The 57,671-nt window shown below is 38.8% G+C and carries 58 protein-coding genes (1 of these 58 running past the window's edge); 20 read left to right on the forward strand and 38 right to left on the reverse strand.

Going from position 1 to position 57,671, the window contains the following annotated elements; all coding sequences use genetic code 11:
* The first annotated feature begins 602 nt into the window (after positions 1 to 602).
* The gene (locus EHQ16_RS07935) at positions 603 to 1,631 is read left to right on the forward strand and encodes an LA_0442/LA_0875 N-terminal domain-containing protein (RefSeq protein ID WP_135631335.1); all 1,029 of its coding nucleotides are present in this window, start codon (positions 603 to 605) and stop codon (positions 1,629 to 1,631) included.
* Between the two features lie 12 nt (positions 1,632 to 1,643).
* The gene (locus EHQ16_RS07940; RefSeq protein ID WP_135631337.1) at positions 1,644 to 3,341 is read left to right on the forward strand and encodes a hypothetical protein; all 1,698 of its coding nucleotides are present in this window, start codon (positions 1,644 to 1,646) and stop codon (positions 3,339 to 3,341) included.
* A 63-nt stretch (positions 3,342 to 3,404) separates the two neighbouring features.
* Here the strand turns inward: EHQ16_RS07940 and EHQ16_RS07945 are convergent, their stop codons facing one another.
* Positions 3,405 to 4,319, reverse strand: coding sequence for an alpha/beta hydrolase (locus EHQ16_RS07945; RefSeq protein WP_135631339.1), 915 nt, complete (start codon positions 4,317 to 4,319; stop codon positions 3,405 to 3,407).
* 129 nt (positions 4,320 to 4,448) lie between these two features.
* On the opposite strand from EHQ16_RS07945, the gene EHQ16_RS07950 reads away from it, so the two are divergent.
* From EHQ16_RS07950 to EHQ16_RS07960, 3 genes are all read left to right on the forward strand, one after another.
* Positions 4,449 to 5,066, forward strand: coding sequence for a CsgG/HfaB family protein (locus EHQ16_RS07950; protein WP_244241993.1), 618 nt, complete (start codon positions 4,449 to 4,451; stop codon positions 5,064 to 5,066).
* A gap of 21 nt (positions 5,067 to 5,087) precedes the next feature.
* Complete coding sequence (locus EHQ16_RS07955) at positions 5,088 to 5,561, forward strand: Dps family protein (protein WP_279632388.1); 474 nt, start codon at positions 5,088 to 5,090, stop codon at positions 5,559 to 5,561.
* Positions 5,562 to 5,708: 147 nt separating this feature from the next.
* On the forward strand, positions 5,709 to 6,788 hold the full coding sequence (locus tag EHQ16_RS07960) for a hypothetical protein (RefSeq protein ID WP_135631341.1): 1,080 nt from the start codon (positions 5,709 to 5,711) through the stop codon (positions 6,786 to 6,788).
* Between the two features lie 25 nt (positions 6,789 to 6,813).
* On the opposite strand, the gene EHQ16_RS07965 is transcribed toward EHQ16_RS07960, so the two are convergent.
* The 15 genes from EHQ16_RS07965 to asd all read right to left on the reverse strand — a co-directional run bounded on the left by EHQ16_RS07965 (position 6,814) and on the right by asd (position 23,692).
* Complete coding sequence (locus EHQ16_RS07965; protein WP_135631343.1) at positions 6,814 to 7,803, reverse strand: S1C family serine protease; 990 nt, start codon at positions 7,801 to 7,803, stop codon at positions 6,814 to 6,816.
* Between the two features lie 32 nt (positions 7,804 to 7,835).
* The gene (locus EHQ16_RS07970) at positions 7,836 to 8,630 is read right to left on the reverse strand and encodes an alpha/beta fold hydrolase (protein WP_135631345.1); all 795 of its coding nucleotides are present in this window, start codon (positions 8,628 to 8,630) and stop codon (positions 7,836 to 7,838) included.
* Positions 8,631 to 8,660: 30 nt separating this feature from the next.
* Complete coding sequence (locus tag EHQ16_RS07975) at positions 8,661 to 9,641, reverse strand: SH3 domain-containing protein (protein WP_244241994.1); 981 nt, start codon at positions 9,639 to 9,641, stop codon at positions 8,661 to 8,663.
* Between the two features lie 55 nt (positions 9,642 to 9,696).
* Entirely contained in the window at positions 9,697 to 10,914 is a 1,218-nt protein-coding gene (locus EHQ16_RS07980; protein WP_135631349.1) for a pyridoxal phosphate-dependent aminotransferase, read from the reverse strand.
* Positions 10,915 to 10,922: 8 nt separating this feature from the next.
* On the reverse strand, positions 10,923 to 12,620 hold the full coding sequence (locus tag EHQ16_RS07985; protein WP_135631351.1) for a DNA repair helicase XPB: 1,698 nt from the start codon (positions 12,618 to 12,620) through the stop codon (positions 10,923 to 10,925).
* Positions 12,621 to 12,954: 334 nt separating this feature from the next.
* The gene (gene dusA, locus EHQ16_RS07990) at positions 12,955 to 13,926 is read right to left on the reverse strand and encodes a tRNA dihydrouridine(20/20a) synthase DusA (protein WP_135631353.1); all 972 of its coding nucleotides are present in this window, start codon (positions 13,924 to 13,926) and stop codon (positions 12,955 to 12,957) included.
* Between the two features lie 9 nt (positions 13,927 to 13,935).
* Positions 13,936 to 16,050 carry a flagellar biosynthesis protein FlhA gene (locus EHQ16_RS07995; RefSeq protein ID WP_135631355.1) on the reverse strand — a complete coding sequence of 705 codons (2,115 nt, stop codon included), beginning with the start codon at positions 16,048 to 16,050 and terminating at the stop codon, positions 13,936 to 13,938.
* A gap of 4 nt (positions 16,051 to 16,054) precedes the next feature.
* Positions 16,055 to 17,323 (reverse strand): EscU/YscU/HrcU family type III secretion system export apparatus switch protein, encoded by a 1,269-nt coding sequence (locus EHQ16_RS08000; RefSeq protein WP_167482647.1) that lies wholly within the window; start codon positions 17,321 to 17,323, stop codon positions 16,055 to 16,057.
* Positions 17,320 to 18,102 carry a flagellar biosynthetic protein FliR gene (gene fliR, locus EHQ16_RS08005; RefSeq protein WP_135631357.1) on the reverse strand — a complete coding sequence of 261 codons (783 nt, stop codon included), beginning with the start codon at positions 18,100 to 18,102 and terminating at the stop codon, positions 17,320 to 17,322. The genes EHQ16_RS08000 and fliR overlap by 4 nt, the downstream gene beginning before the upstream one ends.
* Position 18,103: 1 nt before the next feature.
* Positions 18,104 to 18,367: a flagellar biosynthesis protein FliQ gene (fliQ, locus tag EHQ16_RS08010; protein WP_004786411.1), complete on the reverse strand. Its 264-nt coding sequence runs from the start codon at positions 18,365 to 18,367 to the stop codon at positions 18,104 to 18,106.
* On the reverse strand, positions 18,364 to 19,173 hold the full coding sequence (gene fliP / locus EHQ16_RS08015) for a flagellar type III secretion system pore protein FliP (protein ID WP_135631359.1): 810 nt from the start codon (positions 19,171 to 19,173) through the stop codon (positions 18,364 to 18,366). The genes fliQ and fliP overlap by 4 nt, the downstream gene beginning before the upstream one ends.
* Complete coding sequence (locus EHQ16_RS08020) at positions 19,170 to 19,913, reverse strand: FliO/MopB family protein (protein WP_135631361.1); 744 nt, start codon at positions 19,911 to 19,913, stop codon at positions 19,170 to 19,172. The genes fliP and EHQ16_RS08020 overlap by 4 nt, the downstream gene beginning before the upstream one ends.
* A 41-nt stretch (positions 19,914 to 19,954) precedes the next feature.
* Positions 19,955 to 21,025 (reverse strand): flagellar motor switch protein FliN, encoded by a 1,071-nt coding sequence (gene fliN / locus EHQ16_RS08025; RefSeq protein WP_135631363.1) that lies wholly within the window; start codon positions 21,023 to 21,025, stop codon positions 19,955 to 19,957.
* A 95-nt stretch (positions 21,026 to 21,120) separates the two neighbouring features.
* Positions 21,121 to 21,444, reverse strand: coding sequence for a DUF971 domain-containing protein (locus EHQ16_RS08030; RefSeq protein ID WP_135631365.1), 324 nt, complete (start codon positions 21,442 to 21,444; stop codon positions 21,121 to 21,123).
* A 1-nt stretch (position 21,445) separates the two neighbouring features.
* On the reverse strand, positions 21,446 to 23,692 hold the full coding sequence (asd, locus tag EHQ16_RS08035) for an archaetidylserine decarboxylase (RefSeq protein WP_135631367.1): 2,247 nt from the start codon (positions 23,690 to 23,692) through the stop codon (positions 21,446 to 21,448).
* 35 nt (positions 23,693 to 23,727) lie between these two features.
* Here asd and EHQ16_RS08040 point away from each other — a divergent pair, with 35 nt between their 5' ends.
* Genes EHQ16_RS08040 through EHQ16_RS08055 form a run of 4 tightly spaced genes read left to right on the forward strand, consistent with a single transcriptional unit; the run spans position 23,728 to position 25,595 of the window.
* Positions 23,728 to 24,552 (forward strand): LIC_11366 family protein, encoded by an 825-nt coding sequence (locus EHQ16_RS08040; RefSeq protein WP_135631369.1) that lies wholly within the window; start codon positions 23,728 to 23,730, stop codon positions 24,550 to 24,552.
* Between the two features lie 39 nt (positions 24,553 to 24,591).
* On the forward strand, positions 24,592 to 24,831 hold the full coding sequence (locus EHQ16_RS08045; protein WP_100791794.1) for a hypothetical protein: 240 nt from the start codon (positions 24,592 to 24,594) through the stop codon (positions 24,829 to 24,831).
* Positions 24,828 to 25,175, forward strand: a complete 348-nt coding sequence (locus tag EHQ16_RS08050; RefSeq protein WP_135631371.1) for an arsenate reductase family protein — start codon at positions 24,828 to 24,830, stop codon at positions 25,173 to 25,175. The genes EHQ16_RS08045 and EHQ16_RS08050 overlap by 4 nt, the downstream gene beginning before the upstream one ends.
* Positions 25,176 to 25,595, forward strand: coding sequence for an SRPBCC family protein (locus EHQ16_RS08055; protein ID WP_135631373.1), 420 nt, complete (start codon positions 25,176 to 25,178; stop codon positions 25,593 to 25,595). It begins immediately after the preceding gene.
* A gap of 3 nt (positions 25,596 to 25,598) precedes the next feature.
* On the opposite strand, the gene lpxD is transcribed toward EHQ16_RS08055, so the two are convergent.
* A complete protein-coding gene (gene lpxD / locus EHQ16_RS08060) occupies positions 25,599 to 26,618 on the reverse strand; it encodes a UDP-3-O-(3-hydroxymyristoyl)glucosamine N-acyltransferase (protein WP_135631375.1) in 1,020 nt (339 codons plus the stop codon).
* A 15-nt stretch (positions 26,619 to 26,633) separates the two neighbouring features.
* Here lpxD and EHQ16_RS08065 point away from each other — a divergent pair, with 15 nt between their 5' ends.
* On the forward strand, positions 26,634 to 27,197 hold the full coding sequence (locus tag EHQ16_RS08065; RefSeq protein ID WP_244241996.1) for an OmpA family protein: 564 nt from the start codon (positions 26,634 to 26,636) through the stop codon (positions 27,195 to 27,197).
* On the opposite strand, the gene EHQ16_RS08070 is transcribed toward EHQ16_RS08065, so the two are convergent.
* From EHQ16_RS08070 to EHQ16_RS08090, 5 genes are read right to left on the reverse strand one after another with little or no spacing between them, the layout of a single operon-like run.
* Positions 27,191 to 27,739 carry a TIGR04282 family arsenosugar biosynthesis glycosyltransferase gene (locus EHQ16_RS08070; protein WP_341867428.1) on the reverse strand — a complete coding sequence of 183 codons (549 nt, stop codon included), beginning with the start codon at positions 27,737 to 27,739 and terminating at the stop codon, positions 27,191 to 27,193. The two genes, EHQ16_RS08065 and EHQ16_RS08070, sit on opposite strands and share 7 nt — an antisense overlap.
* A 10-nt stretch (positions 27,740 to 27,749) precedes the next feature.
* Positions 27,750 to 28,997, reverse strand: a complete 1,248-nt coding sequence (locus EHQ16_RS08075; RefSeq protein ID WP_244241997.1) for an MptA/MptB family glycosyltransferase — start codon at positions 28,995 to 28,997, stop codon at positions 27,750 to 27,752.
* Between the two features lie 19 nt (positions 28,998 to 29,016).
* Complete coding sequence (locus tag EHQ16_RS08080) at positions 29,017 to 29,751, reverse strand: glycosyltransferase family 2 protein (protein ID WP_244241998.1); 735 nt, start codon at positions 29,749 to 29,751, stop codon at positions 29,017 to 29,019.
* The gene (locus tag EHQ16_RS08085) at positions 29,729 to 31,045 is read right to left on the reverse strand and encodes a multiheme c-type cytochrome (RefSeq protein ID WP_135631382.1); all 1,317 of its coding nucleotides are present in this window, start codon (positions 31,043 to 31,045) and stop codon (positions 29,729 to 29,731) included. Before EHQ16_RS08085 ends, EHQ16_RS08080 begins: the two co-directional genes overlap by 23 nt.
* A gap of 3 nt (positions 31,046 to 31,048) precedes the next feature.
* Positions 31,049 to 31,969 carry a sulfurtransferase gene (locus EHQ16_RS08090; RefSeq protein WP_135631384.1) on the reverse strand — a complete coding sequence of 307 codons (921 nt, stop codon included), beginning with the start codon at positions 31,967 to 31,969 and terminating at the stop codon, positions 31,049 to 31,051.
* A gap of 138 nt (positions 31,970 to 32,107) precedes the next feature.
* Between EHQ16_RS08090 and EHQ16_RS08095 the strand changes: the two genes are divergently transcribed.
* The 8 genes from EHQ16_RS08095 (at position 32,108) to EHQ16_RS08130 (ending at position 40,185) form a co-directional block, all read left to right on the forward strand.
* Positions 32,108 to 32,584, forward strand: a complete 477-nt coding sequence (locus tag EHQ16_RS08095; protein ID WP_135631386.1) for a DUF4395 domain-containing protein — start codon at positions 32,108 to 32,110, stop codon at positions 32,582 to 32,584.
* 47 nt (positions 32,585 to 32,631) lie between these two features.
* Positions 32,632 to 33,915 carry a hypothetical protein gene (locus EHQ16_RS08100; protein ID WP_244241999.1) on the forward strand — a complete coding sequence of 428 codons (1,284 nt, stop codon included), beginning with the start codon at positions 32,632 to 32,634 and terminating at the stop codon, positions 33,913 to 33,915.
* Positions 33,899 to 34,510 (forward strand): helix-turn-helix domain-containing protein, encoded by a 612-nt coding sequence (locus EHQ16_RS08105; RefSeq protein ID WP_135631390.1) that lies wholly within the window; start codon positions 33,899 to 33,901, stop codon positions 34,508 to 34,510. Before EHQ16_RS08100 ends, EHQ16_RS08105 begins: the two co-directional genes overlap by 17 nt.
* A gap of 225 nt (positions 34,511 to 34,735) precedes the next feature.
* Entirely contained in the window at positions 34,736 to 36,088 is a 1,353-nt protein-coding gene (locus EHQ16_RS08110) for a rhodanese (RefSeq protein WP_135631392.1), read from the forward strand.
* 78 nt (positions 36,089 to 36,166) lie between these two features.
* Entirely contained in the window at positions 36,167 to 36,526 is a 360-nt protein-coding gene (locus tag EHQ16_RS08115; RefSeq protein WP_135631394.1) for a hypothetical protein, read from the forward strand.
* 3 nt (positions 36,527 to 36,529) lie between these two features.
* Entirely contained in the window at positions 36,530 to 37,486 is a 957-nt protein-coding gene (locus EHQ16_RS08120) for a hypothetical protein (RefSeq protein ID WP_135631396.1), read from the forward strand.
* A 10-nt stretch (positions 37,487 to 37,496) separates the two neighbouring features.
* On the forward strand, positions 37,497 to 38,945 hold the full coding sequence (locus EHQ16_RS08125) for a rhodanese-like domain-containing protein (protein ID WP_135631398.1): 1,449 nt from the start codon (positions 37,497 to 37,499) through the stop codon (positions 38,943 to 38,945).
* A 25-nt stretch (positions 38,946 to 38,970) separates the two neighbouring features.
* On the forward strand, positions 38,971 to 40,185 hold the full coding sequence (locus tag EHQ16_RS08130) for an ammonia-forming cytochrome c nitrite reductase subunit c552 (protein ID WP_244242000.1): 1,215 nt from the start codon (positions 38,971 to 38,973) through the stop codon (positions 40,183 to 40,185).
* On the opposite strand, the gene EHQ16_RS08135 is transcribed toward EHQ16_RS08130, so the two are convergent.
* The 11 genes from EHQ16_RS08135 to EHQ16_RS08185 all read right to left on the reverse strand — a co-directional run bounded on the left by EHQ16_RS08135 (position 40,145) and on the right by EHQ16_RS08185 (position 52,152).
* Entirely contained in the window at positions 40,145 to 41,317 is a 1,173-nt protein-coding gene (locus EHQ16_RS08135; RefSeq protein WP_135631400.1) for a trans-sulfuration enzyme family protein, read from the reverse strand. The two genes, EHQ16_RS08130 and EHQ16_RS08135, sit on opposite strands and share 41 nt — an antisense overlap.
* A 96-nt stretch (positions 41,318 to 41,413) precedes the next feature.
* Positions 41,414 to 42,082 (reverse strand): ABC transporter ATP-binding protein, encoded by a 669-nt coding sequence (locus EHQ16_RS08140; RefSeq protein WP_135631402.1) that lies wholly within the window; start codon positions 42,080 to 42,082, stop codon positions 41,414 to 41,416.
* Entirely contained in the window at positions 42,083 to 43,336 is a 1,254-nt protein-coding gene (locus EHQ16_RS08145; protein WP_135631404.1) for an ABC transporter permease, read from the reverse strand.
* Between the two features lies 1 nt (position 43,337).
* Entirely contained in the window at positions 43,338 to 44,108 is a 771-nt protein-coding gene (locus tag EHQ16_RS08150; protein ID WP_135631406.1) for an efflux RND transporter periplasmic adaptor subunit, read from the reverse strand.
* Between the two features lie 85 nt (positions 44,109 to 44,193).
* The gene (gene mtaB / locus EHQ16_RS08155; RefSeq protein WP_135631408.1) at positions 44,194 to 45,483 is read right to left on the reverse strand and encodes a tRNA (N(6)-L-threonylcarbamoyladenosine(37)-C(2))-methylthiotransferase MtaB; all 1,290 of its coding nucleotides are present in this window, start codon (positions 45,481 to 45,483) and stop codon (positions 44,194 to 44,196) included.
* Positions 45,480 to 46,259, reverse strand: coding sequence for a tetratricopeptide repeat protein (locus EHQ16_RS08160; protein WP_135631410.1), 780 nt, complete (start codon positions 46,257 to 46,259; stop codon positions 45,480 to 45,482). Before EHQ16_RS08160 ends, mtaB begins: the two co-directional genes overlap by 4 nt.
* The gene (locus EHQ16_RS08165; RefSeq protein ID WP_135631413.1) at positions 46,256 to 46,690 is read right to left on the reverse strand and encodes a hypothetical protein; all 435 of its coding nucleotides are present in this window, start codon (positions 46,688 to 46,690) and stop codon (positions 46,256 to 46,258) included. Before EHQ16_RS08165 ends, EHQ16_RS08160 begins: the two co-directional genes overlap by 4 nt.
* 26 nt (positions 46,691 to 46,716) lie before the next feature.
* A complete protein-coding gene (locus EHQ16_RS08170) occupies positions 46,717 to 49,269 on the reverse strand; it encodes an ATP-dependent Clp protease ATP-binding subunit (protein ID WP_135631414.1) in 2,553 nt (850 codons plus the stop codon).
* A gap of 61 nt (positions 49,270 to 49,330) precedes the next feature.
* Positions 49,331 to 50,110, reverse strand: a complete 780-nt coding sequence (locus tag EHQ16_RS08175) for an ATP--guanido phosphotransferase (RefSeq protein WP_135631416.1) — start codon at positions 50,108 to 50,110, stop codon at positions 49,331 to 49,333.
* Between the two features lies 1 nt (position 50,111).
* Positions 50,112 to 50,807, reverse strand: coding sequence for an ABC transporter ATP-binding protein (locus EHQ16_RS08180; RefSeq protein ID WP_135631418.1), 696 nt, complete (start codon positions 50,805 to 50,807; stop codon positions 50,112 to 50,114).
* Positions 50,800 to 52,152 (reverse strand): ABC transporter permease, encoded by a 1,353-nt coding sequence (locus EHQ16_RS08185; protein ID WP_208742267.1) that lies wholly within the window; start codon positions 52,150 to 52,152, stop codon positions 50,800 to 50,802. Before EHQ16_RS08185 ends, EHQ16_RS08180 begins: the two co-directional genes overlap by 8 nt.
* Before the next feature lie 60 nt (positions 52,153 to 52,212).
* Here EHQ16_RS08185 and EHQ16_RS08190 point away from each other — a divergent pair, with 60 nt between their 5' ends.
* Positions 52,213 to 53,199 carry a hypothetical protein gene (locus tag EHQ16_RS08190; protein WP_135631420.1) on the forward strand — a complete coding sequence of 329 codons (987 nt, stop codon included), beginning with the start codon at positions 52,213 to 52,215 and terminating at the stop codon, positions 53,197 to 53,199.
* Between the two features lie 12 nt (positions 53,200 to 53,211).
* Positions 53,212 to 54,231, forward strand: coding sequence for an LIC_10230 family protein (locus EHQ16_RS08195; RefSeq protein WP_135631422.1), 1,020 nt, complete (start codon positions 53,212 to 53,214; stop codon positions 54,229 to 54,231).
* A gap of 40 nt (positions 54,232 to 54,271) precedes the next feature.
* Here EHQ16_RS08195 and EHQ16_RS08200 read toward each other — a convergent pair whose 3' ends face one another.
* The 5 genes in view from EHQ16_RS08200 to rnc are tightly spaced (at most 1 nt apart) and all read right to left on the reverse strand, a layout consistent with a single transcriptional unit that may run on beyond the window.
* A complete protein-coding gene (locus EHQ16_RS08200; protein ID WP_208742268.1) occupies positions 54,272 to 55,012 on the reverse strand; it encodes a toxin-antitoxin system YwqK family antitoxin in 741 nt (246 codons plus the stop codon).
* Entirely contained in the window at positions 54,987 to 55,883 is an 897-nt protein-coding gene (locus EHQ16_RS08205) for a mechanosensitive ion channel family protein (protein WP_135631425.1), read from the reverse strand. The genes EHQ16_RS08200 and EHQ16_RS08205 overlap by 26 nt, the downstream gene beginning before the upstream one ends.
* Position 55,884: 1 nt before the next feature.
* Positions 55,885 to 56,976: a 3-dehydroquinate synthase gene (gene aroB, locus EHQ16_RS08210; RefSeq protein ID WP_135631427.1), complete on the reverse strand. Its 1,092-nt coding sequence runs from the start codon at positions 56,974 to 56,976 to the stop codon at positions 55,885 to 55,887.
* Complete coding sequence (locus EHQ16_RS08215) at positions 56,973 to 57,437, reverse strand: NUDIX domain-containing protein (RefSeq protein ID WP_135631429.1); 465 nt, start codon at positions 57,435 to 57,437, stop codon at positions 56,973 to 56,975. Before EHQ16_RS08215 ends, aroB begins: the two co-directional genes overlap by 4 nt.
* Positions 57,434 to 57,671, reverse strand: the 3' portion of a protein-coding gene (rnc, locus tag EHQ16_RS08220) for a ribonuclease III (protein ID WP_135631431.1). 491 nt of this gene lie beyond the right edge of the window; 238 of the gene's 729 nt are visible here — the last part of the coding sequence; its start codon lies off the right edge, out of view — the gene reads right to left on this strand; it ends in the stop codon at positions 57,434 to 57,436. Before rnc ends, EHQ16_RS08215 begins: the two co-directional genes overlap by 4 nt.

The raw sequence follows: 57,671 nt of genomic DNA on the forward strand, positions 1-57,671 counted from the left end.
AGATAAGATTTTTTTATATGATTTGTGGTTCGTTAGCAGCGGTAATGAGACATAATACGGGTCAAGGCAGAGAAAAAAGAATGTGGCGGTTAGCGAATGTTTGGCGGCGAAAACGAAGAAGTTAACGGATGATTGTTGGTGGAGTTTAAGGAATGAACTATTCGGCTATTGATTGTTAGATTGCATGGCGGTATGCTTGAGTTGGATTTTGATGTTCCTGTGATAGAAATAAATAACCTCTTCTTTTCTATCTTAAAGTTTGTTTGATGTAAGAAGCAGGATGGGGGTTGTTTGGTGGTTAAATGAGTTATTCTTCTGCTGTATAGGTTTATGTGTAGAAGAAACATGAACTTATGGGAAAAATATTTCGAGGGATTGCAGTTCTGTTTGATGGAATGAGGGTTCTGTGATAGAAAGAAGTCATTGGGTGGCGGGTCTAGTTCCCCACCCTACAATCAGGGCGGGGTGATCATATTCCCTAATACCTAACGTTAAACTGCATGTATCCATACCCTTCACCTCCACCCTAAACCACCCAAAATTCTCTTGCAATTTCTTGATCAAATGTAAAAATCTTAGAGACCTGGAATGGATTTCTATCTATGAAAAAAACACTCACTATATCTTTCCTCATCTTATTCACTTTTCCACTTTTTGCGGTCAATACCGTCATTCTTAAAAATGGAAAGACCCTAAAGGGTAAAGTTACGGATCAAAATGAACGCGGACTCACAGTTCAAACTCCAGAAGGGTCACAAACCCTATCTAAATCTCAAATCCTAAAAGTAGTTTATAAAGACTTAAATGAACAAGAAGCAGAAAAAATTCGAATCGCAGAAGAAAAGAAACTAAAGGATAAAGAAGAGAAAGAAAAAGCAAAATTAGAAAAGGAACGTTTGATCGCTGAAGCAAAAGAACAAAAGAAATTAGAAGAAGAAGCCAAACTTGCAGAGCAAACCAAACTTGCCGAAGAAAAAGATAAAGAAACCGAGGCCGAAAAAGAAGCCAAGGCAGAAGCAGAATGGTTAGCCACAAGAAAACTTGGCCCCTCACCGGCAGCATCTGAGTGCGGTGGTCGACTAGCTTTAATTTGGCGATCAGCACTCATTCCAGGCTGGGGGCAACTATGCGGTGGTTATTATACATCGGCAGGAACATTTAGTACAATGTTTTTTGGAACTTTATTTTATACCCTTGGTCCGCTTCGCACCGAAGAAAAGAATGCCCAATCACATTACGATACAATGATCCTTCTCAATCAAATTGTTGGGCCTGGAACAAGATTCAATGCTCAAAATATCAGCCTTCCCTCCGAATTATTTGCAGGAATCATTGAAACTTCTATTTCCGATGATTTCATTGCCAAAAGCAAAGATAGTGCCAAAACAGCCAATACCAAATACCTTGCAGGGCTTGGAACGGCAGGGATTATCTATATCACAAACTTAATCCACGCGTTTATGATTGGAACAGATCGTTATCCGGAACGTCCCAGTGTCACCACTGGAGGAAAACAAATCCGCGAGGGATTGGACTTCGATACAGGTTGGGACAAACCTTATACTATAACAGGAATTCGACCACAAACCAATTCAGTCTATGCGGAAGTCCGATATTCCATTCTGTTTTAAGGAGAGCTACCAATGAAAAAAATATTCCTCACCATCATACTTTTAATTTTCACCTTTCATTGTAAAATTTTTAAACCTTCTGACCTAGACCCTTCACAAGATTTAGGATCTTTACAAACATTACTTCGGTATCTCGCTTTGGCTGATGCATTCAATACCTATAGCCAAACTGTCGCCTTTATGAAGTTTACCGATTCCAATGGAACACCATATAGTACGGGAACTGTCGAATATTCAGTTTTTAATGAAGCAGATGAAAATGGAATTCCGACGTCTTTTTACGGCGAAAATATACAACCGTTAACAGTGACATTAGATACGGCAGGCAGAGGATTTTTGTTTTTTAGCGAACGAGGAATTGCGACCCTGACAGTTAAAAATTCCGGAAATGTAGTAGGAACAGCGAGATTTCGAATTTATAATGGGATCACCAAACAATCATTTTCGATCTTAAGCCAAACGGGAGCCACCCAATTTGTTCTAGAGGATTTAGCCAACTACCGCAATCGGATGGCATCATACGGTTCCCTTGTTCCTCTCGGTTCTGCAAACGGCCGACAATTTCTTTACATACAAACACAAACATCATATATTTCAGCTTCAGATAATGAAAATAGAGGTTATATAATTTCCAGCACTGATGGCGAAAATTATGACCAAGTCATTGCTATCGATGGCGTATCTATTAATACAAAAGGCACAACGCAAAAAAGATTAAAAATATCGCAGCCTTCATTTGATGGAAGTCAGTATGTTTTCTTCCTTTCTGAACAAACAGATCTATCTGGTGCTTATGTATCCAATAGAAATTTAGTACTCCGAATACCTGCATTTTCAACTCCATCTTCAGTGGCAGTTGAACCGTTAGGACTTCCAACTAACTATAACTTGTTCACCCAAGATGACAATTCCTGGTTATACCCAGCCTTATATGTTGGAAACGGAAGATTTCTGGTTACGCCCTATTTTACTTCTCAGTATCGCCCTACATTAATCAGTTTTGATTCTACGACAACAAACGATTTAAATACTGGCTTTAGCTGTTCTGTTACTAATCCAGAACTGCACATGCCTGGTTATCAAGTTTTCAATGCTAACGGAATTTCATATCTACAATGCCCAACGACTACAAGTTTAATCGTTAACCCATTGCCAATAAGAACAATACGTATACCTGACTTGACCTCAAATACAATCAACTTTGATGCTGGGGTTCTATTCGAATCAAATTTATTTTCATACAAAGGCCTGTTAATTGCATTAGCAAATGGAACTCAACCATATAATGGCTATACCTTCCCAACGAGTTCATACTCGTCCTCTAATCCAACAATTACTCGAAACACTCCCATTATCTCGGGAATCTCCGTTTCCATGGCAACTTCATCCACTCGATTAAGATCAATCAAAGGATCTGTAAACACGGATTTTATGATTATCTCTGACAATGGATTATTTTCAGCGCCGACTTTAGTAATTTATAAAACAACGGACTCTTTTGCTAGCGTCACAACTGTTAGTTCACTTCCAACGTATTTTAGCGCTCCCGTTTATAGCCAGGAACAATTTCAATCTGCCAACGGTAAATTAAATTTAACCTGGAATATTTCAGCAGGCACAGGTATTGACTCAAGACCTGTTTACCTCACTCATTTCACTAACGATGCGGGTTCTTGGGAAAACCTACCGAGGTTAATTAAAATCCGCTAACACTATCCACCTATCCATCTACAGGTGGACGAGTTTAAAACAAAGAACATCCTTTCTAAATATTTACTTAGGAAAGGATGTTTTCTCTTTCAGAAAAGTATTCACTACCGATTCGTATTCGTCAAACCGAAGGTCAATCGACTTACAATGTTTAGCGCCCCAATCCGTAACTAGTAATTGTTTTCGATTGGATTTTAAATTTTGATAAATTTCTTCCGAATGGGAAACCGGTGTGAACTCATCTGTTCTAGAATGGATGATTAAAACTGGTATAGTTATGTATTTTGCTGCCTTCTTAGGGGATACTTCATCCACAAGAAAGTCCGCCCGTAATTCTGCAATCGATAGGGCAATCGGAGATAAAAATAGAACCAGGGGCGAATATAAATCAACAGCTCTTTTTTCGATAATAGAACGCATATCCATATATGGTGAGTCGGCAATCACAAAGGCAAAGTCATTTCGTCCTTCTGCATATTGTAATGCGGTGGCAGCACCAAAAGAGGCTCCAAAAATTCCAATTTGTTCTTCGGGAACAGTGCTAATCTCTGAAAAAAATTCAATTGCACGCTCTAGATCTTGTTTCTCATAAAAACCGTACGTTCCGTATTCTCCTGCACTTTCACCGTGATGCCTTGCATCATAAACAAACAAACTACAACCTCTTTTCCAAAATAAAGGAGCATACTTGAGAACACCATAACGGGTTCGCGTATGACCATGCAGCAAAACAACCCCACATTTTTTCTTTTTTGGATTTTTGAAATACCAACCTCGAAGTCGTAAACTTCCGTTTTGGAACCGAATGGATTCCGGTTCTGGGAGTCCAAAATCGGCAACGGACTCAATTTTTAATTTTGTTTTGTCTTCTTCTAAACTTGTTACAGGGAAAGAAACGATGGAAGTTGAAAAATAATAACCTGCACCTAGCAAAAAAAAGGTGAGAAAAATAATAAATGTACTGAGAATCTTTTTCATTAAAGGAAGCCTAGTTGGAAAAATCTAGGAGAGACCACAATCAGAAAAGCGAATTTTCCAAAATGTCCGGTTTTAGTGCGAAAAAGAATTGCCTGCTTATGATCCTTCCCCCATTTCTAAAGGAAATCTATGAAACCATATTTAGCGTGCCTATCCCTCCTCCTTAGTCTTTTCTTTGCAAACTGTCGCACGATGGATGCGGCTGTCCAATACCCTGATTCGGGAAAAACAGATCTGGGAATTACGAAAGTAGCTGTTTTACTTTTTGATATTGAAGAAGCAAAATGGGGGGATGAATTCACCGACGCCGTGTCCTTACAAATTGCAAAACGCCTCCCGATCAAAGTCATCGAAAGGGAACAACTTTCCAAGGTAGTAAACGAACAAAGTTTTTCTAAAACCGGAATTATTGATACACAAACAGCTGTTCGCCTAGGAAAAGTTTTAGGTGTTGATGCTCTCATTTTTGGAAGAGGATCCTCACTCAAAAAATACGATGAAAAAGGAAAACTCATTCCCAACTTAGTAGATACTGTTTCCTTAAAAATAGTTCATATTGAATCCGGGCATGTGATCGTAAACGCACGTAAAAAGCCAGGTGCAGACTGGACAATCGGTCGACTTTTGCAGTATAGTTTGGGACTAGGTCTCATTTGGAGCCGTGAAGACATTCTCCTAACTACAAGTGAGTACGATTTTGTAGCGGAAAGTTTGGTGGAACGAATTGTATCTGAACTAAAGAAATAATCTATATAAAATAAAGGACAAGTGATGAAAATTAACATTGGAATCCCAGAAGAAGAAAGAAGTGCTATCTCAGAGTCTTTAAAAAAACTCTTAGCGGATACGTACACTTTGTACCAGAAAACACATAGTTACCATTGGAATGTTACAGGGCCTATGTTCCAAACTCTACATATTTTGTTTATGACTCAATACACAGAACTTTGGAATGCCATCGACCCGATTGCCGAAAGAATTCGATCTTTGGGTTATTATGCTCCTATGGGCGGGTGGGAATTCGCTAAATATTCCAGTATTTCGGAAGACAAAGAAGTTCCAAAAGCTACGGATATGATTAGAAGACTCGTGGAAGGCAATGAAGCAGTGATCCGCACAGCACGTGCCGCTTACGAACCTGCCGAAAAAGGAAATGACCAAGCCACCTTGGATCTACTCACACAAAGACTTGACATTCACGAAAAAACTGCCTGGATGTTACGTTCGTTACTCGAAGATTAAAAGTTTGAACAGTAGTCAAATATAGACTACTGTCCGTTACTCTCTTAAAATTGTTCTAACACCGATTTTAAAATACCCACTAACACCCAATTTTTCCTTGCGTACTTTTCCTAGATTGCTTTAACTATGCGTTAAACGAGGGAAAAATTGAAAAACTCAATCTTAAAATCAACCATCTACATTCTTATTTTTCTTAGTGTTTTCCTAATAGGATGCCACGAAAAAAAAGACAACACCACAAACAATCTACTCGCTCTCTACCTGTTATCTGGTGACCCAACAGATACTATGAATCTAAATACTCCCCTGGGTCGTGCTAGTGCTACAGCCAATGCGATTTCTTCCATTTCGGCAAATTCCACGACCGTTTCTAATTCGGGCAGTTTCACTATGAAAAACCCTAATATGAAACTCCCTTTAGACCAACAGCTGCTAGCGGCCATTCATAAAATCTATCAATATGGAAAAGATCCCGTTGTCGCGAAACAAGTAATGTCAGAATTGATTACAAAAAATTTCCCGCAAAAAAATGGCAAAATCGAAAAGGTGTTAACTGCTTGGTCTGGTGCTACTGTAGTCAATGGCCGTAATGAGTATACATATTCAGGCACTCTAAAAGGACGAGTCTTCGAGAAACGAACAACGAATATGACTGTGAATGGTGCTGCCTGCCCCGTCACTGCTTATTTTGTTGCACTATTACAACAAAATCAATTAGCAGAAAAAGGAACTGCTGTTTTTTCCAATGGAAAACTTTCTGTCAGTCAAACCAACACGCTTGGAGATTCCATCAACAAAGCGGACGTAGTTTTTAATGATTTTGGATCGATTTACACTGATAGTTTTGCGTATTACAAAGAATTGAAAAAATTCAATACTTTGCCAAGTGCTGGAACCTGTGAAGGACTTCAAACATCTTATGCGACGCAAGATAACTTTACAAAACCAGTAACCATGAATGGACCACTCAGTTTTGAATCTACATATCTAGTATCTGCGAGTTTTCCAAACATTCGATTTAGAGCTAAATCGTTTAGCAGTTCTAATGGACTTATCATCTCTCAAGGGAATATCACAACACCTTCATTAATAATCGAAAGTTTGTCCTATGACACTGAAGTCGACGTAGTTTCTTCCAACAATCGTTTGTCAGGAACCATCAAGGTAACAATCACTGGAAAAATCAACGGAGAATCATTAACTGAAAATCTAAGTGTAGTTTTTTAATTTAACCCAAAAAAATTATTATACTTTAAGGGTTAATATATAAAACTTTTTCAGAACGATTTCGAATCACTTTGATTTGTAATCGTTCTGAATGGGCTACTTCCTTAAAAAAAGAGTTCAACTCTTCATTACTTCTGATTTTCTTTCCATTGATTTCGACAATCAAATCATAGCGTTTTAAACCAGAAACTTCCGCTGGACTTTTTTCCACTAAGTAACTGATGAGAACACCTTCCCTAGTTGGTAAATTTAAGTTTTGAACCAAAAAATCTGTGATGGTGGGAACTTCGACAATTCCTCTTTGTATTTCTTCTTTAGAAAATTTGGTTAACGAAACAGAACTTAGAAATTCAGACAAGTATTTTGGTAAAATGGCAAACCCAACTCCTTGTTGGTTGTATTCTGAATTTTTTAATTGGAATTGAGCCATTCCAATTAAATTCCCACGAACATCAAATAGGGCAGCACCAGAACTTCCTGGTAATATCGATTGGTTGACCTGTAAAAAAGATATCTCAGACACGATAGAATCAACACCCACTCTTACGGGATCGGACACGATACCAGATGTAAAACTTTCTTCTAACCCCAATGGTGAAGATATCGAATAATAAGTTTGCCCTCTTTCAGCCTTTCCTTTTTCGTTCAAATCGAAAAAATTAAATGTATCATCCGTTTCTAAAGCTACAAGACTGATGTCTTTTTTGAAATCAGAGGATATCACTTTACCCAGATATCTTTTTCCATTCCCACCGAGCCTGACCACTAACTTTTTTTGATAATTCCCAATGACATGGGCACAAGTAAGAACAAATCCATCTTTAGAGATCAAAAATCCAGATCCACTCCAACGTTTTTTTCCGAGTAAATCTTCGTTTTCGATAGAGATGGAAACTGTCCGAGATACATAATCCGTAAAAATTCTTTGATTGGGATTTTGAGATTCGGTTTTACAAGAAAAAAAAAGGGATGTGAAAAATGAAAAATAAAAACAAAGGTGAAAGATGGATTTCATAACGACAAATATCCGTTATGTGAATTTTAGTATCAAGAAATTAAAGAAAACTCCTCCCCTAAAATTTGTAAATATTCCTTTTGGTGTGTGAAATGGATATAATGCCCACCGTCAGGAATGATTTTCACCAAAAGATTGGGAAATTTTTTTTCGATCAAAACTAAATCATCCTTAGTGATGTATTCAGATTTCCCTCCAATTAAAAAAAGAGTTTTTGTATCCGATGAAACTGATTCAGAAAAAATACTTTCAAAAACTCGCCTTGCACGATTTAAACCAGCCACGTTCAATTTCCATCTATATTCTCCAGAATCCATTCTTTCCAAACTCATCAGTAAAAATTGCCGGATAAAAGTATCGGGTAAATATTTTGTCATCTCCGCATCAATGTCAGTTCGAGAACTAAATCCTTGCAAAGGAAAAGACATAGATTGAATTTCATTTTCATAAGCAAACGGATAGGATCTCGGGGCGATGTCTTGGATGATGAGTTCTTTCAGAAAACTAGGGTGGGTAAAATCAAAATACATCGCAACCAGTCCACCCATTGAATGACCCAGTAAAATTGGATTTTGAATTTTATGATCGGTTAAAAATTCTTCTAAATCCTCTGACATCAGTTTTATGGAATGTTCATCGGAATGAGGAGAGTCTCCATGATTTCTTTGGTCGAGTGTATATACAGATCCAAAAGCAGAAAGAGTTTTTGCCACAGTCACCCAATTTTTAGAAGATCCAAATAATCCATGTAAGATGATGATATCTCCTACGGATTTTTTGCCTTCTGTCGCTTGTTGGAATGGATAAAGTTTATAACTTAGTTTCAAAAAAACCTTTCCTTGAATCTCAGAATATTGCTAACGAAAACATTCTTTCTTTAGGATTTGTAAGTGAGGTAAAATTTGTTTTTTTTCTCTGGGCCCAATCTCGGATGCATATCGAATCATTTGGCTGATCTCAGATTTGATACCTTCCCCAACTGGCGTAAAACAAGGAATGGAATCGGGATCCTTAGTCATAGAATGTAAACTGGTTACCAAATCCTTGGTATATAAATTCACATAATTCCCAGTAGGAAATAAATAGAGATAACGAAGTTTCCCTTTTCGCATTTCTTCCAACCGGCATTTTAGGTCTACCCCACAATCGGCCATAGGCATACTTTCCGTTGCCAAGTAACCCGCGTAATCCGAATGTTTGGTTTTTGGATAGGATTCTAAAAGTTTCCAAAAATAATTAGAATCAACATAGTATTTTCCGGAATTATAGTCGTACAATAACTTTGTTTGGTGGTGTTTTAAAAACTCTAAAGTAGATGGATCGTTATCCGGTTTGATTCCCTTCTCATTCATAAGATCCACTGTTTTCTTTAAAAAATATCCAGCTTTGGCCCGAATAAAAATGTATTCATCACCTGTAAATTTTCCGTTTAAGGAAATTGTAAAAATTGTATCTGTAATTTCTTGTTTTGCTGTAAAATCAATATTTTTGGAATGGATCATACGTTCCGCTTCAAATAACAAAGTAGACAAATACTGTTTGGGCGGAACCGAACGGACAACAGAACGTTTGATAAATCCAGAAAGTCCATCTTCTAATTTTACAGGGATCCAATCTTCCTTAGGGCTCTCAAGTGAATCCTTATCAAAATGAACAGGTTCGCCAAACTTAAGTTTACGCAAAACATCACTTTTCTGGTCAGCAAATAGATGTAAGTTGAGTCCAATGACTGGAATGACAATCTGAGAATTTGAGTCTCGTTTGAATAGTTCGGAAGGTTTTGTTTGTTTTGACTTTTCTTGTACGATCGGAGCGGAAATTAGCAATCCACTCGACATGAGCACGAAAACCATCCCTCTACGAAAGCATTTCAGTAAAGGGATGAACTTCATTTTACTTTTGTAAATCCTCAACCATTTGTTTGATACGAGCCACACCTTTTTCAATGTCTTTGTCACCTAAGGCATAAGACAAACGAATGGCTTTATCATCCCCAAAGGCAATGCCCGGCACTGCGGCCACATTGTATTTATCAAGGAGGACATCACAAAAAAGTTTGGAGTAAGAACTTTCTTTTTTTTCTGCGAGAAGTCGTTTGAACCCAGGAGTTGCGTAAACACCAGTGATATAAGGGAATGCATAAAAAGCACCTTCTGGCATCCGGCATTCCACACCTGGAATCTCACGTAATAGTCCCACGATGAGTTTACGACGTTTGTCAAAGGCCTTAAGCATTTCTGCCACAGGTGTTTGGTCACCAGTAAGAGCTGCCTCTGCTGCCGCTTGGGAAATGGAAGAGGCATTGCTTGTGGATTGGCCTTGCATGGTGTCCATGTTTTTCACAATCTCTGCGTTTCCTGCCCCGTATCCAATCCTCCAACCGGTCATGGAATACGCTTTGGACACTCCATTGATGACAAAGGTTTTTTCCTTCATCTTCTCGGAGATCATTGCAGGATTTACAAATTCCAATCCATCATAGATGATTTTTTCATAAATATCATCCGAAACTGTAATGATATCTTTTGGTTCCAAAACTTTTACCAGTGCTTCTACATCTGAACGAGTGTATGCAGCTCCCGTAGGATTGGATGGAGAATTAAAAATAAAAACTTTTGTTTTGGAAGTGATGGCTTTTTCTAATTGTTCCGCCGTAATTTTGAATCCACTGGAAATGTCTGTTGAAACAATCACCGGTGTCCCTTCCGCCAAACGAACAATGTCCGCATAACTCACCCAATACGGTGCAGGGATGATTACCTCGTCACCAGGATTGAGAGTCGCCATAAAAAAATTGTAGAGAACCTGTTTCCCACCTGTTCCCACAATGATTTGGTTCTTTTCGTATTTGAGTCCGTTTTCGGTTTCAAATTTACGAATGATGGCCTCTTTCAAAGAAACAGTTCCACTCACAGGAGTGTATTTGGTTTTCCCTTGGTCCATTGCCTTTTTGGCAGCTTCTTTGATATGTGTTGGTGTATCAAAGTCAGGTTCCCCTGCTCCAAATCCAACAACATCAAGTCCACTCGCTTTCAACTGATTGGCTTTGGCAGTGATCGCGAGAGTGGGAGAAGGTTCTACGACATCCAGTCGTTTTGCTACAAGTTTCATTTTTTCCTCTATTTAGTGAGTGATTCTTCCGGAACTGTTTCTTTAAACTGATCCAAAGTATAAATTTCGTATTCATACCCTTGTTCGGTGAGGAAGAGCTGTCTGTTTTGACCAAACCTTTCTTCGTTCGTATCACGCGAAATCAGCGAGTAAAAAATGGCCGTGTTGTCTTGGGCTTTCGGACGAAGGATACGCCCTAGACGCTGCGCCTCTTCTTGTCTGGATCCAAAGGTTCCCGATACCTGGATGGCAATATTCGCATCTGGTAAGTCGATGGAGAAGTTTGCCACCTTAGAAACCACAAGTTGTTTGATTTGACCAGAACGGAACGCTTGGTAGAGTTCTTGTCTTTCAGGCAGCGGAGTTTTTCCCGTAATCAAAGGAATTTTGAAAGTATTCGAAATTTCTTCTAACTGATTGATGTACTGCCCAATCACCAAAATGTTGTTAGTGGAGTGTTTTTTTAGAATGTAACTGATCGCACGAAGTTTTTCTGGATTTTCCGATGCCAAACGAAACTTCTCACGGTCATCAGCCACAGAGTATTTCATACGAAGGTCATCTTCCATGGGAACACGAATTTCCACACAATTGGCTTCTGCAATCCAAGACTTGGCTTCGAGTTCTTTCCAAGGCACATCATACTTTTTAGGGCCAATGAGAGAGAACACATCTTCTTCCAGTCCATCTTCCCGCACAAGTGTCGCAGTCAAACCTAACCTACGTTTGGCTTGAAGTTCTGAAGTCATACGAAATACAGGAGCTGGTAATAAGTGAACCTCATCATACACAATCAGTCCCCAGTTGTTGGCACTGAAGATATGAAAGTGTGTGAAGTCCCCACCTTTTTTCTTTCTATGAGTTAAGATATTGTAAGTTGCAATGGTAATGGGTTTAATTTCTTTGAGTTCACCGGAATACTCACCAATGTCCGATTCAGGGATATCGGTTTTGTCTAAAATTTCATTTCTCCATTGGCGAATGGACAAAGTGTTCGTTACAAGAATGAGAGTTTCTGCTCCCACAATTTGCATAACACCCATCCCCACGATGGTTTTCCCCGCACCGCAAGGAAGAACCACAACTCCGGATCCCCCTTCGTTACGTCCACCAGCATGGAAGGCCTCAACTGAAGCTCTTTGGTAGTCGCGCATTCCAAACTTGATACCACCAACGGTGATAGGACGTAAATTAAACGGATATTTATTTCCTTCGTCGTAACCCGCAAGGTCTTCCACAGGGAAACCAATTTTGATTAACGCTTGTTTGATGTGACCACGGTATTCTTTTTTGATACGAATTTTATCACCTTCCATTCCATCCACAAAAGGTTGAACGGCGCGGTTGTTTGCAATCTCTGTAATGAATCCTTTTTCATTGGAAATGATATACAATTCCCCAGATTCTTCTTTTACTAGTTTTACTTTTCCGTAACGAGAGATTTGTTCTCTCACTTCATTCATTACGTTTTTAGGAACTGAATAACGAGCAAATTTAGTTAAACCTTCAATGATCTCATCCGCAGTCATTTTGATGGATGCTGCATTCCACAAAGAGAGTGGAGAGATGCGGTAAGTATGCATATATTCCGGGCTTTTTTCGAGCTCCGCAAACTTGGAAATGAGATCCCGACAGGCTTCAAATTCTGGGTTATCCACCTCTAGAAGCATTGTTTTGTCACTTTGTACGGTGAGTGGCTTGGTCATGGTATTCCCTCTCAATTTAACCAGGCTGGGAAGAGAAAGCGCCCTGTCAACTCATTTGATTTTAATAGATTTTCGATGAGTTTTCGCACCCTTTTTCAGGCAAATCCAGAATTTTTTGAACAAACTCCAGACAAGAACCGTCTAATGTAAGTTAATCTATATCTTCTTAATTTTAATAATTAGATTGACGTCTCCTCTTTTTTTTGGGCGTTCCCCAATTGGACTTTAGTTTCCCACTCTCATTTTCCAAGGGTCAGGCTCCTCCGGGGTGCGCTTACGCTCCCGTCAGCTTCTCGTCGTTAGACGATTCGCTGACCTAACGCCCTACGGATCCTTAACGTTTTAAATAATCCTCTAAAATAGATTCGTTTGCTCCTGTTGTATGCATTCTGTCTGTGAGAAATTTCCGATATTCGCGAGCTCCCTTTTCGCCAAAATAGAGACCCAAAATATGTCGTAAAATATGATGCACTTTCCCCTCTTTCTCTAGGGTTAAACGAATATAGGAGATCAATTCTTTCAGAACTTCTTCTCTCAAAGGAAGATTTTCTTTAGATCCATAATACAATTGGTCCACTTCATGAAATAAAAACGGATTGTCGTAGGCCGCCCGCCCAAGCATCACTCCATCTACTTTTGTTAGATGTTCTTTAATCTCAGCATGGGTTTTGATTCCCCCATTGATAGTAATGGGTAAATCGGGGAATTCATCTTTTAATCGATAAACATCTTCATAACGGAGAGGTGGAACCGTTCGATTTTCTTTGGGAGAAAGTCCCTCCAAAATGGCGATCCTTGCATGTACGATGCTATGATCCGCACCAGCTTCCTTAATTTTGGAAACAAAATTGTGTAAATCCTCGTAAGTTTCTTTTCCATTCACACCAATCCGATGTTTGACGGTGACAGGAATTTTGACCTTTGCCTTACAAGCAGAAACCATCTCAGCCACAAGGTCAGGTTCTTTCATAAGACAAGCACCAAAACTTCCGCTTTGCACCCGATCCGAGGGACAACCTACGTTCAGATTGATTTCATCATACCCGTAGTCTTCTCCAATTTTGGCACATTCGGCAAGTGCCACAGGCGAATCACCACCTAACTGAAGAGCAATGGGATTTTCTTCTTTAGAAAAATCTAAGTATCTATGGTTGTCTTTGCCACGGAGGATAGCACCTGTAGTCACCATCTCTGTATAGAGTAATGTATGTTTAGAGATTAGCCTTATAAAAAAGCGGAAATGCCTATCCGTCCAGTCCATCATCGGGGCAACAGAAATGCGATACGATGGGACTGAACTTGTCAAAAAAATCTCCTATGCTTCTTGTGGGTGTTCCTCTCTGGATGGAAGGCTTAAAACCGAAGCGATTTCTGTGGGAACCCCTCTGTGGATTTCTTCAGAAGCAATTACTGCAAAGTTCCTGGGGGGTAGTTCCTTTGTCAAAAAGAATGCAAAGGCTTGTCTCAAGTACCTAGAAACCACAAAGATCAGGAACCGATTTTCATCCAAAGCCTTTTGTAATTCATTATATACCGATTCCAAAATTCTCACACGGATGTCATGAGGAAGGATGATGAGTTTGCTACCATCGGTTTCGTCCAACGTGATACTTTTGTTCATACGATCAATGATCCTTGGATCAATGGTCACCACATGTAACTTTCCATCCGGAGAAAGGAAATCATTGATGATTTGGCGTGACAAAGCTTGCCTTACATGTTCTGCCAAATCAAATGGATTGTTTGTCCTGGGAAGGTGGTTCGCAATGGCATCCATAATTTTCGGAAGGTTTTTAATGGATAATCCTTCTGCCAAAAGATTTTGTAAAGTTTGTTGGATGATCCCAAGACGACCTTGTTTGTCGTAATCCAATTCTCCTACAAGAGTCGGATGGGTTTGTCGTAAGTGTTCTAGAAGTGCTTTCACTTCCTCTCTACCTAGAAGTTGTGATGCATAGTTAGAGATTAACTCTTTCAAATGAGTGATGATGACAGTAGACGGATCCACCACCGAATAACCTTTGTTCTCCACTTCAATTTTATCATTGGGATCAATCCAAGTGGCTTTGAGTCCAAATGCTGGTTCCGTAAATGGTTCTCCAATGATGGCTTCCAAATTCCTGGAAGTATTATTCATTGCCATCAAACGGTCGGCCTTCACAGCAGATTGTCCAACCACAACTCCGTTGATACGAATGCTATAATTGTCATGCGGGATTTCTAAATTGTCAATGATCCGAATAGCAGGAATCACAAGACCAAAATCAATGGCAAATTTTTTACGAGTGTTTGCAATTTGTTCCAGTAAATGCCCACCGGAAGAAGCGTCCACTAACGGAAGTAAATCGCGACCAAGTTCCACCTGAATGGCTTCGACAGAAATTTCTTTGATATAATTTTCTGGTTTTTTCTCTTGGACTTTTTCCTGGGCAACGTTTTCAATTTTTTTGATTTCTTCTTTGGCTACCTTTTCAATGGAATAACCTAAATACCCAATGGCTCCTGCTAAAAAGAGTAATGAAAAAAATGGAAGTCCGGGAATGAGACTGGCAAGTCCCAAAGCCCCAGCCACTACATATAAAGTTTTTGCATTTCCAAAAAGTTGGTCTTTGATCTCCACTGTCAGTTTCTTTTCTGAACTAGAACGTGTGACAATGATACCTGTAGCAGTTGTGGAAAGTAGACCTGGAATTTGGGAAACAAGCCCATCCCCAATGGTAAACTTTCCGTAAGTTTCAATGGATGCGAGAAATGATTCTCCACGAATCGTAGACCCAATGAGAATTCCTCCAAGTAAATTGATCGCTGTGATGATAAGTCCTGCCCTCACATCCCCTTGTACGAACTTGGAAGCTCCATCCATGGCCCCGTAAAAATCAACTTCTCGTTGGACTTTTTTTCGTTTTACTTTTGCTTCCGCTTCTGTAATGGCACCGCTATTCAGTTCCATATCAATGGACATTTGTTTTTGTGGTAATCCATCGAGTGTAAACCTGGCAGCCACTTCCGAGATCCTTGTAGCACCTTTGGTAATCACCACTACCTGGACGATTGTTAGGATAATAAAGATGATGAGTCCAACAACATACTTTCCAAGCCCTGATTCTCCACCCACAACAAAGGTTCCAAAGGCTTCGATGACACTTGAGTTCATTGCTGGCCCTTTGGATAAAATTTGTCTCGTTGTGGAAACGTTAAGCGCTAATCGAAACAAGGTGGTGATAAGAAGTAAACTAGGGAAAATGGAAAACTCACTTGGTTCCGTAACTGAAAGTGCAGTCATGAGGATGAGGAGCCCAAGTCCTATACTCACAACAATGAGAACGTCTAAAATAAATCCCGGCAAAGGGACAATCAACATTCCCAAAATGAGAAGTGTTCCCACTCCCAAAACTAAGTCGGATTGTTTGAGTAGATCTCTAAAATTCATTCGCTTATCCCATTCCTACTTTTTTTCTAAACTTCTCAAGAGTGATAAGGATTTGCACCACTGCATTGAAGAACTCTTGTGGTATTTCCTGGCCCACTTCGACCTGTGCATATAAAAGACGTGCTTGTTTTGGACTTTCTACAATGGGGACATCGTTTTCACGAGCAATCCTTCGTATTTCCAGTGCTAGGCGGTTTTCACCTTTAGCAATGACTCTCGGCGCAGAGTCTCTTCCCATTTCATAAGAAAGTGCCACAGAATAATGGGTAGGGTTTGTAATCACAACATCGGCTTTCGGAACTTCACGAAGCATATTTCCTTGCATCATGTCACGCGCTAGCTGCATCCTGCGATTTTTCATCACAGGATCCCCGGAATCTTCTTTCATCTCTCGTTTGGCTTCGGAAGGAGTTTGTTTTAAAGATTCTTCAAACTCAAATTTTTGAAAATAAAAATCAGCAACCGCAATCCCAAGTAACAAAAGCCCTGCGGCCATCATAATCTTAAATCCAGAATATGTAATGAGAGTGATGGCCTGCATCATACCCATATTCCCTGTCAAAAGAACTTTCAGAAAATCACCAGAAATTAATATATAACTGATGATCCCTATCATCACAACTTTTGCCAAAGATTTAAGTAAGTTAAACAAAGTTTGGCGGTTTGGCAACACCCGTTTGAAATTGGGAGCAATTCTATCGAAACGAAAGGCTAAGGCTCTCGGAGAAAACATAAAGCCTACCTGAACCACATTTCCCACAATTGCAAAAACTAGAGTAATCGCAAGGATAGGCCAGAGGAGATTAAAAAAATCTCGCGAAACACCAGCAAGGATCACCCGAAACTCTTCCGCTCCGAACCGGTCCAGTTTCATCCCCATATGTAAATATTTTTTAATAAAAATAGCCGTATTTCGAATAAAAGTATCACCTAAAACAAACAAAACCCCTGTTCCACCTAACAATACAAGAGTGGATGCTACCTCATTTGATTTAGGAACATTTCCCTTTTCTTTTTCTTCTCGCCTACGACGTTCGCTCGGAGGTTCCGTTCTCCCTTCGTCTGCCGCAGCAAAAAGTTGCAGGTCGATGGCGTAGATTCCGGTCGTATAACAAGAGAAGGCTGGTACAATTTCTTTTGGCTTAAAAAAATCCGATTTCAAAGAGAAGGGATACATCAAATCCAGAGAATTAAGACCACCAAATAGTGACTTAATCCAATTAAGAGTATTTTCCCTTATCAATGTTAATCTTTTGGACTGGTTCCCTTTCATAAACTTGGCCACTCCCGAATGAGTAAACTTGCCTTATCCATAGAAATTTGAATCCCTTGTACCATTTGAGTCGCAATGAATGTGAGAGTGGCAATGAGGGTAAGGGTTCCAATAAAAACTTTGAGTGGGAAAGACATGGACATCACATTCATTTGTTGGGCAGCTTTACCCATAAGGCCTTCCGCAAGAGAAACCAAAAATAAAATTCCCATCACAGGAAGAGCAATTTTAAAAGAGACTACAAACATCGCACCAATAGCATCTTCGATGAGTTTGTATAAACCAGCATTTACCTTACCGGTAAATGATATGATTCGAATTTTTTCAAAAGAATAAGCAAGTGTTTCGATGAGAAACCTATGTGCTCCAATCACAAGGAATAGTGCCGTTGCCATGAGGTTTTTCATTGTACCAATGGCCGGGAGCGAGTTTTGAGTCACAGGATCCAAAATCTCCGTATAACCAAAACCAATTTGATTGTTAAAAAATTCTCCAGCCATTTGGAAGGCAGCAAACACCAGTGATACGAGAAAACCAATGAATATACCAATCAACATCTCAGAAATAACAAGGATTCCGAAGTTAATCATATGACCAGGAACAGGTGGCATATAAGTTGCCACCACCGGGTAAACAATGAGAGAAACCATAAAGGAAAAGATCATTCGTAATGAAAAATTGATTGATTCTGAGGAAAAAAAAGGCGCAACAAGGAATAGTCCGAGTAGTCGGACTAAAACAAAAAGAAAAGATTGAAAGTGTAAAACAAATGATTCCATATCATATCTTTTCTATCATGAAAAAAATTTCTCGGGTATAGTCTGTCATCACTCGCACCATCCATGCCGAAAAAAATACAATGACGGCAAAAATAGAAACAAGTTTCGGAACAAAAGCAATGGTTGGTTCTTGGATGGAAGTTGTTGTTTGTAAAATACCTACAATGAGTCCCACAACAAGTGCAGTAATGAGAATGGGACTAGAAATTTTTAATGTTACAATGAATGCTTCCCGCATCAAATTGACTACGTCGACTTCCGTCATTTATAACTCCTTACAAGCTCTAAAACGAGTAAGTTCCATCCATCAATCAGGATAAAAAGAATGAGTTTCAAAGGAAGAGAAATCATTACCGGAGGTAACATCATAAAACCCATTGCCAGGAGGGCAGAAGCTACAATCAAATCGATGACAATAAAAGGAATGAAGATATAAATACCGATGATAAAAGCTTTTTTGATTTCACTTAACATAAAAGCAGGAACCAAAACATAAGAAGGAACATCTTCAAAAGATTTTACATTTTGTACTTTCCCAATCTTTAAAAACAAGGCAACATCTTTGGTTCCATCTTTTCCTAACTGGCGAATCATAAATTGGCGAAGATGTTTCATGGATCCTTCCATCATCGCGGTTTGGTCAATTTTTCCATTTAGGTAAGGTTGGAGGGCCTCATCGTTTACCTTACCTATGGTCGGAGCCATAATAAAAAAAGTAACAAAAAGAGCAAGGCCCATCATCACCTGGTTAGGTGGCAAGTTTTGAAGAGACAAAGCTCTTCTCACAAAATCAAAAACAATTACAACCTTAGTAAAGGAAGTCACACTCATCACAATGGCAGGCGCCAGAGAAAGTATTGTGACTAAAAACAAAATCATAAGAGACAAACTTGTTTCTTTTGGCCCCTTCGCCTCATTTACGTTAAATGATAAATTCGGGATGGGAATCCTCGAACCTTTGTCCTGAGCCATAAGTCCTGTAAATCCACCAGCCGTAATGAGAAAGAGAATTCCAATGAGAAAAATAATAGATTTATGTCTCTTAAGGAAGGAAAAAAAACGAGATTTCATGACTCCCCTCCTTCTAACAATTCACGGTGTTTGCGTAAACGCTCAAGGCCTTCTTTCGCTTTCCTTTGGATCTCTGCTGCCCCATCAAATTCCAAACTTTCCATTTTGGAGGGATTGATGCGGATTTTTCTTTGCGCCTTGGATTGTAAACTTTCAAGAACGGTTTCTAAAAAATTGGGAACGTAAGGATCCGCTTCTTCTTTCATTTTTTGGATTTGAGATTTTTCATCAGGAGCGGTCACTTCCGTAAGCAAACTCACAGAACCATCCGCAACACCGAGCACCAGTGTACGTCCCCCCACCTCTATGATTTGCACAGATTGGGTGGCAGTAAGTGGCAAACTAGACAAAACCTTCATAAACCCTTTTACAGGGTATTTGGCAGATTTTGTTTTCTGCATCTGCAAGATGAGGTAATAACCTGCGCCTACAAGGATCGCGAGAACAAATAAAATTTTAAGTAAAATCCAAGTGGCAGAAGGAGAATCATCTGGGTTTTCTGCATATCTTTCTTGGATTAAATTGGTTCCTTCGGATTCCTTAGAAACTTCACCCGCATTCGCCTTGTTAGAATTAGTGGATCCATTTTGTGTCGGACTAGAAGTAGAAGAAGATCCATCGGTAGGTTTGGATTTTGATTCCCCTAATTCTTGGCGAAGGATTTGATCCAATTCTTTAGTTTCTACATTTTGGGAAACAAGAGGAGAAATAGCCAAAACAAGGATCAGGCAAAAGTACATAACTTGCCCCTTTTGTTTTAAACTTTTCTGAATGCTTCTAATCATTTCTCGCCTTTGAGTCTGTCCGTAGGACTTACGATATCGGTAACACGAACCCCAAAGTTTTCATCGATGACCACAACCTCACCCTTTGCAATGAGTTTGCCGTTCACAAGTAAATCCACTGGCTCACCAGCTAACTTATCTAGTTCGATGATGGAACCTTCACCCAAACCCAAAATGTCTTTGATGTACATTTTGGTTCGTCCCAGCTCCACAGTCAGTGCCATTTGCACATCCATCAGTAGATTGAGATTGGTTTGTCCAGGGCCACCACCAGCTGTGGCGAGAGATGGAAAATTGACACCTTTGATTCCAACAGATCCTTGGCCACCACCCATTCCCATATTGGGTTGCATGTTGACATTCATTCCACCGGACTGTTGTTGTTGTTTTTGGCCCCCACCCTTTTGGATATCCAGGATTGAGTTTGCCATAGACAATGCGATAACATAATATACTTTAAAAGAACCAACACCATCAATATTTAAACTGAGTGATGTTTTCACCAAACTATTGTCATCTGGTAGTTGCAAATCTCGACCGGAATTGACGAGTGCAATTTCTGGAGGGCTACCGGACATGGTGCCACCAAGTTTCATTCCAATTTGTGCGGTAACAGTTCCAAGAATTGGTGCTAAAGAATCTTTTAAGGTTTGGAGTTGGGCGTTGTCAAGTTGGCCTGGAGGAGTCATTCCTCCCATCATCACACCCGCAATTTTAGCTGCGTTTTCTTGGGCCATGATGAGGCAAACTCGTCCCGCCAAACTTCCGCTAATTGTTGAGAATAAACTAACAGATTTGCTACCAAGTTCTTTTTGGATATCGGCAGAGGAGCTCGATTCGGTGGCAGGGTTCATAAAACGAGTATTTTTTGCCAAGATCGTGCCAAGTGTGTTCCCCGCCACCTGGAATGCAGAGCCGATCACATCAGAAATAATGTCGCGGTCAATAGGAGATAGGTTGTCCGATGACGAACTTGCGGCGCCACTTAAAGAAGAGAGGTCGAATGTATCATCCGCGCCTTGTAGTAATGCGTCTATCTCGTCTTGTGAGAGTGAACCTTCACCCATACCCTTTTATCTCCGGAAAAACTTAGGATAATGAGACATAATATGAATCTTTTTGTCACTCAGTTTTTTTCCGAATTGACAAAAAGTATAAGGAATCAGTCAAAAGCGCTTTCGAATCCATCGGCATAGGCCCGAAGGTTGTCGTAGGAGTAAATTCCCGTGTTGTGGTAGTCGCTCCAGACGATGGAAATCGCATACCGGCCCACTTTTGTCCATGACAAGAGTTTGATGGACTGGATATGGCCCGTTGCATCCCCTACTTTCCCTCCATGTCCCCCGCGACAAGTGGCACAAGGGCATTTTTTACGAAGGTCCAGAAGGGAATACTTCGACCCATGGCCATCCTTCCATTCGATATAGAGAGAATCGTCATCGAAAGAAATTTCCTTAGGGAAGGTGGCAAGTTGCGAGTTTGGCATATTAGGCTTTTACCGGCAGTTTGGTCGTTTTGGATCGAAAGTTTCCAACCGTGGTTCCGTATTGAATTTTGTCACCAAGGGCTATGTTTGTCAAGTCGATGGTGTCATTTTCAAACACAAGAATGACGGTAGAGCCCATCTCGAACCGGCCAAGCTCTGATCCTTTGTCGATCATAATGGATACGTCTTTGTAATGGTGTTCCTTCGCAAAACGAATCCAGTTGTTTGTCACAATTTTGTTATCATAGGTAACACGGATTTTTCCAACGTTGGATGCCCCAACTTTGATGACGGCAATTTTACCGTATTCGGTCTGTAAGAAGGTGATGAGCCTCTCGTTTTTCGGGAAGAGTCCGCGAATGTTGAGAACCGCCAGATCATTGACTGGGAAAAGTTTTCCAGGTTCATAATAATAACCTAAAATTTGGCCAGCAAACGGACTATGGATGCGGTGGTAATCCTGAGGTGATAAATAAAAGGTGATGTATTTTCCGTTAGTGAAATATGGATAGTATTTCTCGGAACCTAACAATTCTTTTACGGAGTAATCAATCCCTTTGGCCTGGATGATTGTTGATTGGTTGATATTTCCAAAACTTGTAATTTTGGAGTCCGTTGGAGAAACCACTGCATTGGCGGCTGAATCGATGATCCTTGCTTCCGCACGAAGGGCACGAGTAAAAAACTGATTGAGTGATGCGTATTCTTTAATTTCCAACTCGGCTTCACTTAAATTAATTTTGTATGCCTTTGCGAATGCCTTTAAAATCGGAATCATCATAAACCGTGGCATCTGGAACATGGAGAAGTAACCAAACAGTTTGGAGATCAGGTTTTTAGGAAGGAGTGTTAGAAACAAAAGATAAATATCTTTAAATATTTCGTATCTTGCACCTGACTCAGAAAGGTATTTTTTAAGTTCAAAATTGGCCGATTTCCCAAGTAACATAAGGGAAACTAACAGAGGAATGCTTGTGATGACAGCAGCAATATAACCCCAATGCATTACGATACTAAGGACATCGATTCCATATTTTGTATAAAGATAAGCAAAGCCAAGTGTTGAACCGATGAACAACATTCTAAAAAAATTGGCAAACTTTTCACCAAATACATAAAATGCATTTTGTTCTCCGCTATAAAACCAACCAGCAAGGCTCAAAATTCCAAAACATAAAAAAGAAACAAAAAACAAAATTGCAGGTAAAGATTCTTTTTGTTCTAAAATTCGATTAGGGAAAGCCAAAATGGTTTCTAAATTAACAGCTCCATACGAATACAAAACAAATCCAACAAGAGTGGCCATCACAAATCCTTCAAAGAAGGAAGCAAGCATACTCACTAATCCTTGTTTTGCGGCGTAATCAGTGCGAACCACACCTGCGATTCCAGAAGATTTACCAACAGCCGTTTCCGTAGACAAAAAGAAGGTACTCAAAGATGCGGAAAGTGCTCGCAAAATTCCAAAAGCACCACCACCTTGCAGCGCTTTGATGGAAAATGCTTCTTTTGTAACATCAGATAAAAATCCAAAAAAAGAAATCATCCCACCAGAAAACAAGGACACATATCCAAAAATAAAAAGAATGATACCAATGGGCGCTAAAATGGAAGCCGCCCTACCCACACGCCTAACTCCCCCAATCACTATAAAAAGTAAAATGACTGAAATGGAGATGGGGCCGGAAAGTCCGGAGAGATTTAATCCTTCCTTTGTGATATAAGTCAGTCCAACAAAAGGAAAAATTCCACCAAACAAAAGTACTGTGACCAGACTTGCCAATGAAAAAGCTACGGCAAGCCACTTAGCTCGTAATGCTTTTTCGATAAAATACATGGGGCCAGAAAGATAACGCCCACTAGGGAGTTGGTTTCTAAATTTTACAGCAAGTGTCGAGGACACAAAACGAATGGGCATCACAAACAAACTCATCACCCAAATCCAAAAGAGAACGCCAATTCCACCATAGGCGATGGCAAGGGCTGTTCCAATGACAGAACCGAGAAGGAGGGAAGATCCAATGCCCGCAAAGAAGGCTTGCGAATGTACGAGTTGGCCCTTGGAACCTTTGAAGTCCATATTCCCCGTAAGGATTTTGAGAGCTAAAAAGAGAAAACGAATTTGCGGAAATCCTAACCGAAAGCTCAAATAAATGGAGGCGATCAGGATGAGATAGAAATAAGGGCTGAGAATGTCAGATCCTAAAATCAGATTAAACTTAGATCCGTTTTGAAAGAGTGTTTCCATATTGGTTCTTCCTCACGAAATTGGATGAAATTGTTATGTCAAGATGTATTGTGATTCTCCCGTTTCTGGTTTTTATGATTTCTTCCGTTGCCCTTGGCTCTTTAAATGCAGAACCTTCGGGGATCGAGGTGGGAATGAGGTATGGAACCGGAGAAAGAGTTCCCGGTCGTTTTGATGGAGACCTGAAACAATTTTCTTCCACCTTTAACCCTCTTATTTTTTCCAGTGTCAGTTTGAACGGCGGTAAATCAACAAACCTCTATGAAGGATTTGTTCGGTTCCTTTTGGATTCACGTTCAAGGGTGGGTTTTGTGGTTGGTCGAAATGACTGGCAGATGCTCCAATTAACAGAAGTTACAAGCGATCTTTATTATACAAAACTTCGTTCGGAAATATATTCCTATCATGTCCTCGGGATGTATTATTTTACCATGCCTATCTTTCGCAATTGGGAATGGGAAAATGGACTTGGGGTGGGTTTTACTTCTGCGGATTGGAACATTTGGGGTTACTCCATTGGGGAAGCCGCTCCGAACACCAGATATTACAACCAAAGAGGGAGATTGAGAGGGAGTGGACTTGCCTACCGTGTAGAAACCGCCATCAATCGAAGGTTATACGAAGATACTTTTTTTCAAATTGGACTTGGATACCACCATGTCGCCATTGATAAGTTTAGCGGGAACTACAATGGGGAAATGTCGAGTTTTTATATTCGAGCTGATGGACGGGTAGGAGTGATTGATGATACGAGAATCATTGATGCCACTGTGAGCACTGCACAAACTTTTAGAAGGTTGGATATGAATTCGGGATCATGGGTTCTTTATTTTTCAGTGTTCCAAAGGTTTTTAGATTGACGATCCTTCTAGAGAAGTATCATGCTTTAAGAAAATTACATGAAATCCTCTAAAATCATTACCATTGGTATTAAAGAATTGGCTCACCAAAAAGTCATCCTTGCCGCTTGGTATAACTTTCTAAAAGAAAACTTCGATGCAAAAAAAGTTTCTGCGGAAGAATTCACCCAGTATCTACAGGCACATGTGATGTATGATTTGGACAAAGATCAAATTGAATTGATGTTGTCTGGATCGGAACCTCTTTTAGAAGATTTCAAAAAGTCAATTTTTGGATGAACCTCCAAATCTTCGGAACCAAAAAATGTAAAGACTCAAAGAAGGCGCAAATGTTCTTCCAAGAGCGACGCGTAAATTTTCAGTTTATCAACCTCCAAGAAAAAGAAATGAGCAAAGGGGAACTCAGATCCATCTTAGGAAGTGTAAAATTGGATGATCTGATCGATACAGAATCAAAGGTTTACGAGGACAAAAATCTAAAATATATGTTATACGATAAAGAAGAGGCCCTACTCACGAACCCCCTTCTCTTCAAAACACCAATCGTAAGAGATGGCAAACGCGCCACCATTGGATTTGTTCCTGAAATTTGGAAACAATGGATCTTAGAATCTAAAAAATAAATGTTCGAAACAGTTGCCCAGTCGGTAATTCACAAACCTGTGAAAGATGTGTTTGCGTATGTGCGAAATATGCAGAACCAAAGTATATACAATTCCAGTATCATTTCTTCGGAAGTGATGAATGGAGAAGCAACAGAATACAGAGTCAAAATCGATTTAGGGATTCTCAATTTAACAGAAACATATGTGATTCAAGAAATCATAGAAAACAAACTGATTGTTGCTAGTTGCAAATCGAATGCGATGACATTTACCGATAGTTATGAATTTTCTGATTCTAACGGTGATTGCCTACTCATCGTCAAAGACAAAATGGAACTCAAAGGCCTTTTTAAACTGAGTGAAGGGATTGTAAAAATGAACCTAAAAACTCAGATGAATCAAAACTTACTTTCTTTAAAAAAAATTCTAGAATCTTAAACGTTAACTTCCTTCTTTTTTCTGTTTCGAAAAACCCTTTACCACATCTGGTAAAAACGGGAGAGAACTATTGATCCGATGCATTTCTAATGCAGGCCTAGCCGGAATTCCAAAATAAACTGTTTTTTCTTTGGAATCTTCTGCTAGTCCAGAAAGCCCCAAAAGAATGGATCCTTTTTTCATCGTTAAGTGTTCCGCCACTGCCGATTGGCCAGCAAGAAAACACCCATCTTCAATGGTCACTGATCCTGCAAGTACCGTTGCTCCCGCGATGTACACATAATTCCCTACACGACAATTATGGCCCACATGTACATGGTCATCAAATTTAGTAAAATTTCCAATGGTTGTTGATTCCAGAGCAGCACGATCTACCGTACAATGTGCACCCATTTCAACATCATCGCCAATAATTACGTTTCCAATTTGTGGAACCTTATAACGAACGCCCGCATAATCATAAAAACCAAAACCATCGGCTCCAATCACAGTGTTCGAATGGATCAAATTTCTTTTTCCTAACTTACAATTGTAATAAACAACTACCCCTGATTTTATTACAGTTTCTTCACCAACCTCGACGTTTGGTTCCAAAACTACATTGGGATGAATGACGGCCCGGTCACCGATAACAACATTTTCTTGAATGACGACAAAATCCATGATAGTGACATCTTTACCAAGTTTGGCGGTAGGATGAACACTTGCTTTCGTAGAGATAGAAACCTCACTTTTGGGTTTCTTTTCGAATAAAGAAATGACCTGAATGAATTTTACCTTGGAACCTTCTTCGGGAACTATAATGGCATTCGGGAATGAGGAAGCTAAAGAATCAATGGTAAGCGCAATTTTTACATCTGCCGATTTTTTGTGTTTGGCTAAATACTTTTTAGAAGCCACATAATAAATGCTACTAGGATCTACTGGTGTGTGGTGTTCCAAATCTTTGATACCACTAATTTCCAAATCACCAGAACCGGTGAAACTTGCACCTAATCGTTCAGCCAAATCTTTCAGTTTCATTGATACACCTTAGACTTGAAAACTACTTGGAAGGGACATATTTCAATCACAAATTTAAAATCTATCGTATTGGAATTTTTCCAAACATCCGATGATCATAATATGTACTATCAAAAACTAAACAAGAGCCTTCGTTTGCTTTTGTTAACTTACACTGTTCAATATTTTTTGTTCACAAATGCATTGGTAGCACAGGAAGGAGTGGTTTTCGAAAACCCTTATAAAAAAACTGAAACTCTATCCGAACAAAAATCATTTACCATTTATTTTGCAAAAGATTCTTCAAAAATACCAAAATCGGATTTAGTTCGATTACAAAATACTGCAGATTTTCTAAATCAGAATCGAAATTATGAAGTTGATATTCATGCACATGCAAATGAAGGGAAAAATGCAGCAACCGATTTGATCGTTAGTGAAAAAAGATCTTTAGAGGTGGAACGTTTTTTACTAATTCATTTTGTAGAACCAAACCAAATTAGAAGATTATTTTTTGGGAATTCCAAATCACCAAACAAAACAAAAGAACACCAAACACTAAATCGGCGAGTAGAAATTAACGTAAAACCGATTCAATAATCGGATCCTTTCCAAAATTTTAAATCATCGATATCGTCGATATCACCTAGTTCATCCATTAACGAATAGGTTTTGTTTTCTTTTTTTATGGAATCAATGGTCAAAGAAAGAACGTCTTTTGTACTCCACGGAATCGAATGAAAGAGAAAAGGCGAAACCTCTTTCATTCCAAGAAGATAATAACCTCCATCCCGAGCAGGACCAATCACAAAGTCTGACTCATCGAGTTTTTTGTAAGCATCGAGTAAAATACTTTCCTTTAAATAAGGGCAATCCGTTCCAATGATGAGAATCTTTTTGGCTCCCCTTTGAAACTCTTTTCGAAAAGCCACTTCCATTTTAAAACCAAGATCTCCTTTTTCCTGGACTTCATTTTCAAACCCAAACCCAAAATCATATAATGGATTTTCTTTTAGATGATCCCAATACACTATTTTTTTAATACTGAGTTTTGATGTGACGGCAACTGTGATTTTAAGTAACTCGAAATATATCTTTAATGTTTTTTCCTCTCCAATGGTAACAGAAAGGCGAGTTTTCACTTTCCCCAATTCAGGTTGTTTGGCGAAGATAATTAATTTGTTTGAATCCATAATAACCTAAAACTAAAATTGAAACCAACCAATGGATATATACAAAACGACTATCAACATACAATCCATAAGATAAAAAAGCAATAAAAGTGACAGCGACAACCAACTCTTCATTTTTCTGAGTGTATAAAACAAAAAATACCCAAGGAATCCAATACCAAGGATGGATCACTGGTGAAAACAAAAGGAACAATGAATAAATAATCAAAAATCGAACTGGTAATTCAAAGTTTCGAAACATTCCCTTTTGGAAACAGAAGAAATAAAGAACACTCACTACCACAAACGATATAATTCCAGAAAGATATTCCCCCTGGAATGGGTATAAAATAAAATAGAAGAAGGGTTCAAATAAACCGGCAAATCGAAAGGAATGAAAGAATAACCCTAAGCCTACACTTCCTTGTAAAAACAAATCAGAAAACACTGTTACTTTCCAAATCAAAAGGGAAAACATGGTGATTAAAAAAAGACTAACTAATGCTTTACGATCTCCCCGGAACCCAAAAACCAAAAGGAAAAAATTGAACTTTAATTGAGTCAAAAGAAAAAAAGAACCAATCTTTTTAACAGTAGATTTAGATAAAAACAAAAGAAGACTACCCGTAACCAAAAGAATTTCGGGATGCATTTGAGAAATTCCTTCAAGAATCACAATTGGATTTCCAAAGTACAACCAATACACTCCTTTGGAAAGGTCAGGGTATAATTTTCTGATTAGAAACAAATTCAAAACATCGAACAAAATAAATAAAATTTGTACCCCTAAAAAACTATTTTGAACTAGAGACCCAAGAATTGTCCCTAAAGCAAAAAAACACTGTAATAACAATGGATACACAGAATAATAACTTGGACTATTCATATTGGATAAAAGAAAATCCAACCCAAACGAAGTTGTATCCACAAATTCAATCAGTTGCTTTGGAGTATATAAATAGGGAGAAATTCCTTCTAAAAATATTTTCGCATCAAAAAGATAACGGTAAACATCATCGCTCCATACGGGAGGGGCCCCCACCACAACTAGACGTAAAAAAATGGCATACGTTAGGAAACAACGAAATCCATTTCCAAAGATAGAAAGAATATCTTTCAAAAAGTAAAAGTATATAGGTAATATCAAAGAAATCACAAGAATGATACCAAAGTCATTCCGATTTCCAAAATGAACGGATCCAAAAAGCAATACCGGGTAAAGAATCAAAAGTATTACTTTTGTTAGTTTATTTTTTATGGGCACCGAAGAGTAACAACCGAAAAAAAGTATATAAAATTTTGATTCCCACACGAATCGACATAGAAACGGTTCCTGATATCTTAGACACACCGGCAAATCGTTTTCGATAGTTTACTGAAATCTCTATGATATCCATCTTCAGTTGCAGAGCTTTGACATGCATTTCAATATTCCAACCCCAAGTTGGATCTTCCATCTGCAATCGAACCAAAGATGGATACCGCAAAATTCGCAGTGGCCCCATATCCGTAAACTTACGCCGGAAAAAAATAAGAATCAAGAAACAAGTGAGTGCATTCCCAAATATTTGAATGGGAGACAAAGCACCTTTTTCGACAACACCAATGGTTCTGGAACCAATCACCAAATCTGCTTTAGTTTCCTTTATCACATGGATCAGTTTTTGGATGTCCTTTGGGTCATCTGAACCATCGGCATCACAGAAAAGAATATAATCCGGCTCTAACTTTGTATTTTTGATCCAATTGAGCGCAACAAGACAGGCATTTCCATAACCAATCACGGGGCAATCCAAAGTGAGAAGTCCCATTTTTCTCACGATCGTCGGTGTTTGGTCCCTAGATGCATTATTCACTACAATAAAACTAGATTTTGGCAATCCAGAATTCGCAATTAATCCGTTTAATGCGCGTTCAATGCCACTTTCTTCGTCTCGTGCAGGAATGATACAAAGAACATTACTCACCCTTTCTTTCTGCATTCCTTTTGAATAAATCTTCTAAAGGAGTGTCTTTTCTAGATTTAGTATTTACATGATATAAAGACTCAATGACGAGGGAACTATGAGGGTATAATTCTTTTATCTTTTCTACTTTTTCTTTGTATGGAGAAGTCAGGTAACCCGAAGACAGACTCATATAATCCGAAGTAACATTCTTCAAACGAACATGTGTTGCTTGGAAAAGATAAGAAACCACTGGAAGATCCGTTTGTTTCAACTTCCAAACATATACCTTCCCCGATGGGATTCTTGTATCATTTACTTTTTTTGCCTGAGGTGACCAAGACCATTCCTGACCAATTGTTGTTTCCGTTTGGAAAATTGAATTTCCTTTAAAATCCAAGCCGACAAGTGACAAACGGTAAAATCGTTCTGGGTCTCCCGTTGTCACATGGTGATCTGCATTCTTATTTTTAATTTCGATTTCGATGGTTTCATTTTCTACTTTCAGACGAGAAAGAACAATCCCAGGTTTATAACCCAATCGAATTTGATCGGGATACAAATCGAATCTTTTCGGAACACCACCACCAATAAACCCATGTTTGTGAGAAGTTCGAATCGGTTTGTTTAGCGAAGTTTTGACAAAAGAACGACGAACTTCCGGTTGGTGGCAAGAAGAACAAGTTTGGCTGGAATGTGTGGCTTGTAACTCTGTCCCTGTTTGAAAAGAACAAACGAGTGATTCATTTAAAGTATATGTTTCATTATGACAATCATAACAACGGTTTAATAATTGTTTGCGATCAATTTTAATGGGATGAGGAGGTGAAGTCCCACCGGTTCCACCTATCACATAACTTTCTTTTGTCTGCGAATCCACTCTTACATGGCAAGTGGCGCAGGTAACCCCTTCTTCCTTCATATCAGGATTAAAATTAGGGTTTGGAATTTCAACAGGTCGAAAATAATCTCCATTACGTAAACCAGTGATGATGGTTTCTCTTTGATTTTGTACTGGAATATGACAGTTCAAACAAATCCATTTAGGAGAACTTGGTTTTGCAAGTTCTGATTGGAATTGGATATCTGTAAGGGCATTGGCATGGGTAGAACGTTGCCATTCCTCATAAATTTCTGTATGGCAGTTCCCACAATTTTTGGCAGTGGTAGCTCCTACTCCTTTTAAATCAGGAAGATTCTCGATTGGTTTGGCCCAAATTTTACCAGGGAACACTTGTTCAATGGGAACCTCTCTTTGGTTCAGATAAAGAAATCCTCCAATACTGAATACGATTAACACCAAAAGGAGGATGAATAAATTTCGTTTCAATTTTTAATTTCCAGTTTCCAACGGAAGTTTAGGATCATTTGACCATTCCCACATAGATCCTGCATAGTTGTATGCATTATATCCGTAAGTGCGAAGGATTCCAACCACAAAAGCAGAACGAACCCCACCCGTACAGTAGGCAACAATGGGTTTTTCTTTTTGAATGCCTAACTGTTTTAAATAAACTTCAACCTCTGATTTTGATTTGATATTCCCTTTGGCATCAAACAACTCTTGGTAAAAAAAAGATTTAGCACCTGGTATATGCCCTCCTCTAGATTCCCCGTATGGTGTTGCTCCTGTAAACTCTCTAGGTTCTCTTGTGTCTAAAATTTGGTGTTGTTTGGATGGTAATCCTTTTAATATTTCCTCTTTAAAGATAGCAGCAGAAACTGAGGTTTTGTTTTTTGCAAAATGTGATGTGAGCGCCAAAGTTTCTGGTTTAGGATTTGTTTTTTTCTGGATTTGTTTTTCATAAGAGGAATACCCCCCATCAATCCAATAGGTTTGTCTGAACCCGGCTTCTCTAAGGCTCCAAACAATTCGCCCTTCTTCTCCCCAACCAGAATTTCCATCACCTAACACTAGAACATTATCATCTTGTTTGAGGCCTAAATCGTTTAGTTTTTTACGAACTAATTTTAGTTCCAATAAATCTCCCTTATTTGGCGTTTCGGTGCGAGAAAGGTCTTCCCAAGACAAAAGAATCGCTCCTGAAACTTTGTTTTTCAAACGAGGCAAAGAAGAACGAGTGTCTAGAATTTTATATTTTGGAAGCGAAAGGGCCAATTCAGCAGAGAGAAACCAAGGAGAGTCCACAGGTTTTGTCAGAGGGACAGAGGGCCCAGCGCTTGGTTCTCCGAAGAATGCCCCAAGAAGAGAGAAAAAAAATAGATAGATTCCGTAACAACGTAGTACTTTCACGAAAATTCCCCCGAATTTATAAAGTCTTTCTCTTTTAAGACGAAATATCGTCAATAAAATAAATATTTCATCCAATAAAGCGAATTTTTCTTGATAGAAGCAACCCTCCTCGTACTTTGGAAAGGAATGGAGGGCAATATGAAAATTGGTTATTATCCGGACGTGGTCAATGAAAATGTCACAAGGATTGTCGCCTCGACTGTCGTATTCCTTGGTGTTTTTGCGATTCTTTTTCCGAACCCTTATGTGCTCGCACTCTTACTTGCCGGGTTTACTTTGCGTTTGAGTTACGGGCCAAAGTTTGAACCGTTTGCTTTTTTTACTTCTAGATACTTAGTCCCTTGGCTCGGAATTTCTTTTGTAGCCACAGCAGGACCACCCAAACGATTTGCACAGCTTATCGGTTTTTTATTTAGCGTCGGTGCCATTGTGTTTTTTGTTTTGGATCTAAGATTGGCTTACCAAATCACTTTAGCAACTCTCGTTTTTTTTGCGTCACTCGAATCTTTTTTAGGATGGTGTGCTGGTTGTTTTGCATTTGGTTTACTGATGAAACTAGGAGTGATTCCGGAAGAAATTTGTGAAAGATGTAACAATCTAAATTTTAATAAATAGTTTTCGTTAATACATTGTTACAATGGATTCTATTTATAAGTATTTCTTTGGTTACCATTCTCTTTTTTTGGATGGTAACCCTTCCTAAATCTTTTTTTAAAAAATACAAAACAGAAATTTTTCTCATCGGCCTTAGCCTTCGTGTTATATTTATTTTTCTTCCTCCAGTTTGGGAAGATGATTGGGCGAGATATTTATGGGAAGGAAATTTAATTCGAAACGGAGAGTCTCCGTATGAAATAGCTCCTGAAAATTCATTTCAAAAATCTAACTTAAGTGAAATAGAAACGGAGATTTTATCACAAATCAATCATCCGGATTGGACAACGATTTATACACCTTTTGTTTTATTCTATTTTGCCTTATTTTCTCTAGGTTTTTCAGGAATTTTTTTAAAACTTAGTTATCTCATTTTAGAAACATTCAGTTTTTTATTATATTCGAAAGGTAAACCCTTCAAGTTTTCACTCCTGTATTGGATTTTTCCTATTTTAATCAAAGAAGTATATTTAAACTATCATTTTGAAATATTGATTCTTTCTCTTTTTTGGATTTTTTTAAATACAATCAAATATAAAAAATATACCCTTTCTAGTTTTATCTTTGGCCTCGCCGTTCATATTAAATTCTTTTCTCTATTCTATTTTATTTATCTGATTCAAAACTTACCATTTAAAAACTGGAAAAAACAATGGAAGGAATCGTTTTTTCTTATTTTATCTTTTGTATTTGGATTTTTTATTTTTTATTTTATCTACTACTTGATTTTTCCAAATTCAAACGATTTTGGATTCAACAACTTACTAAGATTTGGTGGAAGTTTCAAATTCAATCAGTTTTATGAACCATTCTGGGAAATATTTGGGGTCATGGACCTAAGAACATTTCCACTTATATTTTTATTGTCTACTATGCTGATTTTTTTATTCATCAACCTCCAAAAAAAAGATCGATTCCGCAAAATCAAATTTATCTCCGTAAAATTAGATTTATATTTTTTACTTGGGTATCTTTCTCTTTGTTTACTCCCAGTATACAACCCTTGGTATTTTTTAATCCTTCTTCCTATCCTAGTCACTTCAAAATCAGAAAGAATTTTTCCTTGGATTTTGGTATGGGTTCCCCAACTCTCCTACCTCACATCTTTCCGTTTGGGACTGGAATTTACCTATTTCTATGAAATCCCAAACTCCATCCTCCTATTGGAAGCCCTAATATCCCTAATCTGCCTCGCTTGGTATTTTACACAAATATTCATTTTACTTTACAAAATATCCAATATATCAAACATAGCCCGTAAGGGAAGTATTGGGTATGGAAACAGAAATTGAAAGTTTTTCTGCCACAACAGAAAACGAAAGAAATGTCGATGAAGTGTTAACGGTTGTCCTTGGGGAGACCTTGAAACGCAGAAGGTTAGAACTGGGTTTATCCATGGAAAAACTTTCTCAGCTTTCAACCGTTAGCCGAGGAATGTTAGGACTCATTGAATCAGGAAAAACCACACCCAGTATCGGGATCTTGTGGAAATTATCTAAATCGTTACGGATTCCTATTGGAGAAATGATCCCAGATCTTTTTGCCCAGTCCCCACGGTTTATCGGATCCAACGAAGGAAAACGCTGGATTTCCCCCAAAAATACAGCAGAATCTCGTGTTTTTTACCAAGAAGAAAGAGACCGACTGAGTCTTGTCGAATGGAAATTAAACTCAGGAAAGGTCACACAATTTAGTCACCTACCCACGGCCTTTGATATCAAAATCTACCAAGTTTCTGGAAAAACTAAAATCAAATTAAAAACCAAAGAAATTATTTTGGAACCAGCAGACAGTGCTTTCTTTCCCATTGCGGAACTAGAATCCATTGAAAATGAATTCGGCGAAGAATCTAAATTTCTTTGGATCGCGTCCAAAAAGGCTCGGTAAAGATAAAAAAGTTTTCTTGGAACCAAGAAATTCTAAAAAAAAGGAAAGGCCAAAAAGATGGACATCTCGGGAATATATTGAACAATATATAAGATATTAAGTTCAATATATAAGATTTACTGTTTTTTGTTCCGACCCCCTTTTTCAAACTGACCTTACCATGTTTCCTAACTCTGGTGCAACCCCTACAGGGGGGAAACGGGAATAAAATCGAAGGATTAACAAATGAAAACCAATCTACTATACAAGTCGATTGCTCTTATTACCGCGGGGTTCATCGGAGCCTGCGGCGGAGCAAAAAATAATGACACAAAGAACTTACTACTGGCAGCTCTTGCCCTTTCCTCTGGGATTAAGGTGAATAGTGCAGCCGAGTTAGCAAAAGAATCTAACGACGATTATAATCTAAATGAATATGGTCTCATCACTCCCTCTACTTTGGGTAAGTGGGTAAACAATTGGTCTGGGACTAAACCTGCTGGTGTTAATGGTAAATTAGTCATCTTACAAAACGGTGCCAGCGCTACTGCTGGAAAGGAATACATTGCGGGAAACGGAAATGACGTTGTTGTCTACAGTTTTACTTTCGCTGATGGAGCTAGTGCTCTAGATGGTGGAGATGGATTTAGTCAAAAACGAAGCAGTGGACTCAGTGATACTGTATCTATCATCGCCAATGGAACCAAAGTGGATACCATCCTTAATCGTTATGGAATTGATCCAAACAATGACTTAGTTGTCTTTGTTTCTTCTGCCAATGCCAACAGTCACGTTCAAGGAACACTCCGTGGATTTTATACATTCCGTTATTGGGGATTTGATCATAAAAATCTTGCCTTCTTAAATGGAACACTTCCACGACTTGCAGTAACGGATGGAAACTTTGTTCCGTTCAGTTCAACTACAAACACCCCACCAAGTTACACCAATCGTTATTCGGTAAAATCTCTTCGAGTTGATAACACCATTCTTATGTTACCAGTAGAAGATGTCATCACTGCCGTGAAAAATCCTAATAACGTAACCATTGCTGGACTTACTTCGAGTGTATTTATCTCAGATGCAAGATCTTCTTCTGGAAGTAGCAATGAATACAATGGTGTCATCCGAAGTACAACTTCTGAAGTGGCAGGTAAATATGTTGGTTTTGAAGGTCGCATCAAAGGCGCCAAAGAACTTAGATGGACAGATCTACTCGACACAGAATTTAGATTCAAATCAAAAGCAGATCTAAAAGCATATTATGATGGAAAAGGTTATCAAGTAGGACAAACAGCTATTCAGCTTTGCCGTACCAATAACAGATCTCAGGTGACTGGATTTTCATACATTGCGATTCTCGGATATCCTTCTACTTATTATGATGGAAGTTGGATTGAATGGGGTAGTTTAACAGGCGGCGGTCCAGCACCAAAACTGCCATCTGACTCTCCATACCGTACAGATCTTCCTGAAGTATCTGAAGTAATTACTTACAATGTGGCCGGTGACGTTGATCCAAATCTTCCAACAAACTTAAACACATTCGCTACTACTTCTAGAAAAATTATCGACGAAGATAAAGCTTACAAACGTTAAAAGAAAATTTAAAACAGAGAGGGATGATCCAACGTCCCTCTTTTAAAAATAAAAAAATCGATTCGCAGGGAAAGTTATATGAAGAACTTTATAACATTTTTAATTTTTAATCTACTTTTGATCTCATCCGCCTTCGCCTCTGGAGGAATTGGTGGTGGTGGTATCGCAAACATTCCACAAGGCCAAGATAGAGAAAAATACCATTTAGGAAAAGCAGTCTATAACCAAGATCTGACTTTAGAAAAACAACCGAATGTAAAATTGATCGAACAAGAAGAACGATTGGAATACTTACAAGGAAGTTTGCCAAATACAGAAAAAAGAAGGGTCAACCTTCCTGATTTTGCGGGAAAATTGACAGAAGAACAAATCACAGCACTTGAATATTTTGTTCAAGTTAGATTCAATGTGAAACTTCCAGAGAAAAAGAAGGAATAAACAATGAAATCTTTCTTTAACTTTATAAAATATATATCATTTCTATCCGTTTTTGTTACACCAAGTATTTACGCACAACAAGCTTGGGCTCCATACGAAAGGCAACTCTGGGTAAGACCTGTATTCATTCATTCTGAATACGATAGTGCTTTTCTCGCCGGACAAAAAGCAAAATATGATGATAACGTTCGTTTGTCGGTAGCTAACTTAGCCCTTGAATACGGAATCACTGATAGGCTTACGGCTGACTTTACCTTTGGATTTGGTAAGTTGGGTCGTCACCGGGTTTTTAATCGGTATTTAGGTTTACAACAAACTCCCGATGTTCCCGATAAATATGGATTTATGGATACAAGGTTTGGAATCCGTTACAAAATTTTGGACGAATTTGATTCTAAATACCGTTGGATGCCAACCATCTCACTTCGTATCGGAGGGATCAAACGAGGAGATTACGATAGAAACCCTCAGTCCCTGGGTGATGGTGCCAGTGGTGGAGAGGTAAATCTTTATTTGGCGAAAGATTTCGGAATCTGGGGATTAGGAGGACTTGGTGAGTTTTCCTATCGTAAAAGAGAAAACCCAGTTCCAGATGATATCTTGTATTACTCAGCCTTTTACAAACGTTTTTTTGAATCTTTGTTTTTGACTGTTGGTCTCCGTGGACAGGTAGGTCAAGGTGGTTACGCTTATGCTGACCCAAGACAACAACCACCATGGAACATGACTCGTTTCCCGCAGCCATCAGTTTATGGAGTGAATCCTTATGATGTTTACGTACAAAACGAACGGCCTGCATGGGGAAGAAAAGAGGATTTTCATAATGCGGAAGTTGGCTTAAGTTATCAGGATAGTTTCGGAAACTTCTATACCTTATTCTACTCAGAAACAATTGCAGGTTATAACACAGCAAGATTAAAAACTGTGGGATTTGCAGCAACACTCCCATACAATCTTTAAGGGTAATCCAATGAAATTAAAATATCTAACATTAATTAGTCTAATTTTCATTCAACTGATCGGTTGTAAAGGTCTGCCGGAGTATCTATTTTTACCACAAAGTTTCAAACTGGATTTAACTCCATTTTTGTTTCGTGTGTATTCTCCGGCGGAACTCGCAACTCTATCCAATACCGATTTTAATCTAAACGATAGCGGTCTAATAACTTCGACAAAATTTTCTAGATTTTTATCTAATTGGTCGAACAACCGCCCGGCAGGTGTTTCAGGAAATTTGGTTATTTTTCAAGTCCAAACTTCTGGATCTAGCGGTCGTTACGTGTTCTTTGACGGGAAACAAACCTTTTCTTATCCCATAGCCAATTTACCAGAAGTATTAGCAGATACTCGAGATGATGGAGTTTTGGCTGTCGATGGAATTGTACCTAAAGGAAAAAAAATTACAGACCTACTTACTAATTACGGGATTGATCCTGCAATTGATTATGTAGTGTTTGCCCAAGATACTTCTTCCCTTGCCAATCTTTCATCGGCAACTTTTGCTTATTACACTCTGCTCTATTGGGGTTATCCAAAGGAAAGGTTAGCGGTTTTAAATGGATCCATTGCAGATTTAACTGCATCAAATGCGATATTCACTACACCTTCCTATACTTATACAAATAGTAACAGAGGGTCTGGGACAAAAACCCTTTATCGAGATCATACGGTTTTACAACTAACGATTGGAGATTTAATTCATTCGATTAAAAATGGGAACACCAATTTTGAAGAAGTAGACCCTGTTCCGTTCGAAGGTTTTTATATCATTGATGGAAGACCAAATGCAGCGTATACGGGAACAGTAAATTCGACAGCTTCTGGTTCCAAATATACTAACTGTACAACAAAAACAAATTCGACGTTTGCAAGTAATACTTGTTTGGTAACTTTCGAAGGAAGGATCAAATCGGCTTCCAATTTGGTTCCGACGGATTTATATGATGGAACAACATTCCAGTTTAAATCTTTTTCCCAACTACAAACCTATTTGAATAATACAGGTTACCAATCGGGAAAACAGATTTATGTTTACGGGGAAGATGCAACCAAAGGTTCCCTCGTGTGGTTTATCCTTCATCAAGTTCTCGGAAAACCAACACGGCTGTATGAAGGTGGTTGGAAACAATATGGTGCCCTTGGACTAAGAACCCCTTCATCTGGGTCTAGCCCTAGTGCCATCAGCCAACCAGCTTCTTATTGGAGGACAGACATTGCCACTCTTTCAGAAAGTAATAACATTAACGCTGATGCAAATGTACCCAATTACCAACTAGATGTTTCCAGACAGTTTATTAAATCTGCAAACAAAATTAGATCAGAAGACAAAGCTTTTTTACGGGGGTCATCTTCGGGAGCTGCTGCAAGTGGTGGCGGTGGAGCACCGACCGGCGGTGGAGGAAATGCTTGCGGTGGTTAGTGGAATCAAATAAATTCAACGTATAGTGAATTTTCAAACATTCCAACTTACGAACATTTTTCTCTTTATTTTAATGTTCGTAAGTTGTTCTGATTCTAGTTTTTTACAATCTCATTGGAACCATCCAATTCCAGAACTAGGAACACCTCCTTCTCACTTTTCCACATTAGAAAAAAACTTAAATCCCCGAGCTTGTGGCACCTGCCATCAAAATCAGTTCCAAAATTGGGAAAAAAGTTTTCATGCAAAATCTGCAAGTCCTGGATTTTTATGGCAAAAAGAAATATTCACGCAGGAAGAATACAAATCTTGTTTGAATTGCCATTCCCCCTTAGCAGAAACAAAATTAGAAATTGATTCAAACTTCCAAACTCCCGAAATCATAAGTTCCAAATCTCACAACTTTCCCGATGGTATCGATAACCCGTCCATTCTTTGTGCTTCTTGCCATATTAGAAACCAAATTCGGTTTGGCCCTCCACCCAGAACGAATGTAACTAAAATCAAAACCAGCGGTAGTATGTCACATAACAGCTATGTTGTGAAAGAAGAATTTGAATCCTCGGAGTTTTGTAAATCCTGTCATGAAAGTAAAGAAACAGGAGTCCGCCTAAGTGGGAAACGACTGATGGAAGTTTACACGGAATGGGAACGGAGCCCCTTTGCTAAACAAGGAATCCAATGCCAAAACTGCCATATGCCTGACAGGGAACATTCATGGAAGGGAATTCACGATAAAACTTTTGTTCAAAATTCTTTAAAACCAATCTGGGAAGTGAAAGAACAAAATGGACAGTATCAAATCCAGGCAGAACTGAAAAATATAGGTGTGGGTCACAACTTTCCAACATACCTTGTTCCTAAAGTTTACCTACGTTTTTATGTAATTTTCAAAAACAAAAAATTGCCAATTCTTTTGGAAGAATCTGTTGTAGGGCGAGTGGTGAACACGGATCTTACGGAAGAATATTTGGATACCAGGATCAAACCAAACGAGTCTCATAAAGTTCGTTTCAATTATGAACCAAAAGAAAATTTAGTCAGCGAAATGATTTGGGAAATCGAAGTGGATCCTGACGAACAGTATGTCCGTAGTTTTGAAGAACAGTTAAAAACCAAGGCAACAACTCTTACAACGGATGCTAAAAAGTTATTACAAGAGTCCTTATCCGAAAAAAAGAACTCTCGTTATATACTATTTACTTTGAATTGGAAAGCGCCTGTTTCACTTCCAAAATAATATCATCAATATGTTCTAAACCTACAGACACACGAATGAGGCCTGGCAAAATACCAACAGCAACTCTTTCTGCTTCCGTTAATTTAGAATGAGTGGTTGAAGTGGGATGTGTTACCGTAGTTCTTGTATCACCCAAGTTGGCAGTGAGAGAAAACCATTTCAGCGCATCCAAAAACTTTCTGGCTCGATCCACTCCCCCTTTGATCACAAAAGAAACAATTCCACCGCCAGATTTCATTTGTTTTTTTGCAATCGCATAACCTGGGTCATTTGGCAAAAATGGATACCTTACCAACTCTACATCTGGAGATTGTGCTAAAAATTCAGCTAACTTAATTGCATTTTCAGAATGCCTGTCCATTCTTACGGCAAGTGTTTCCAAACTTTTGGAAATGATCCATGCATTCATCGGAGATAAGGAAGGTCCCGTGTTACGAGCCATGTAACGAATGGGTTGGATGAATTCTTTTTTACCTAAAATAATACCAGCAATCACCCTTCCTTGCCCATCCAAGTATTTGGTTGCCGAATGAATCACTATGTCTGCACCGAAGTCAGCGGGTCTTTGGATATAGGGAGAACAAAAACAATTGTCTACAATAAGAATGGCTTTTTTCTTTTTACAAAGTGAAGCGACCCAAGCCAAATCGACAATATCAAGACCTGGATTAGAAGGAGTTTCAATATAAACTATCTTTGTATTTTCTTGAAAGGCTGCTTCCCATAACTCAGGTTTGTTGATATCAACGTAAGTAGTTGTCACTCCAAATCGAGGAAGTATGTTTGCAAATATTTGATGGGTGGAACCAAAAATTGCGCGCGCCGATACGATATGATCACCTGACTTCACAAGTCCAAACACAGAAGTAAACACAGCAGACATTCCTGAAGCAGTGGCAATTCCATCTTCCGTATGTTCCAAAGAACACATTTTTTCAATTAACTCGGTGGTATTCGGATTAGAAAATCGAGTGTATTGGTTTCCCGTTACCTCTTCTGCAAAAAGTGCTCTTGCATGTTCCGCATCATCAAAAACAAAACTAGAAGTTAAAAATAGTGGGGTGGAATGTTCTTTTTCCCCAGTTCGTTTGGTTTGGATGCGGATGGCGTCAGTTTCAAAGTGTTCAAACATATCTTCTACCAAGGTCGGGAATGAAGCTCCGAATTCATCATTTTTTTTGGAAAATATCTGCTATAGAATCGGAATTAAACTAATATAACAGAATTTTTAAGAAATTTCTGCAATTTTACCGTCAATCATGTGGACACGCCTGTTCGCAAGACTCGCATAATCAGGGTCATGCGTGACAAAAAGAATTGTAGTTCCATCCTCTTTATTGACCCTTTTAAAAATTTCCATCACCTTATCTCCGTTAATGGTATCTAAATTTCCCGTTGGTTCATCGGCAAAAAGAAACTTAGGTTTTTGTACAAGTGCTCTTGCAATCGCAACCCTTTGTCCTTCCCCACCAGACATCTGGCTTGGGAACTTATCTTTACAATGCAGAACAGAGAAACTCTCCATCAAATGTAGGGCGTAATCTTCCATTGTTTTATGTGTACCCGTTTTTCTTCCTGGCATCGTAATATTTTCAAGTCCAGTGAGTTCAGGAAGTAAGTAGTGAAATTGAAAGACAAATCCAATCGATAAATTTCGCAAACGATGAATCTCTTTACTCTCCATTCCAATCAGTGAACTTCCATTCAATTTGACATCGCCACTGCTAGGGTTATCAAGCCCACTCACTATGTATAAAAGTGTAGATTTTCCTGATCCCGATTTTCCCGTGAGTGCGACAAAATCACCCAACCCTATCTCTAAGGAAACATCCTTCAATATATCTTGCGGAGGTTCTCCAAAAGACTTAAAAATATGTTTGGCTTCAATTCCTAACATTTAGGTTGCTCCTCGAATGATATCAACAGGAGAAAGACGACTTGCCATACGAGCCGGAATATAACTTGCAATCGATGCACTTAGGACTGCGATAAAAAATCCTTTTACATAAATGATCCAGTCCCAGGATATCATCATGGTTTTCATTAGTGCCTTTGAATTTTGTTTTGGGTCTCCAATGGGAATTCCATCTATATAATAACATCCAATAATTCCCACGAGGATTCCAATCACCGCACCCAAAGTTCCCAAAAACAAACCTTGAAAAATAAAAAGTTGGATTGTATCCTTTTCATCAAAACCAATCGAACGAAGGATGGCCACTTCCTTTTTCTTTTGGTTCACCACCATATTTAAGATATTATAAATTCCAAATGCAACTACAAGGATAATGGTAAAGGTAGTAGAATTTCGAACAATGTCTTGTGTTCTAAAAACTTGTAAAATACTTGCATTAACTTCGTCCCAACTTTCCACCTTGTCTTTGCTAAAGTATCGTAAATCCTCAGCAATTTCTGCAGCCGCACGTATGTCTTTAATTTTAACAATGATTTGCGAAATTTCACCACTTGACTTTGTAATACTTTGTACGGAAGATAACGAGGAGTATACAGTCACTTCATCGATGAGCCTATTTCCTGTGCTCAAAATTCCAACGACCTTTACAGGGATCAAATCTGTGCCGGGAATATATACCGAAATTGTATCTCCCATTTTGGCACCGAGTTTATTAAGAACTCCCTCCCCCATAATCGCTAGTGAAGTTCCACGAGATAAATCAGACAATTTTCCTTCGACGATATAATCACTTAAGTTTGTAACCTTAGGTTGGATCTGGGGATCGACACCAACAAACCTGGCCGGTGCCGTCGTTTTTCCATTCACAAAAATAACTTCTTTTGACAATTGGGGAGCAAACGAAAGAACTCTATGGTCATTGGAAAGTTTATCCATCCACCCAAGAACATTAGTTAACTGAGAATGATCGGTTCGGCCAGATGGTGGAGACAACCATCGAACCACTTTACCCTGAAAAAAAACATCTTCAAAGGTTCTTTCTGTAACAAGTTCGTCCTTAGGTGAAATTTTAATTTGTCCATCGGAATTTACTAATTGGTCAGTGATGACTGCTTGGAATCCTAACATAATTCCTGAAAATACAATGTAACCTGCAGTTCCGAGAACTATTCCAATCAGAGTTAGGATCGATTGTTGTGGCCTAGAAAAAATTTGCCTAATCGCAAGAAACAACATATTAATTTTTAACCAATACTTCGTCGCCTTCTTTCAAATCTCCTTGGAGGAGTTCACCAAACTCTGAATTAATGGCTCCAATCCGAATCTCAATTTTATCCTTGTTCCCTTCGCGAAACCGAGTTACTTTCCCTCTATCTACGGCAACTAACGGAACCAAAACGACATTTTCTTTGGAGGAAACTGCAATGGCTACATCCGTTGTCATATCAGGTAAAATACCTTCAGGAAGTTCATCTGCCTCAATCCTAACTAAAAATTGTCCATTGGAAGGATAAATCCTTTCAACTTTACCTTGATATACATTCCCTCTAATGGATTCAAAACTCAGTTGGACTCTCATACCTGGTTTCACACGTAAGGCAGATTCCTGATCGAGAGAAACAGAAATATATACTGATTTTAAATTTTGAATTTCTAATAGAGGAAGGCCGGGCATTGCCGTTTCATTTTTTGCTACATTGAGTTTTGTCAAAGTTCCATCTAATGGAGAACGAAACGTAATCCCTGAATCATTGGTAAGAAGGGCTTGGCCTTTTTTAACAGTTTGTCCTTCTTCTACAAAAATCTCACGGACAGATGCTGCGATCCCAAACTTCAAACTGAAGTTATCCACAGGTTTCACCGTACCCAAAGCGTAGACTGCTTCCACAAGAGACCCTCTTTCCACCAAAACTCTGTTTGTTTTAGAGGTACGAAAGAAAAAGGAAAAAAGTAAAATTAGAATGATTACAAAACTGACTAAAACAAAATATAGTTTTTTACGATCCATGATGACCTATTTGCCACCGATCGAAAGGATTTGAAAATTCTTTTTCTAAGGAAAACTATATCTTCAGAATCAATTTTAAAAGTTATTAGCGGGAAAGTCCAAATACAAACTCACCTTCCCTATCTTTGGCAGGTTTGTATTCCAAACACCTAACATCCACAAATTGACCTTTTTGGAGGGTATCAAAGGAAAAAGAATCAGCCAGTCTACCTTTGAGATAATTGTCAGTCACAAACCTTCCATCACTTTCGAGAATGGCTTCGAATGTTTTTCCAATCGCAGATTCTGCATATTTAGTATGAAGTTCTGAACTGAGTGACATCAGGTCTAACACTCTACGTTTTTTTTCGTCCCCAGGAATGGGATCTCCAAAAGATTCCGCACTCGTTCCTTTGCGGACGGAATATGGAAAAACATGTAACTTAGCAAAACCAAGTTCCACTAATAATTGTTTTGTTTCCTGGAATTCAATTTCTGTTTCGGAAGGGAATCCAACAATCACATCTGTTCCGAGGAATAAATTAGGAAGTTTTTCTTTGGCAAGTTCGATTCTTGTGCGGAATGCATCTGGATGGTATGTCCTTCGCATATCTTTCAATACTTTACGGCTTCCACTTTGGATGGGAATGTGTAAAAATTTACAGAACCTAGGATGTTTCATTAAATCGATTAATCCAGATCCTACGTCAGGTGGCTCAATGGAAGAAAGGCGAATGCGCGAGTATTCTAAGATTTTTAAAATATCCTCTAAAAGATTTAAAAATCCTTTTTCTCCATTTTCTAATCGGTACCAACCCAAATTAACACCTGTTAACTGAATTTCACCAACCCCATTGTCTTGTAGGTATCTAACTTGGTCTAAAACATCATTATAATTTCTACTGACACCAAGGCCGCGTGCAGCAGGAATTTTACAATAGGAACATTTTCTGTTACATCCATCTTGGATTTTTAAATAAGCGCGTGTATGCCCTTCTGGTAAAACATCAGAATAGGAGAAACGATCGAAGGATAAGTTAGTTTCGATTTTTTTGCCTTCCCAATCCTCTAGGATTTTATAAGGAAGGGAACTTTTTTCTGTATTTCCGAATACTCCAAACACACCAGGAATGTTTTGTAAAATTTCTTTGTCTGTTTCTGCATAACAACCCGTTACATAAACCTTAGCTCCAGGATTTGTACGAATCGCATTACGGATGATGTTTCTATTTTTTACATCGGCTTTGTTTGTCACGGTACAGGTATTGACAACTATGTATTCGGCCTTTTCCTCAGCTTCCGCCAAGGAAAAACCTTTGTCTTTCAGAACAGAATACATACCGTCGGTTTCAAAAAAATTCAACCGACAACCGAGTGTATGGAATTTAATTTTCAAAGTTCGTTCAGTGCGACAATCCGTTTAGAATTTTCTTTGATTGTGTTACTTTCCCCGTTTAAGTCAGAAGCTTTTTGGATGCATTCTTTTGCTTCCGACAAATAGGTGTTTGCTTGGGATTTTTTACCCAATTTTTTATTCGATTTGTAAAGTGACTCTTGAACAAGAGCCAAGTTATTCCAGATTTCAGGAGATTTTTGATTTAGAGAAGATGCCCAACGTAAACTCACATCTGCTTTATCATAGTTTTTTAGATTATAATAAATTTTACCTTCTAACTCTAACATTCGAAAGTCACTAGGACTTCCTGCTTTTGCTTTTTCGATTTGCGAAAGAGCTGTTTTGGATGCTCCTCTCTCCGAAAGAGCCAACGCATAAAAGTATCTTACTTCTGGATTTTGTGGGTATAAGGGAATGGTTTTTTCAGCAAGTTCTATCGCAGGTTTCCACTTTTTATGACGGGTTAGAATCGCAAGACTTCCTTGTAGAAGGTCTTCATCGTCGGGTTTACGTTTTCTTGCTTCTAAAATGTTTTTATAAGAATTTTCAAAATCATTTAACTTATCATAGTTAAACGCTAGGAGCGCATAAAATTCGTAAGATGACTTTCCATCAGCCAAAAGACCTTTGACTAGTTCAATGGACTTGTTGTAATTTTTTACTTTATATTCGTCAACAGCTTGAAAGTAGGCAGAACCAACTTGTTCTTTTTCTTGGGAGTACAGGGATGTTACGAGAAGACAAGTAGTAGCAAAAGCGTAAATCAAATGTTTCATAAAAGATCCGAAGAGACTGTAATGGAGTTCAAATTGACCGAATCTATCCTGGAATGATAGGGTTCGATGGGGTCCAGGTATAGGAAAACGCTTCCCCCTTTAGAAAGCAAGTAATGTTCGATATGTTCCTCGGTGACGATTTCTGAGTCTTCGGTATACAAAATCGGGTTTTCTCCCGGGCCCATATGAACATGAAATTCTTGGGTTGTGAGAAAATCGGAAAGATTGAGGTATCCTGACCCAAAATAAAGTCCCGATTGGAAATAGTATTTATAAAAAACTTTAACTTCCGGGAGGATGAGATTGGGACGAATGTACCCTAGTTCGATCCGCTCAATGGTTCCAACGGTTCGAATTTTACGAAGTTGGAACCAAATTTTACGGATGAAAAAATAAGAAAACAGAAAGACGAGGGGAATGAGGATAGCCATTTCCGTTCGCCTTTCCGAAAGGCTCTCTAAACGAGAGCCAAATCTTTTTCCTCAGTGTTTGGTGAAGAACCATCATCTTTTTTAGGAGGTTCTTTGTATTCTGTCCAAGGAGTTTCCGAATACACAAGTTTACCTTCTACAAAATCAACTAGGATCTTTGTCGGGTTATCATAAACGCCTTTCAAAGACTGCACTGCCATATAGTCTTCCAATTCTCTTTGGAACACACGTCTGAGTGGACGGGCTCCATAGTTTTGGTCGTATCCAATGGTTGCAAAATGTTCTTTTGCCAATTGAGAAAGATCCACAAGCACTTTCTTTTCAGTCAAACGTTTGTTAAAGTCTTTTAACATGATATCCACAATGTTTACGATCTCTTCTTTTTTGAGAGGAGCAAAGTAAACCACTTCATCCACACGGTTGAGGAATTCTGGGTTAAAATGTTTTTTCAACTGTTCACGAGCTTGTTCGGCTTTATAAGATTCTCTTTCTTCTGCAAAGTCTTCAAAACCCAATCGTCCACCTTTCGAAATTTCTTTCGCAGCGATGTTCGAAGTCATGATGATGATGGTATCGCGGAAGTTTACCTTACGACCTTTGGTATCCGTTAAATTCCCTTCTTCCATGATTTGGAGTAGGATATTAAAAAGATCATGGTGTGCCTTTTCGATTTCATCAAGAAGCACCAAACTGTATGGTTTTCTTCTGACAAACTCAGTGAGTTGGCCACCATCATCATACCCTACGTAACCTGGAGGAGCTCCAATCAGACGGGAGACTGCATGAGGTTCCATGTATTCCGACATATCGATGCGGAGCATATTGTCTTCAGATCCAAACAACTGTTCTGCGAGTGCTTTTGCAAGTTCCGTTTTTCCCACACCTGTTGGTCCAAGGAAAATAAACGACCCTGTAGGACGTTTTTCACTTTTGAGACCGGTTCTAGAACGTCTGACGGCACGAGCTACTTTTTCGATGGCATCAGTTTGGCCAACAATACGATTTTTAATGTCTGATTCCAAATTGAGAAGTTTGGTATTTTCGGACTGTTCCATTTTTTTCAAAGGGATTCCTGTCCAAAGGCTGACCACAGAAAGAATATCTTCTTCTTCAATGGAAACTGCATAACCTTCCATACGTTCTTGCCATTGTTTGGTTTTTTCTTCCAATTGGCCTTTTTTACGATTCACTTCATCGCGAACAGCCGCTGCCTTTTCATACTCTTGGCTACGAACCAAATCTTCTTTTTTAACAGAAAGAGCTTTGATTTCTTCTTCGATTTCTTTGATTTCGTTAGGGCGTTGGCAGTTTGCTAGGCGGGCCTTAGCACCTGCTTCATCAATGATATCAATCGCTTTGTCTGGTAAAAATCGATCGTTGATATAACGGTGAGATAACTTCACAGCTTGTTCGATCGCTTTTTCCGAATAACGAACCTTATGGTGGGCTTCGTATGCTTTTTTCAAACCATCGAGGATAAGAACGGCATCATCTACTGAAGGTTCAAGAACCTTCACCATTTGGAATCTTCTTTCCAAAGCAGAATCTTTTTCGATGTATTTACGATATTCGTTATTGGTAGTCGCGCCAATACATTGTAATTCCCCACGAGCAAGAGCTGGTTTTAAGATGTTTGCTGCATCCACCGCTCCTTCTGCCGCACCGGCTCCAATCAGAGTGTGCAACTCATCAATAAAGATAATGATGTTTTGAGAAGTAACGATTTCTTTCATGATTTTTTTCAATCGTTCTTCAAACTCACCACGGTATTTCGTACCGGCAATGAGACTTGCCAAATCAAGAGATAACACTCGTTTATCGAAAAGTAGATCTGGAACCAACTTTTCAATCACAGCTTGCGCAAGTCCCTCCACAATCGCCGTTTTTCCCACACCCGATTCTCCTACAAGGACTGGGTTGTTTTTGGTTTTACGAGAAAGGATTTGGATGACACGTTCGATTTCTTTGGAACGACCAATGACCGGATCCAATTTTTTCTCACGAGCGAGTTGGGTTAGATCCCGTGCAAACTCATCCAAAATAGGAGTTTTACTCTTTTCTTGTCTTGGAGCCGCTTGTTGTTGTGTTTGGCCTTGGGTCGCACCTTGCGTACCTGTCGTTCCGCCCACAGCACCAGAAGGTGGTGCCCCAAGAAGTCTTAAAATCTCAGATTTAATGACGTTATAATTTACGCTGAAAGAAGATAGAGATCCACCGGCGATATTATTGTTATCGCGTAGCAATGCCAAAAGAATGTGTTCGGTTCCCACATAGTTATGTTTGAGGCGTTTTGCTTCCTCTTTAGAAACTTCGATCATTTTTTGGTATTTGTCTTGTCCTTGGCTTACATCCAAAAGCAAGGCACCAGAACCCTCACGAGTTCTTTTTTCGACTTCTTTTCGAAGTTCGTTCAAATTGATATTTAGATTCGTTAAAATCTTAATCGCGACAGAGTCCTCCTCCCGGAGAAGCCCAAGTAGAATGTGCTCAGGACCGATAAAATCGGAACCCAAACGTTTTGCCTCATCTTGGGCGATTTCGTTGATGACTCTTTTTGCTCTTTTTGTGAATTCCAACATGCCGCACCCTGCCTTTATTAATTAGACGAACGTTCTTTGTTCCCATCATGACCGTACCGGTTTAATAGGAGCCTAGTAAACCAAGAATTTTGTAAAACTTACGTTTTTGAACCACGGAAGCGTTCTTCCACGAAATTTTTACGACAAGAACTCGGTCTTTTCCGATGTTCCTAGTTCTATGATCGGTGGAAGGAGCAAATTCTATACCAAATTCAGACAATGTTTGTAAATTTGAAAAAAACTCAGAAACGGCTTCTGGCTCCACTGCAACCAGAAGAGAATCCCTCCTCCCCGCCCCCAAATTCGTCGGACAGGAAGAAACAAAACCCAGTTCCGGGTGGTGTGCCCAATTTTCCTTTTGGAAAAAAAATCGGTAAATAGAGAGGTCTTTCCCAAAACCTACCCATTTTTTCGCACGATACCATTCCTTGCCGGGAACAATTTTTTCAAAACGAATATGATCCTCTGACCCCAAATAAAAACCCATACTAGATTCAGGATTCTCATTTCGTGTTTCGGTAGGCAAAAGACCGTCGGGATACAGATATGGGTCCAGATGGCTACCAGCTAACAGCTGCTTTGATTTCAATTCAGAAGGTTCATAATAAGGAAAAAGATTCGATTTTAGATTTCTTGTGAGTCTTGTTCGTAAAGATAAAAGAGTTAAGGACTTTGTATTTTCTTTTACAAAGTTCTCTAAGGTTTGGATTTCTTTATCAGGAATTATTTTTTTTAGATTTGGTTTGGGATATTCAAAAACAGAAATACAATGGATACAACCGAACTTGCCGCTTTTACGAAACTGAGGTTCTTTGGTTCCGCAAAAACGACAAAAACGCATCTTATGTAACTGACGTTAGTTTTCCAGATACAATTCGGTTTCTTTTGTGAGCCATGGAAGCAAGCTCCAAGTCATGAGTCACAAGGATGAGAGAAAACTTAAATTCGTTTTGGAGTTCTTTGATGAGATCCATCAAATGGCGCGAATTGTCACGATCCAAATTTCCTGTAGGTTCATCGGCTAAAATCAGTTGCCTTCTTCCCACAAGTGCACGTGCCACACCAACTCTTGCACTTTCTCCACCTGAAAGTTGGGAAGGAAAACTTTCTGTTCTCTCCCCAAGACCAACTTTTTGTAAAATTTCAATCGCTCGTTGTTTTGCCAAACCAGGATTCATTCTAGCAATCAGAAGTGGCATCATCACATTTTCTAATGCAGTAAAGTCTGGCAGAAGAAGGTGTTGTTGGAAAATAAAAGAAATTTTTTCAGCCCGAAAACTTTCTCTTTGTTTTTCGTTTAGGTTTTTTAGGCTCACTCCGCAAACATCCACCTCACCGTCGTCAAACGAATCCATAGCCCCAAGGATATTCAGAAGTGTGGACTTTCCCACTCCCGAAGCTCCTTCCACAGATACAATCTCACCAGGTAAAACTTCAAAATCAAGGCCGGAAATGATATGGTACCTATTGTCCACAACCTGATAGTATTTTTCTAATTTGCGAACAGAAACAGTTGGTTGTACATTCATATTAGTCATTTCGTATTGTATCCACAGGGTTTAGATTGGCTGCCATACGTGCAGGGAAATATCCTGCAAGTCCAGAAAGGATGGTCGCTGCCGTTGTTACCATAAATATAAAGGAAATATCAATATCCACAGGGATATGATCGAAATAATAGATATCCTTTGGTACAAGTTCCACTGGATCCCAATCGCCTGGGTTCAGTAAACCTCCTACACCATTGATGATTTCAGAAATAACATTGATGATGACTTCGAGTTGAGTCGCAATAAAAATTCCAGTCATCCCACCAACAAGCGAAGATAAAATTCCCACTATCATTGCATTCAATGTAAAGATGAGAAGGATATCATTGGAAGCAAGACCAAGTGCTTTTAAGGTTCCAATGGATCTACGTTTGGCCCGGATGAGAGAGTGAACGGTTGCTACCATACCGAGGGCCGCAAGGACGATAAAAAGAAAAACAATGATGGAGATAATTGTTTTTTCAAGTCGGAGTGCTGCCAAAAAGTTTTCTTGTTCTTCGGCAATGGTTCGCACTGACCAAGAAGTATCATCTTGGATTTTTTTATTCCAATTGTCTTCGTTTAACCGAGATAAGATTCTATGTTTGGTCAACTTCAAATCATCAAGGGAACGAACCTTAATGGCAACTTGGTTGACTGCACCTTTCATTTTAAAAAACTCTTGGGCTTGTGGAAGGGATAAAAACACAAACTTAGAATCATAATTATAGTAACCAGTTTTAAAAAGTCCCGCCAAACGAAAGGTTTGAACATTGACTTGAACCCCACGTTCCACAGTGAACCTTCCACCAGGAACCGCCATAGTAATTTCGCGACCAAGCCCATACCCGTAGATGGCACTCATTTCTTTTCCAACAACTACCAATTTTTCAGAATTGATGGCTTGGATTTTATCACGATCGTATTGCAATAACCGAGGAAAGTTTGGAAGTCCATTTTCCACCAATTTTTCTATTGAGTCCACAGGGACCGCACGAATCATAATTGGATTAAAATTGTTATTACTTTGGATGAGACCATGGCTTGTGATATTTCCTTCCACAGAAACAAAAGACTCAGCAAGTTTTGGATCAGATTGCAGGTGCGCGATCACCTTTTCAAAATCATAAATCGCCCCTGACCCATAGGAATTCTCAATGGTAATGTGAGGCCCCCCTTGCCAGAGAGATTCTTTTACTTGTTTTTGGAATCCGTTGAAAATGGAGAGGACAACTACTAGGAGTCCGACTCCCACCGCCATAACAATGAACGACAGCCTGGATTTGATGGAGAGGAAACCCAGAACTCTGGACCCTCGGATGTAACGGATTGTGATTAAAGAGACGATTCCCATGATGACCTAATCTTTTTGACAGCTTTCTTCTAAAGATGGATACTGTCAAAAAAGAACCTTATGCCTGAGACACCAAACTATTATTCTGTCAAAGTAAACCTACGAGACGAAGCGAATATGGTCTACACCATGATTGCGGCAGTCATAGACCCGGTGGAAACCAAATCGGTGAAGTATGAGGGAGTTTCGTGTACAAGCCCACTGTCCCTTTTGCCCATTCGCTCCACGTTTCAGGATTTTTACAACCGGATGCAGAGGGTAATCTACAAAGGTGAACAACAAAAAAACATAACCAAATCCCTACAAGAGCTCATTAAAACCAAATTTGGGTCAGAAAGTTTCTTAGAAGAGATCCTCCACTACATGGATCACAACCTAACAGATCGTTTGGACTTCGTTTTTAGCGAAATGCACAAAAGGACTGCTGGAAATTCAGAACCAAAAGTAGAAATTCATTTCGAACTGATTTCTCCGAACGAAATGACAAAAACAACTGTGGATGAAGAAGAGATTGCAAAAAAAGAAGCACCCCCTCCCACTCCTGTTCCGCAAGCTTCTGGATTTTTAATTCCTTCTGACAAACAAATTGTACAGTTCAAATTCCAACTCTCCCCAGTGAACGGGACACCTCTCGTGGACTTAAAAGCAGGTGATAATGTTTATATCCGTTTGGTTCCAGGAGATCCCATCACCGATTCAATCATTGGCAATTTGGAACTCAAAGAAGAGTCGGGAGCCATCAAACAAATCCCAGCAAAAATCGTAAACATTTCGAATAACAAGAATTTTTCGGAAGTAGTCATCAAACTCAATGAACAAGTTTACGGTAAAATCATTGAAGAAGAAAACTCAGTAAAAATAAAAACCACTGATGCCCAACAAGGTGTTGCCAATATTATGAGTTCTGTTGCTTCCCCTACTGCTGCGGTTTCCAAATCAAAACAAAACCCAACACTTTCTGCAGATGAAAGTTTTCATTTGATGCCTTACATCATTATGTTAGTAGTCCTTGCCATTGGTATGATGACTATTTTTGTGATCTTATAATCTAAAACCTCTATGGAAAAATTTAAAAAACAACTTCCTATCTTTACCCCTATATTCATTGCACTTGTCATCATTCATTCACTGTTTGTTGACTATTCAGTCCAATTCCCTGAATACATTTCATCCGACGATTCCGGATCTGCAGCACAATCCATGAAACCACAAGTTGTTTCAGAAAATGGAGTATTGAATCGGATTTCTTATTTAGAATCTTTTTTGGTAGAATTAGAATCTAGAGAACTCCCTGTGGATACGGAACAAGAAGAAACAAAAGACAATATCAAACGTGTTTTAGTGGGACAAAAACTTTTACTAGGACTTTCTCTTTTCTATTTATTGTTAAGTTTCTCCGCAGCTGTGTCTTATGTTTTCCGAGTTTGGTTTCATAAGGTAATTGCAAATGTATTTTATCCAATCTCTTTTGTTTTTCTTTTACCAAAGGTATTTTTTCAACTCAACCTCATGGTTCAAAATGAGGTTTTTTCCTATTTCTATTTTGTATTTTTAGTTTGTACTTACATCTCAAGTATTTTGTCTTACAGATGGATTTTAAAAAACAAAGAATTGGCAGAGGGATTCCAAGCTTTACAATTTTCATCTTCCTTAGAAGAAGAAGGTAGATCTCCGAGTTCTACAAAAACAGGATCTATCTTTTCACCTGTCTTTCATGTTGCGATCATCATCCTCATTGGAATTTTGATTGGAAACTTAGTTTATATCCCGCTTTTTCTCTTACAAAAACACTATGTAAGCGAGTTCAGTTATTTTATTTTCTTTTTACTTGGGATTTTGTCTTTGTTTTATATCTTCAATTACAAAAAGGTTGGAGGAGAACCAAACATTAGCAATTGGAAAAATTTTGCAGTTAGTTTTGCTTATTTACAGTTTCGATTTTTAAGGAATAGTTTTTGGGCGATGTTTAGTACTGTTGTGATTGTTCTTTTCGTAACTTTTTTATTCAGCCTACTTCTCTTTAATATAGACCTCATCCAAAACAATTTAGGTTTGTTCGGGAAAGCCACCGAATTTTAAACAAACCCTAGTTACACGCGCGATCACAAAGAGTGCCTACCTAATGGCACTCTGGATCTTTTCCTTTCTGCACCACACACCATAACTGGCCGTTCGGATAATAAGTAACACGTTTCAAAAGTTCTCCTTCAGAATTATAAACTTCTGAAGCCTCTTTGGTTCCTGTTGGGTAATAATAAAACCACTCCCCAACCTTCTTATCATTTTCATAACTACCTTTTTCTTCCACTTTCGTGTCCGGGTAATAACGAACCCAATCACCTGTGCGAAAACCACCATCAAAGAAACCTTTTTCGTTCAAACGACCACTGCGAAAGTATCTTTGGTAAGAACCGGTTTCATTTCCAAGTTCCGCAGTTTGGATCCATAATTGTTTCTTTCGGTTTCCCGACCGATAGTTTAGTTCGATATACGGTTTACCGTCAGAAAAATGGAACTTCCAAAGGCCATCCCGTTCCCCATTCACAAAGTTACCTTCCATAATGGGAGTTCCGTTTAAGTAATTCAAACGAATGCTTTTTCCATTTGGTTGGCCAAAGGCATTCACAGGAACTTCGGTCACTAAATTTCCGTTTTCATACCATTCACGATAAGTGCCATCGGCTGTTAATTTATAGTAGTTTGTTTTTTTCTGATACTCTGCTTCCTTCGGAACAGTAATGGGTTTTGTTACTGTTCCCTTACATGGGCCAAAGACCAAACCGGCTAACAATACAAATAGTAATAAGGATACAAAGATCCAAATCGAACTGTCTTTAATGTGTGTAGATGTGGATGTCATTTTCATTTTTGAACTTAGTTAGAATTTCTTTAGAGATAAGAATTCGGTTGAGACGTTTAGACCTAATGGGCGTTAAATATCTTAAACACATAAGGATGGTTCCTTCTGGTTCTAAGGAAGTATATACGATAGGAGTGGTTTTACCAAGCCTCACAAGATAGTTTTTTGACATTTCCCGGATTTTTGATTCCACAAGTTCCGGTGCGAGCACCAGTTCTTCATGAAGGATTTGAGAACAGATTTTTTCAGCCTTTTCCCAATTGGAATTGATGTTTAAATACACTTTAAACTCATCCCAAACAAAATCCATAGTTTCGGAAACAATAAAGAATCGATGTAAAACGATATTGTAATTGGGGAAATGAATGAGCCGATTTGTGGATTGTTCAAATCTAGGGTCGGATGCAATTTCGAGTAAGGTAAACTTAAAAAAACCGATATTGACTACATCACCTTTGATGTTATCGAGTTCGATCCGATCCCCCACCTTAAAACCATTCCCTCCCATAATCATAAACCAACCCACCATATTCAACCAAACTTCTTTGAGTGAAATGACAATCCCCGCACCGGCAAGACCGAGGACAGTAGGTAGTAGAGACAAACTAGAAAAAATAACAGGGAGGTAGGCGATACCAAAAACCAAAAGGAATCCCATACGTGCCACTTTTCTACGATTGTATTCGTGAACCGCATCGGGGGCTGGTTTGATTCTTTCGACAAGAATCATGGTGACCTTATAAGAGAAAACAGCAAACACAACCATGTATCCAAATAGGATCATAGTTTCCGCAAAATCACGATTCGAACGAATGAGTAAAGTAAGTGGATTTAAATCCAAATAGAATTCTTTAAAACTACCGCCACCCATTTTAGAACTTTCCTTTTTGTCGTTTCAGAACTTCCAGAATGTTTTTTCGTTCTACAGAAACACCAAACTTTGGTTTACCGAAATCTTCCAGTAATACGAACTTCAAAGAACTTCCTTCCTTCTTTTTATCATGTTCCATATGTTTCAGAACTAATTCTGGTTTTTCTTCTAATTCCGTTGGTAATTCCAACTGTTTCATAAGAGTGATTGCTTTTTTGAAATTAGATTCGGAAAATCCTGCATACTCACGTGATAAAAGTAAAGCAGTGACAAGTCCAATGGCCACAGCTTCTCCATGAGAATATTTTTTATACTGGGTTAATGATTCAATCGCATGGCCGGTGGTATGGCCCAAATTCAAAACGGCTCGTAAACCCGATTCTTTTTCATCTTGTGCCACAATTCCTGATTTGACCCGAACGGACTCTTCAATCGCATAACGAAGGATTGCCGATTTTTCGGAGTATTCGGAACGTTTAGAATTTGCGATTTTTTCTAAAAAACTGCCACCGTCGAGGAATGCATGTTTTGCGATCTCTGCAAGACCACAACTCCATTCCTTTTCTGGTAAAGTGGAAAGTGTAAAGAGTGGTGCAAAAACAAATTCAGGTTGGTAAAAAGCACCCACCATATTTTTCCCAGAATCCACATTCACCGCAACCTTTCCCCCTACAGAGGAATCCACACAAGCGAGGACTGTTGTCGGAACCTGGACAAACCGCACTCCCCTTTGGTAGGTAGCGGCAATGAATCCAGCAAAGTCTCCGACGACACCACCACCAAATGCAATGATCACGGTCTTTCTATCGGCCTCTGTTTCAATGAGTTGGTTATAAACTTTTTTCACACGATCGATGTGTTTGTTTTTTTCGCCGGGTTTCAAATAGATAAATGAAAAGGAAACATTTAGAGATTTTAGTTCTTTAGAAATATATTTTTCATAGATTCCAGCAATTTCGCGGCTGGTGAGAACATATACTTTGGATACTTTAGAAAGAGAGTTTATTTTTTCCGCAAGGCCCTGGAAGTCTTCGTGTAATTCAATGGGGTAACGGAAACCCTCTCCAATAATTTCCCTTTCCGATAACTTCATGGTTCATTCACCCATGGGCTTGAAATATATCTAGGTTTATTTGAACTTTTGGCGCGAAAGTAATGTTTTATGTCAGGCCTGATGTCCATAGAAAGGATTTCTTTTGTTGTAAAATAACCAAATCCGGAAATTGCTTTTTCCTTTGGATTGAGAACCGGTAACAAATCTTTTACCTTCGTTAAAAAAACAATTTGAATGAGGTGGCGTTTTTTATCTGGATCAATGGATTCATTTAAAAATAAAAAATCGATTTTACTCACTTCTAAAGACAATTCTTCATTTAGTTCTCGTTTGAGTGCTTCCTCTCCCGACTCACCAAATTCAATTCCACCACCGGGAAGTAACCAATAACCGGATTGTTTTTTCTGCTGTTGTACAAGCAAAATTTTTCCCTTAGGATCTTGGATGAGGGCCGCGACACGAACTCGCATCGATTTGGATTTTAATAAAAATTCGATCATAGTATTTTTAAAAAACGTAAGGCCGCTTTTGCAGCCATTTGTTCTGCCCTACGTTTGTTCTTCCCTTCTCCGCTGGATTGGAAGTGGTTCTCACAAACCACAGAAACCTGAAACTCTTTATCGTGGTCAGGGCCCTCTTCTTTCATTACAGAATATTCAGGTAATTTTTTCCATTTCTTTTGGCAAAATTCCTGCAAAATGGTTTTATAATCTTTTGTTTCTTCAGCATCTTCT

The organism is Leptospira kanakyensis (assembly GCF_004769235.1).
Taxonomy (GTDB): Bacteria; Spirochaetota; Leptospiria; order Leptospirales; family Leptospiraceae; genus Leptospira_A; species Leptospira_A kanakyensis.

Bases quoted from the DNA above. Each gene is read 5' to 3' on its own strand.
- EHQ16_RS07935 (WP_135631335.1), top strand. From the start codon at position 603: ATGAAAAAAACACTCACTATATCTTTCCTCATCTTATTCACTTTTCCA.
- EHQ16_RS07940 (WP_135631337.1), top strand. From the start codon at position 1,644: ATGAAAAAAATATTCCTCACCATCATACTTTTAATTTTCACCTTTCAT.
- EHQ16_RS07945 (WP_135631339.1), bottom strand. From the start codon at position 4,319: ATGAAAAAGATTCTCAGTACATTTATTATTTTTCTCACCTTTTTTTTG.
- EHQ16_RS07950 (WP_244241993.1), top strand. From the start codon at position 4,449: ATGAAACCATATTTAGCGTGCCTATCCCTCCTCCTTAGTCTTTTCTTT.
- EHQ16_RS07965 (WP_135631343.1), bottom strand. From the start codon at position 7,803: ATGAAATCCATCTTTCACCTTTGTTTTTATTTTTCATTTTTCACATCC.
- EHQ16_RS07975 (WP_244241994.1), bottom strand. From the start codon at position 9,641: ATGTCGAGTGGATTGCTAATTTCCGCTCCGATCGTACAAGAAAAGTCA.
- EHQ16_RS07980 (WP_135631349.1), bottom strand. From the start codon at position 10,914: ATGAAACTTGTAGCAAAACGACTGGATGTCGTAGAACCTTCTCCCACT.
- EHQ16_RS07985 (WP_135631351.1), bottom strand. From the start codon at position 12,620: ATGACCAAGCCACTCACCGTACAAAGTGACAAAACAATGCTTCTAGAG.
- EHQ16_RS07995 (WP_135631355.1), bottom strand. From the start codon at position 16,050: ATGAATTTTAGAGATCTACTCAAACAATCCGACTTAGTTTTGGGAGTG.
- EHQ16_RS08000 (WP_167482647.1), bottom strand. From the start codon at position 17,323: ATGAAAGGGAACCAGTCCAAAAGATTAACATTGATAAGGGAAAATACT.
- fliR (WP_135631357.1), bottom strand. From the start codon at position 18,102: ATGGAATCATTTGTTTTACACTTTCAATCTTTTCTTTTTGTTTTAGTC.
- fliQ (WP_004786411.1), bottom strand. From the start codon at position 18,367: ATGACGGAAGTCGACGTAGTCAATTTGATGCGGGAAGCATTCATTGTA.
- fliP (WP_135631359.1), bottom strand. From the start codon at position 19,173: ATGAAATCTCGTTTTTTTTCCTTCCTTAAGAGACATAAATCTATTATT.
- EHQ16_RS08020 (WP_135631361.1), bottom strand. From the start codon at position 19,913: ATGTACTTTTGCCTGATCCTTGTTTTGGCTATTTCTCCTCTTGTTTCC.
- fliN (WP_135631363.1), bottom strand. From the start codon at position 21,025: ATGGGTGAAGGTTCACTCTCACAAGACGAGATAGACGCATTACTACAA.
- EHQ16_RS08030 (WP_135631365.1), bottom strand. From the start codon at position 21,444: ATGCCAAACTCGCAACTTGCCACCTTCCCTAAGGAAATTTCTTTCGAT.
- asd (WP_135631367.1), bottom strand. From the start codon at position 23,692: ATGGAAACACTCTTTCAAAACGGATCTAAGTTTAATCTGATTTTAGGA.
- EHQ16_RS08040 (WP_135631369.1), top strand. From the start codon at position 23,728: ATGTCAAGATGTATTGTGATTCTCCCGTTTCTGGTTTTTATGATTTCT.
- EHQ16_RS08045 (WP_100791794.1), top strand. From the start codon at position 24,592: ATGAAATCCTCTAAAATCATTACCATTGGTATTAAAGAATTGGCTCAC.
- EHQ16_RS08050 (WP_135631371.1), top strand. From the start codon at position 24,828: ATGAACCTCCAAATCTTCGGAACCAAAAAATGTAAAGACTCAAAGAAG.
- EHQ16_RS08055 (WP_135631373.1), top strand. From the start codon at position 25,176: ATGTTCGAAACAGTTGCCCAGTCGGTAATTCACAAACCTGTGAAAGAT.
- lpxD (WP_135631375.1), bottom strand. From the start codon at position 26,618: ATGAAACTGAAAGATTTGGCTGAACGATTAGGTGCAAGTTTCACCGGT.
- EHQ16_RS08080 (WP_244241998.1), bottom strand. From the start codon at position 29,751: ATGCAGAAAGAAAGGGTGAGTAATGTTCTTTGTATCATTCCTGCACGA.
- EHQ16_RS08095 (WP_135631386.1), top strand. From the start codon at position 32,108: ATGAAAATTGGTTATTATCCGGACGTGGTCAATGAAAATGTCACAAGG.
- EHQ16_RS08105 (WP_135631390.1), top strand. From the start codon at position 33,899: ATGGAAACAGAAATTGAAAGTTTTTCTGCCACAACAGAAAACGAAAGA.
- EHQ16_RS08110 (WP_135631392.1), top strand. From the start codon at position 34,736: ATGAAAACCAATCTACTATACAAGTCGATTGCTCTTATTACCGCGGGG.
- EHQ16_RS08115 (WP_135631394.1), top strand. From the start codon at position 36,167: ATGAAGAACTTTATAACATTTTTAATTTTTAATCTACTTTTGATCTCA.
- EHQ16_RS08120 (WP_135631396.1), top strand. From the start codon at position 36,530: ATGAAATCTTTCTTTAACTTTATAAAATATATATCATTTCTATCCGTT.
- EHQ16_RS08125 (WP_135631398.1), top strand. From the start codon at position 37,497: ATGAAATTAAAATATCTAACATTAATTAGTCTAATTTTCATTCAACTG.
- EHQ16_RS08135 (WP_135631400.1), bottom strand. From the start codon at position 41,317: ATGTTTGAACACTTTGAAACTGACGCCATCCGCATCCAAACCAAACGA.
- EHQ16_RS08140 (WP_135631402.1), bottom strand. From the start codon at position 42,082: ATGTTAGGAATTGAAGCCAAACATATTTTTAAGTCTTTTGGAGAACCT.
- EHQ16_RS08145 (WP_135631404.1), bottom strand. From the start codon at position 43,336: ATGTTGTTTCTTGCGATTAGGCAAATTTTTTCTAGGCCACAACAATCG.
- EHQ16_RS08150 (WP_135631406.1), bottom strand. From the start codon at position 44,108: ATGGATCGTAAAAAACTATATTTTGTTTTAGTCAGTTTTGTAATCATT.
- EHQ16_RS08160 (WP_135631410.1), bottom strand. From the start codon at position 46,259: ATGAAACATTTGATTTACGCTTTTGCTACTACTTGTCTTCTCGTAACA.
- EHQ16_RS08165 (WP_135631413.1), bottom strand. From the start codon at position 46,690: ATGGCTATCCTCATTCCCCTCGTCTTTCTGTTTTCTTATTTTTTCATC.
- EHQ16_RS08170 (WP_135631414.1), bottom strand. From the start codon at position 49,269: ATGTTGGAATTCACAAAAAGAGCAAAAAGAGTCATCAACGAAATCGCC.
- EHQ16_RS08175 (WP_135631416.1), bottom strand. From the start codon at position 50,110: ATGCGTTTTTGTCGTTTTTGCGGAACCAAAGAACCTCAGTTTCGTAAA.
- EHQ16_RS08180 (WP_135631418.1), bottom strand. From the start codon at position 50,807: ATGACTAATATGAATGTACAACCAACTGTTTCTGTTCGCAAATTAGAA.
- EHQ16_RS08185 (WP_208742267.1), bottom strand. From the start codon at position 52,152: ATGGGAATCGTCTCTTTAATCACAATCCGTTACATCCGAGGGTCCAGA.
- EHQ16_RS08190 (WP_135631420.1), top strand. From the start codon at position 52,213: ATGCCTGAGACACCAAACTATTATTCTGTCAAAGTAAACCTACGAGAC.
- EHQ16_RS08195 (WP_135631422.1), top strand. From the start codon at position 53,212: ATGGAAAAATTTAAAAAACAACTTCCTATCTTTACCCCTATATTCATT.
- EHQ16_RS08200 (WP_208742268.1), bottom strand. From the start codon at position 55,012: ATGACATCCACATCTACACACATTAAAGACAGTTCGATTTGGATCTTT.
- EHQ16_RS08205 (WP_135631425.1), bottom strand. From the start codon at position 55,883: ATGGGTGGCGGTAGTTTTAAAGAATTCTATTTGGATTTAAATCCACTT.
- aroB (WP_135631427.1), bottom strand. From the start codon at position 56,976: ATGAAGTTATCGGAAAGGGAAATTATTGGAGAGGGTTTCCGTTACCCC.
- EHQ16_RS08215 (WP_135631429.1), bottom strand. From the start codon at position 57,437: ATGATCGAATTTTTATTAAAATCCAAATCGATGCGAGTTCGTGTCGCG.